Raw genomic sequence first — 57,671 nt, 5'->3', positions numbered from 1 at the left:
AACCTTTGATTCCCGTTATTCGGTGATTCGTTCCCTCAGTCGTCAGGCGGCGGGTTTGGCTACAGCGGTTGCGGTGCAGAACTATCCTTATACCAAGGTTTTGGAACCGGGTCTGACAGCCGTGGATGGTGCGGTCGCTCACTTTTACGGGCAGCGTCACCATTTCAAGATCGATGAGTTGAACCTCAATGAAGAGGTCGTTGATATCATCGATAACACCGCGTTCAGCGACACGCGCTTCCGTCTTTTGAAAACCTCGGGCTATGATTACAGCTCAGGCGGACTTCTTTCCACCTTTGGCTGGTTGCGTCGCTACGACAAAAACCGGACCCGAGCCAATGAACTTTACAAGCGCCTTCTCTGTCGGGAATTCACCGCGGATCTGCCTCGTGTGTTCCCTCAGGATCCGGGCAACCTCCGCGTGGCTCCAGGATGTTCCGGTTGTCATGCGACCCTCGATCCTTTAGCTGATTTCTTCCTGGCCTGGGGAGAAGGTGGTGATCTTTATAGCGGTGGTCAATCTGTTGTCTCGACGACCTTTAATAACAAAACTGGAACCAGTGTCGCGGATCTGGCAGAAATCGTGCGCGGTGATAAGGCCTTTGCCACCTGTACCGTACAGAATGTCTGGAAATGGCTCATGGGCCGCAAGTTCTATGTGGATGAAGAAAGCCTGCGCACCAAGCTCACGGATTATTTCCTGACCACCAATTACAGCTTCCGGGAGCTGGTGTATGCAATCAGCACCCATCCGGCATTCCTGGAAGGCACGCGCAGTGATGGGATTGCCACCGATCCGCTGCATGCGCCGCCCCTGGGTGAATTCCCGACGACCGCGACCACCTGTGAGGATCGGGCTTATACCTTTGCCGGTGATGTTCAGTCTCGCATTACCTTATGCACCGGTTGCCATAATGGATCCGGCAGTCGTCAGCCGTTGCGCACAGAGGCGGAGTGGCGACCTCTCAGAGCCACTGCGATTCAAATGATGGCCTCCGGTGTCATGCCTCCGGGACCAGCAAACTCCGAAGTATTTAAACTCAAGGATGCTGTCACCTGTTGGTTGGAGAAAGAGCCATGAAAAAGAAAATCGACAAACAGGTGCTGAAAGACAGCCTTATCAAGGGCACAGGGCATGGCCATATCTGTCATCCCTCGCAGCTGCCAGATTTAACCCGGCGCGAGTTGCTCCTCGGCGGCACGTATCTCGCGGGTTATGTCATGGCCTCGCAGTTTTTGCCAGGCGGACAGGCCCTGGGTGCTGGTCAATATCCTCCGCAGCGGCGTCTGGTGTGGATCAATATGAGTGGCGGATGGGACATTCTGGAAATCACGGATCCCAAGCCAGCGTCCACATCCGGTATTGATATGATGTATGACTGGGGTGCCGCTCAGGCTTTGGCCGGCGGTGGAGCCAACGATAAAATTGGCCGCTGGCTGATCAATACCGCTGCCATGGGACAGGATGTGGTGGTCGTGCGTGGTCTGAATATGGGCACGACCTCGCATATGGCTGGTGCCGTTTATATGGATACGGGCGTGCTCAGTAACTCCGGAAACGTCAACGCCGCTTCGATTCCCGCGATTGTAGCGAGTGAAAGCACCGCAACTATTCCCATCATTCAATTGAATGGCGGGATGGATCCCCAGATTGACCGCGGTCTTCTCAGTCCCGTTTCGGTTGTGCGCGCGCAAAACCTTGATCTGTATCGATCCATGTATCCCGAAGGCACGGATGCGGTGGAACAGAAGATGCTGGTGCTCAATTATTTGAACAGCTCCATTGCACGCGCCAAAGCCAAGACCGGTGATCATGATCGCCTCAAAGCTGTGGCTTCGGCTCAATCCAAAATTCAGACTCAGGTCGCGGACAATGTCGGGAGCAAGCTGGAACTGACCAATGATGATCGGACGGCTTTCAACATTAACGCCCCGCGCACCATGAATAACGGCATGCGCGATGCTTTTGCTCTGTCGCTGAAACTTCTCAAAAATAACCTCGTGACCTGCCTTAACCTGGGTGTTGGTGGCTTTGATACTCACGCTGGCCAGGAACGCTCCATGCAGCCTGTGGTTGAGAGTTTTGATTTCCTTCTGGCCCGCTTTGTCGCCGAGCTCAGAGCAGCAAACCAGCTCGACAATACGCTGATCGTCCTATATTCTGACTTTGGACGTACTCCCAAAGTCAATAACAACGCTGGTCGTGACCATTGGCCTGTGGGTGGTGCGCTGATGATTGGCGGTGGTATTCAGGGCGGACGGGTGGTCGGTGCCACCGATGATAATCTGCGAGCCTTGAGCATCAATAGGGACACTGGCGCTGCCGAAACCGGGGGCTCTTTCACACTGAGTCCGAGCAACCTCGGCGGTGCGGTTTTGGAGTTGACGTTGGGTGCAACCTATACCACAACCTATCGCACGTATTTGGAATCAATTCCTGCACTCACTCGACTCAAAACCAGTTAAAATGGTGTTGGCGTCGTGATGGAACGTGAATTTCCCAGGAAGGGCCGGCTATGAAGCCAGTGAAGGCTTTACTATCGATTTGTCTTCTCGGTTCGCAAACAGTGCTGGCTGACAACGTCGAGGAGCGAGCCTGGCCCGTCACCTCCTTTCTCATTCCCAATCCGTTTCAGGTGAATCCGGCGGGCATTCCCACCGATCGCACGATCATCGGCGGCATGCGGCTGAATCGGACCGAGGAATCCCGTTATCTGATCAATCCCAACAACAATACGCCTCCTTCCATCCAGCATACGACCAACAAGAAAGATGTGGCGTTGGGCTTTCAATTGCCTTTGGGTGGCGCGGCTTTTGGTCTTTCGGGCGATGAACATTCCCGGCAGATCACTGGCAAATCCGATCAGCGTAACAGTGAAGTCTTTGAGGAATTCTGGGTCCGCGATTACAAAATGAAATTTGTGGTGGACCTCCTCCCGGAACTGCGCGGAGCCTTCACATTCCGCTATCAATCGCATCAGGCGGATCTGCTCGGCGGCTATGGTGTGGGCAACAGTGATCGCACGCGCTACAAAGGAACCATGTCGGGCTACTCGCTCGGTGTTAACTATCGCGTTCGGAGCCTCAGCATCGGGGCTTTTACAGCTCCACCCCTGCGCGGCAAGGCCACGATTGAAGGGGAACAGAAGATTATTTCCGATCCAGGGCTGGGCGGTCTGGAAGTGGGGCTGACCTATTCGGATCGTCTCTCGCTCGGGCTGTCCGTTCTGAAATGGTCCTATAAACACGATGACCGCGACGAGGACACGACCAGTCCCGTCGATCAGCGCGATATTTTTCTACGGGGTGTTGATGTCGATCAATATTTTCGCAAGACCCTGGCCATCGGTATCGGGGCGGAATTTGCCGTTCTTCCCGTGGTCGGCATCAAGGGCAGCATCGTGAAGCAGGAAGGGGTCTTCCTCTTCGATCCAACGCGTGTCCCGGGTGATAACGGTGACGTGGAAACCGGCATCAAGTCCTATGAAATGCGGGTCGGCGGCTTCATTCGCAATAAGCAGTTCTTTGCCGAACTGCTCCTGCTGAAAGCCAGCCGCGAGAAGGATGAAGTACGAGTCCGACGCAACGGAGTGAACGCCCTGGGCAGCTACAAACACGACGATTCCTCGAATATGGTCGTGCTTGGCGCTGCGTTTTAACCTTACATCTTTCGCACCGGCAGATCCGCTGCGGACGGATAAGCGGAAATCCTTTCCTGGGTTTCCAAAATATCCTTGGTCGCAGGCTCCTTGCGATTCAGCCACACATCCGGCAGATAAACCAAGGGGAAGGCTGGCAGTTCACTCATAAACTGCTTATCGAGACGCGACAGCAGCCTTTGCAGTTGGATCGGCTCAGCATCACGCTGCATGCTTTCCAGAATGCGATCGACCACGTTCATATCCCAGCCACTGAAGTTGCTGCCATAATAATTATTTTCCGAATTGGGAATGGCCAGCGAATGCATCAGGTTGATCGGCGGACTCAAGGGCGGCAGATTCCAGCGCATGCAGGCCATGTCCTTGAATCGACGCTGTGGTAGAGTCTGACGCACAAACTCCTCCTCCGGGACGATCTCCAGTTTGACCTCGGCACCGATCTTGCGCAAATCCTCCAGCACCGGCTGATAGAACCCTGACTTCATCCGCTCATCCGAGCAGGTCAAAATCAGATGAATCTTTTGCCCATCAATGGTGAGCGTGCCATCGGCGGCTTTGCGCCCCCCGATTTGGTCCAGAAGCTGAGCGACGCGCTGCGGCTGATAAGGATCCGCCACCTTTTCATTGATGCGTTCCAGCTGCGTGGGGTGCAGGAACGTAGCGGCTGGCAGACCGTGACCCTGCAGTTGATTCTTCACCAGGGTTTGACGTTGAATGGTGCGCTGCAAAATCTGTCGCAGCTGAGGATTGACCAGCAGGGGACTCCGCAAATTCAGAAGGATCAGTTCCAACGTATGGCCTGGCCGACTTTGCAAACTGAATTTCTGTTCCAGACCGGGTACCTGCTCCTTGAGCGCCAGCCAGTCGAGCCAGCTCAGTTCGCCTTCTGCGGTTTGATCCACTTCACCGGATTGCAAAGCCTTGGCCAGCGCGGGAATTCCATTCACAAGTCGCAGTTCCAAATCCTGGGTCGGCGCGTCTTCCCATTCCCCTTCCGGATTGGACGCAAGCTGCCAACGCTCCGGTGTGGCTGATTTCACCAGATAGGCTCCATAATAAAGCCCTGGATCCTGAAGCCGGTTCCACCAATTGGCGTCGCGGGTTTCCTTTTGCAGTTTCTGTATCAGATCCGCCTTGTGCGAGGGCAGAAGGGAGATGGCGAACAGTTGGAAGGCATCGGCGCGTCGATGCGTCAGGACCAGACGTATGATGTTTTTGTTATCCTCGTCCATTTCTATACGGCGAATGGGCAGCAGTGGATCCTTGCCCTTGCCGTAATCGGCACGAGCCATGGTCTCCAGTGTGTACTTGATATCCTGAGGCGTCAGAGGCGCCCCATCCGCCCACTTCAGTTTCTTTTTCAGTTCGAGCTCGACGACAAACGTGGTCGCAGCACCGTCTTCACTTTTGCGAGACGACAGTTCCGGCAGTTCCTTGCACAGGATGCAGATAATGCGGCCATCGTTTCGTACGGTAAGAACCGGAGGATTGATCAGGTGACGAATGGATTTGTTATCACCGGACTTTTGCATCAGCGGATAGATCTGCGCAGGATCCTGTAATGTACCGATAACAAATGGTTTTCCAAAGGATTGGGACGCCAGACCCAAACTGCAGAATGTGGCCAGCCAGCCCATGACGGCACGGCGTTTCAAGGAAGCAAACTGTTGCATCGGGGCATTGTCCTTTCGAAACAGACTCCTGTCATGCTCCATCATAGGGGAATGCGGGTGGGGAAACCAGTCCGAACCGTGGGAACCTTACCGGAAAACGCTGTAGACTTCCGCTTTTGCCAAGGTCATCGCGCTTGGGTTGCAAAGATTTGCGCCGATACCGCTAGAGAGACATTCTCAGGCAAGGGGAGCAGGGATTGAGTCGCGAACCAGGACATTGGTTACAGAGTCCATCAGTCAGTTTAAAACTGGCGGTCGGAATCTGTTTGTTTTGGATCACACTCCTCACCCTTTGGGAGCTGTCACCGCTGGCGGTGGAAGCGGAAACCCGAATCGTCAATCCTCTGCTGTTTCAAATGCGCCAGAAGCTCGAGCGAGCGCCACAGGTCAATCCCCACATCAAATCCTACGGGATGGATGACACGACCATTTCCTATATGCAGCGGCCTCATCTGAAACTCAGCCAATGGGTGGCTCTCCTGGAAGCCATCAATTCCCGGTCGCCGAAGGCCATCGTGATCGACTCGCTGTTTTCCGTGACCGATGTTTCGCCCGACGAGCAGGCGGAGCGGGACTCCCTCGCCCAACGGTTGAAAGCCATTCAAACGCCTATTTTAATGGGCTCCTACGCAAGTATGAAGCAGGTGCGTGGACGCGAACACTGGGATCTCAACGATCCGGCCTTTGATATCAACCATTATCTACGGCAGCTGCCCCAATCACCTTTGACGGCAGATCAGGAAGCGGCGGCTTTGCCCGTGATTGATTACGGCAATGGTTTTGTCTATGGGCCGGATGTGTTCCTGCGGGAAGCGCTCTATCGGATTGGACATATCCATTATGGGCAAAAAGAAGGCCGGTTTCACCCCTTCATTCGTTTGCAAAAAAATCGCCTGTTGCCCCATGTCATGGTGCGCGCGAGCGGCGAAGCTTATTTTAAACAGGGTCAGCTTTATATGAATGAAGGCGAGCTGCCGCTTTCCCGGGACGGCAGCGCCTATATCAATTTCCCTGCTCGTGATCAGATGGCGAAATCCGTGCGTCCCTTGCGCCTTTTGCTGAAGCCCAGCCTTCAGGATAAAGAGTTGCAAAGGATCTCCAGCGAAGACTACGTGTACATTATTCAGATGTACTACACGGGGAATGTGGATTTCAAACCCAGCCCGATCGGAATGATACCAGGCGCCTTTTCCCATCTCGCCGTGCTCAACAATATTCTGCAAAAGGAATGGCTGCGGCCGATTGAAGCCGGACCCTGGTTGATTGCTGGGTTTGGCTGTTTTGCAGCCCTCCTGGCTTTTTGGTTGAGTCCGGCTGTATTGATCATGATCCTGGTGGCGAGCCTTTGCCTCTGGGCACTCCTCTGTTTTTACGCCTTTGCCTGGCTCGGTCTGGTGATCCCTTGGCTGGGTCCCAGCATGAGCTTTTTCTTTATTGGCTTGAGCATCGCCGGTTTTAGAATTCGGGCGATGGAATTGAAGTCCTGGTATATCAAGCAGACTTTGCAGGGGACCGTGGAAAACAAGGTCTTGAATGAACTCTCGAAGCATCCTGAGCGGCTGGCTCTCGAAGCGCGCGAACGGGTTCTTACGATCATGTTCATCGACATCGTCGGCTTTTCCCTCATGGTTGAGAATCAATTGCCCCGTACCGCTTTTGAAAGTCTTCGCAGTCTGATTGAAGAGCTGAGCAGTACCGTGCATCGGCACGGCGGAATCGTGAATAAGACGCTCGGCGATGGCCTGCTTTGCTTCTTTGGTTACTCCTTTCATGATGACAAGGAATCCACCGACCATGCGGAGCAGGCGCTCCTTACGGCGCTCGAAATCCAAAGATCGAACGTGCCGCGGATGATCCGATCGTCCAAGCGTCGTGAACCGGTTTTCCCTCTGCGGATTGGCATCAATACCTCTGCGGTTTTCCTTGGCAACCTCGGCAGTGGTGAAAAACTCGATTTTACCGTCATCGGCAACGGCGTGAACTTCGCCAAGCGTTTGGAAGGAGCCTGTCTGCCACATTCCGTGCTGGTGGGGCCCACGACCAAGGAACTGGTGGAACCCCTGGGCACCATCAACGCCCGCGCCAAACGCCGGCTGATTGCCATCAAGCATCACATTGAAATGGTGGAATCCTGGGAGTATGATCCGTTCCTGAATCAGCCAGAGTTGCGCGCTCAGGCGGAAGAGGTCTACAAGACCAGTGCCTATCTGACAAGGGTGGAGCGCCGTTGGAGCGTTGCCAAACCAGAGCGTATCCTTCTCACAACTTTATCCGGACCGGCTCATCTGTTAAATTTCTCTTCGACGGGCATGAGTTTCTCTTTGCCAGGCTTGATTCCCCGCGGCACCCGGCTCGAGCTCAACATTGACTCGGCCGATGGCCTCCTGTATCAGCAGTTGGCCGGGTTCGGCCTGCAGAAGATCCAGGTGGAAGTGCGTTGGGTGCAAAAAAGCGAAGAGCGGTATCTGCACGGAGTGCGCTATCTGGATCTGGATGCACGACAGACAGATCTTATTACGGATCTTTTATGCCAATACGCTCTTGCAGAATTCGAAGACATCTCAGCCGAGGACGCCGCTTCCTAGGCATCTTCCTGCTGGCGTCTCTGGCTTTCAGTTCAGTGGCCCAGGCCTGCCCCGGATTTCTGATCATGCACCAGATTCCCTTGAAAAATCGTTGGAAAATCCCCCGATCCACGTTGCATCTCTTCGTTTTTCGACCGGATCTTCCCGAACGTTGGATGCAGCTGCCGATGCAGCTCGATCCTTTGGATGATGAAGGCAATCTCTTGTTTCCGGACGACAAAAACTGGAACAAAAAGCCGATTGTGCCTTTCGATCGCCTGAGCTTTTTCGATGAGCGTTTTGGAGCCAAATTTGATGGGAAGGGTGAGGGGCCCTGCAGGTCAACCAACGTTGTGGAATTTGATACCAAACGGGGTTACGGATACCTGGCCAGCTGTCCCGAAGATTATGTCCCGAAGCCTTTTGCAGAACCTGTGACGCTTAACGAAAAGCAACGGATGGTCACGGCGAAGTACTATAAATACAACTACAGCGAACGCAACCATTTGGTCTTTGATAACATTCACCTCGCCGATCCAGCCTTTCAGAATTTTTATCCCGTGGCCTCGCAATCGGATCTTTTCATCGTCGGGGATGTGAAGAATTTTTTTACCCTGCATTTTGATTCGGATGACATTGATGCGTTCATCAATCATAAGCGTAGCGGTCAATTGGGTCTTATGGGTGGGCTCAAGTTCTATCTGCGCATCCTCTATTTCAAGATCAAGATGTCGCTCATGCCGGAAGTCAACTTCTTCGATGACTCGGTTTTCATGCCCATGATTCTGACACTGCCGGTGGATGCGAAGAAATATCTGAGGCGGGGCAGCGGCATTTATTATACCTGGCTGGGTGACAAGGATACCGAATGGCTTTGGGATCAAAGCGAGCTGGAAAACCTGGATCTGGCTGTCCTCGATCCTCTGTTCAATGGCGCCTCCCGCATGCCGTCCGAGAAATACTGCAACCGCTCCAAATGCCGTTACAAGATACTCGGGCGCAATCATGGTCGCCTGTTTGCCCTGCATTTTGAAATCAGCCGCAAGGCGGCCGAGCTCGGTTTTTTTCCGCGCCTGATCCGGGATATGCCGGCCGTTGAAAAAATGATCAAGCATCCGGTGAGCCAGTATCCAGCGCAAAACCGTATCGGTGTGTACTTTGAAACTGCTCAGATGCCCGAAGGGGAACACACCTGGGATTTTTGGATCCATTTTCCGGAGCAGGAAAAAGCTGCTTGCAATGTTAACGTCAGGGCCCGGTTTGTCACCGCAGCCCCTTCGCCTATGGAAAAGAAATAATGGTGTTGGTTAAAGTTCTTTTGCACGTGGCATGGATCATTCCCCTGTTTTGGGGTCGAACCTCTTTGGCGGTTGCCATGCTGCTCTTCGTGGGACTCTGTTACATCAAAGTCTTTAAATTCCGACAGCAGCTTTCTGATCTGGCTGCGCGAGGGGGTGATTCTCGAGAAGAAGCGACCCTCCGAAACGCGCTCAAGCGCTGGCATGCCTTGACCTGGCTCAAAGAACGTTAAGCGTAATGCAAGCGTGTTTGGGCCTGCGATACAAGCAATTCCGTTTCATCTAAATTCAGACAGTACGTTGAATGGATATACTGCACGACCTTGTGGATTTCCATGCCGCCTTTCAGCAGCGTCGATATTGCTTGTATGATGCCTCGTTTTGATTTTTCTGACATGGTCTTCGCCTTTCCCGTTCGCGTCTCCACCTAACCTAAAGACGCGCATCAAGGAAAGAGATTGCTCTCTTCCACAAAAAAATAAACTCCAAAATAGTGTGCAAGCCCTGATGAGCTTACCAAAACGTTGTTAATGATTGGCCAGACAGTTAGCTTATCTTTTTTTGAAAGAATTCCACACTCTGTTCTGTCAGCACGGGTTCTCACGAAACAGCAAAGTGTTTCATCATCCCTCGTTCAGCTTTATCTAATCAACCTCTATTGCTGGTAATCAACTAAGGAAATGCTGGGTGATTGCTGGTGTTTACGTGTCCTCTGAAACGTGACTAAATGAGGCTTGTTGTAAGACACACTCTGGCTGTTCTTTAGGAGACTCGAGATGAAAGTCCTCGCCCATCTTTGCACCGCCGCCATGCTTCTTGTTTCGACCTTGAGCTTTGCGCTACCGAAAGTCAGCGTGGAGGTGCTATCCGAAGTGAAAAATGTGGATCAGGTTCTGGCCGATCTGCAAACTTACGAAAGTCGCTTTTGGGCGATTGGCCTGAATGGCGATACGCTGCAGCCCGATGGTTTTCAGCGTTTCTTTGTGGCGCGTGATATCGAGTTCCAATTCTTTGTGCGCAGCATGGCGGGTATTGCGCTGGGCGACGAGTCAGCCTATCAGGAAAATCGGCGCGTTCTGATGGATTATCGCCATCGCATCCTCCAGGACGAAATCATGCAGGTTGAGCAGATTTCGCAGCAAATCATCACCGCTCAGCAGCAGGATACCGCTGTCGGCTTTACGACAGGCACGCTTCAGCCGGATCAATTCATTAAATTCTTTGGTGAGCGCGGTCTTGAGATCCGCTATTACGCACGAGGCCCATCCTTCACCATCGGCGACCAGTCCGCCTATGAGCAAAACCTTCAAGTCCTGCGGGAATATGCGCAAAAGCTGAAAGAGCTTGATGCGACTCCAGGTCAGTGATGAGTAGGGTATTCAAGCTGGAAATGACAATGGATCGATCGGTTTGATCGATCCATTTTTCTATTCTTATCAGAATTGTTTTTCCACGAAGTCCCAGTTCACGAGGTTCCAGAAAGCCTCGACGTACTTGGCGCGCGCGTTGCGATAGTCGATGTAGTAGGCATGTTCCCAAACATCGCAGGTCAACAGCGGCTTCATGTTCGTTGTCAGTGGACAACCGGCGTTGGACGTTTTCTCAATGGCAATCGAGCCATCAGGTTTCTTCACGAGCCAGGCCCAGCCTGAACCGAATTGGGTCAGAGCTGCGTCGGTGAATTTTTCCTTGAAGCTTGGGAAGGAGCCAAAGCTCGACTTGATCAGATCACCGATCTTGCCTTTGGGTTCGCCGCCGCCTTTGGGGCTCAGGCAGTACCAGTAAAAGGTGTGATTCCAAACCTGGGCTGCGTTATTGAAAATGCCGCCTTCCGTGGTCTTGATCAGCTCTTCAAGGCTTTTTTCAGCGTTGGGAGTGCCTTCAACCAGCTTGTTGAGGTTCGTCACATAGGTTTGGTGGTGCTTGCCATAGTGATATTCAAGGGTCTCGGCCGAAATATGAGGCGCCAAGGCATCTTGGGCATAAGGCAGTTCCGGGAGTTTAAAAGCCATTGGTTTTCTCCTGTAAGTAAGACAGATCGTGACTACTATAGGAGAGCCATTTCCCCAGAACAAGTGAATAGGCGAGGCATCCTACGACTTTGCGGGGCTTGGCCGCCTGGACCTGGGGGTTTTTTGGCAGATGCGACGGCGCTTACATCAGGAAATCGGCCACGATCCGGGAAGCCAGTTGTTCAGAAAGCTCTTTGACCTTGGACTGCAGCGCTTCCTCGTAGTTGAGATAGGCGCTGGCAGCGGGCGTGATGGTTTCTGAGCGCAGACTTTTGAAGGTGGTCCCGGCGCTGTAGTTTCGATTAAACAGCACAGCTCTCGTTTTCAGATCATGCACTTCCACATTAATAGCCATGTTGACCGCTTCATCTGTGGTTCGATTGCCGGCCCGCTTCAGATTGCGGAATTCCTGGGATGCCGGTTTTTCAGTTTCGGTGACGACGGGATCCCGGCTGATCTGCTCGCGACTGGGTGTGCCGGTGGGATTCACCGTGGCTTTGTTTAAAGTGATCAGCATAATCGCATCGGCCTCGTCCTGACTGGTCACCATCAAACGCCCGCTGCGCGCCAGTTCCCGCTGCACAGCCGACCACAGAAGTTCATGCGGAATCACTTCGCGACTGACGTCATACACGGCTTCCACTGCAATCGTCCGCACCCCAACGGGTGGCCGGAGGGCGGTGTTACTGAAACGATAGACACAGCCTGAAGACGCCAGCATCACAAGCAGGCAAAATCCGCCCATCTTTAAGCGGCGCAAGGCTTTCGGTACAATAAAAAGTGTCACGATGAATCCTGACCTAAATGAGGAGCACGGCGCCTATGTCTTTTTCGACCCCAATGGGGACAACAAGACGCCCTGTGATCGCTAGTGTAGCGAGTGCGGATGCTGAGTTCAATCACTGGGTGGAACGTCAGGGTTACCGGGAGTTCAAGGATGCCAATGGGGGCATCTGGCAGCTCCACATGAAGCTCCGGCAACTGCCGCATCCACATGACACCCAGGCCTCTCTGTACCGGCTGCAGATCGACCTGAAATGTGAGCTTGATGCCCGTCATTTGGTCGAGGTCGGCGCCTATGACAGCAAGGAAGACGAGCGACTTCTCCTGCGGCTCGGCACGGATCGGGTGCCGGTGGAAATGAAAAGCCGCATCATGGAAACGCCGAGTATTGAGAACCTGCGCGGCGAGCTGGTGGATGAACTTGATAGAATACGAAAATCACTGGAAAAAATTGATCTGAACAGCATGCGTAAGCGCGTGATTGGACAGTGGATCGATCGCAAGCAACTCTTTGGAAGCAGGATCCCGTCTTCATCTGCGGACAAGATAGATCTTGATGTTTGAATAGCGTTTGATATATTCCCTCAGTTTTTTTGCAGAAATCAGCGGGTGTATCGGGTCGGAAATCACAGCGGGAGTTAGAGAGGCTTATGGACTTTGTTCCCGAATTCATCGACGAAGCAGTGATCCTCAATGCGGTCGATATTTGCACGCACGGCACCGATTGTCGCCCCTGTGCCGAGCTCTCCGTGGGTATCCACAACTGGCTTGTGGCGCACAAACTGCAATATCTGGTCGTTGATTTTCAGGATGAGAAGGATGTGTGCACGTCCATTCTTGCTGAACTTCTGCAGCTGAAAAAACGCCTGCGCTATCCCTTTTTATTTTGCGGCGTGTTGGATGGACCCAAAAAGTTTTTGAAGTCCTATGCCTACAATGACTTTCCATTTTTTACGGTTCCGGAAGAGGCGATCGCCTTCCTCCGTAAAACCCAGCCTGAACTTTTGAAGGTCGATCTTTCCCATGTGAAAGCGGGTGAGCCCATTCCCTGCACCCGTTCCCGGAACTATCGTCCCGAGGACGTCGAAGAAGTCGAAGAACCCGAACCGGAACCCGAAACCTAATTCAAGCGTCCCATGGCTCCCAGCTGCGTTTCAACCTGTTCCAGGCCGTCAGCAGTTTCGAGCCATTCCTCCTCCAGCTTCTCCAGCTGCGCGGTGTGATCCTGCAGCATGCGATTGAAGTCGGTCGCCTTCACATAATCATTCGGATCCAGATCGGCGAGCTTTTTTTCCACCTGAGCCATGGTGTTTTTAAGCTTATGCTGATCGATCTCCAATTTTTCCATCGCCTTTTGCAAACGATTGCGATCCTTTTTGAGCTGCTTGGCCTGCTCGAAGTCCGCGTTGCTATCCTTGGACTCGACGGCTTTGGCCTGAGGCGCTTTCGTTTTGGTTTCGCCGCCGTCCAAAACATCCGGGAAGCCCTGCTGCGCGGCCAGACGTTTATAGTCTTCCAGCTTGCCATGAAACAGAGCGGAACGACCATCAGGCAGCATGACAAAGATATGCGTGGCGAGCGCTTCAATAAACGTACGGTCGTGACTGACGAAGAGCAGCGTGCCGGTATAGGCTTCCAGGCCCTCAATCAAGACTTCAACCGATGACATATCCAAGTGGTTGGTCGGTTCGTCGAGAACCAAAAGGTTCGACTGCAGCAGCAGAGATCGACAAAGAGCCACGCGCGCTTTTTCACCACCGGACAAAACCTTGACCGTCTTGAAGACATCATCGCCCGAGAAGAGGAAGGAACCCAGAATCTGCCGGCCTTCCTTGTCACCCAGGTCAGCGCGTGTGCTGAGCACGTTTTCCAGTACGGTGCGATTGAGGTCGAGGATTTCGCCATGATTCTGGGCAAAATAAGCAAGGCGGACCGCATGTCCGGTTTGGACCTCGCCACCTAAACTTGGAATTTGACCCGATATGGTTTTCAAGAACGTGGATTTGCCGATGCCGTTGCTGCCGATAATAGCGACGCGAGCGCCGCGTTCCATCAGCAGATTGACATTGGTTGCCAGGGGTTTGCTGTAACCAATGCTCAAATTTTTCACGGTCAGGACATCCCGGCCACAGGGTGGGGCGGGTGGCAGCCTGAGGCTGAATGTTTGTTCCCCAGCGGTGGGATCAAGCTCACTTTCCAGGGATCGCAACTTGGCAATCTGTTTCATTTTGGATTGCGCCTGACGAGCCTTGCTGGCTTTGGCCCCAAAACGGTCGACGAAGGTTTCGAGCTGCTCGCGTTGTCGCTCCAGGTTCTGCCGTCTCGATTCCATCTGCGACTCTTCCATTTCGCGCTGCTCAAGAAGCGAGTCGAAATTGCCGCGATAGGCCTTCAGGATGCCGTGACTCAGATGAAGCGTGACGGTCGCCAGACGGTTGAGCAAAGCGCGATCATGCGACACGAAAAGCAAGGTGCCGCGGAAACTTTGCAGATAACGTTCGACCCAAATCAAACTCGGAAGATCCAAATGGTTGGTCGGTTCATCGAGGACCAGCACATCGGGATCATTCAAAAAAACCTTGGCCAGTTCGAGGCGCATGCGCCAGCCGCCTGAAAGCGCCTTGGGGCTGTGATGAATCTGGTCCGCACGAAAGCCAAGTCCATGCAGAATCCCGCTGGCTTTGGCTTCCAGACTATAACCACCGGCCTGGGAAAACTGGCTTTCCGCTTTTTCGTAACGGGCCACCAGCTCATCGGAACTCTCGGTTTGCAGAGCATCGAGTGCGGCGTCCATGCGAACTTTAAGCTCATAGATTTCACGATGCCCGGCGAAGCAGTCGGCGAGGACGGTTTCCTTCGGATTGCTTTCTGGTTCCTGCGGCAGGTACCCGAGCTTCAAATTTTGTGACGTGACGATGCGGCCGCCATCGGCGGATTCCAGGCCGGTGAGGATATTCAATAGAGTGGTTTTGCCGGCACCATTGGCGCCGACAAGAGCCACTTTTTCACCATCAGGAAATCGGTAGTTGACATGATCGAGGACGATGCGACTACCGAAGTTTTTTTGCAAATTTTCTAGAGCTAACATGGGTCCTATTGCGTCTTTGGAGTGTTTCCGCCAGCGTCCTGGTCGATGCCGCTCAGATCCCGCGTTATCACAGCCAGGTTATCACGAACAGTGTCCAGTTGATCCGCGACCGGATAATCCTTGAGCGCCTGTTCGAGAAGATCCTTGGCTTGTTTCAAATAAGCGGCCTTGGCTCGATTATCGGCCACGGGCATGGCGTTTTGAAAGGCTTGCGCGGCCTTCTGTCGAAGATCCTGCACGGCCCGGTTGCTATAAACTTTGATCTTTTCCTTGGCCTGGTCGAAGAACGGATCGCGATTATCAATCCGTGCTGCAAAGTCGATGGCCTGTTTAAATTCACCCTTATCCGCCAGACGCTGCGATTGCATCAGTATGGTATCGCTGCGTTTGAGATCAGCAGGGCCGGTTTGAAAATCACCCTGAGGCTGGGAAGCCGGTTCCGTTTGCAAGGTGGCCACAGGTGCAGCTTCCGCAGGCACGGCTGGGGTTTCCGCAGGCGCTTCGGTTTCAGGTTTCGTGGAACTTTGCAAGACCGCCCATTTTTGGGCTTCCTGATCGAGGATGGTCTGCATTCCACTGTTAAATGGAGCGCTATTGCTGGTGTGCTCCATGAGCGATTTCACCAGCGCCAGAGTCGGAAGATTTTTCAAATGCTGGTTCTGATGGAAGCTCGTGACGAGATCGATATTAAGATCACGGAATTGCTTTTCCATCGATGGCATCTGACCCGCATTGGTGCCCTGAGCTCCTGCTGCGGGTTGATTCCTGGCGACGTCATTGGACTCATAAAGATCACGGCTCTGAAATTTGCTGCTCTGTTCCGTTTGAATTTTCAAGAGGCGCAGCTGGGCCAGGATCAGAACGGCTTCTTCCAGGCTACCCTGAGGCGCCGGATGTAAAGCCGTGGCCGCGCGAATGTCCTCATCCATCAGTTGCATGGTCTGATCATTGAGACGATTGAGTGTCCGCGTGAGATCGGTCGCAACAGGCGCCGTGTCAGCCGGCTGCACCGGGACCGGTGCGTCCGCCGCGATCTCCTGAGTCTTTTGACCTTCCTTGGTCAGCGGCTTGTTTTTCTTGGCTGCGCTCAAGGCTTCGGCCGTGCTCCTGTGCGTCGTGCCATGGGGTCGCGAAGTGACACAAGCGGGAACTGTGGCCAACGTTACCAAAACAAGAGGAGTTGTGAATTTTGCTCTCATGCCAAGCCTTTTTTGAAGAGACAGAACCAAGAGACCCTCGGTGTCCCGTCCTGGGGGTTGAGGATTCACTGCAAGATATACTGGAATGTTAGCAAATTTCCCAGCGAGTTGACAGAAAGGGAGACAGTTCCGACATGGGAAGCCTTTTTGGCTGTGATCGAGGGGGGTGCTTAGAAATCGAGCGACAGGCCACCCAGGAGGCGGCGGTCCTCTTTGGGACTGGCAGACGAGGATATATCACGACCAAAGCTGGCAAAATCCAGAGATAACGCTCCCAGGCTTACTGAGCCGCCCACTGTATAGTAGCCCTGGTTCAGCCCAAAGGCGAAGGTTACAGGCGAAGGTAGCAAAGGATTGCCGGTAAAAAATTCAATCCCGGCATGCAGCTGCTTGATGACGTCCAGGCCGTCCAGGCCATAGACCTTGTCGCCGGCGATCACCACATTGTGGTGCATGTCAACAGCGATGCGGGCCCCAAGCTTATTGCCAAATCGAGGCGTGATGGAGACGCCGTACCGAATGTCAGTGGGATCCACGGTGGAGACGGCTTCCTCGTTGGCAAATTCACCGCTAAAAACTGTGCCGCACACATTGATGCGCGATTTGCTGAAGGGATTCAGATAATCCGCCTTACATCCACTGGGCGAATTCAAAATGGCCACACCCACGGTCGGGAACCAGAAATCAGCAAAAGTCCAGAGCATGCCCATATCTATGGCAAGGGCCGTGGACTTATTGGATTTGTTCTTGATCTCTTTTTGCAGCGCGCGCCCATCAGCCAGCGTCGTCAGGGGTACCTTATCTTCATAAGCATAACGGGCCAGGTAACGGGCTTGTATGCCGACGTTGAAACGGTTGCTACGATTGGTGAAGGCCACTCCAAAAATCCCGCCGACATCGGAAATCGCTTCAGTATTGGCCAGCTCAGGATTGTCTTCGTTCACAACGGATTTCAGGGTCGTGGTGGTATACGCGCCCACAACCGCCGGCAGACTATCGATATCAAACATCATCAAAGGATAGGCCTGGGTGGTGGCCCAAAAGGGTTTATCCCCCAGTTCATCGGCCTGTGCTGCAATTTGATCGGCATTCTCGGAATTGTTGCCGACGCCCTGGATGAATTCGCGACTTTTGGTATTGGCGCCGACGATAATGGCAGGAACCTTGATCAGGTTCACGGTGGAACGACTCCGAGCTTTGCGAATGCGGGCAATCCCAGCGGGATTGGTCCAAATCGCATCTTCATCGTTGGCAATGGCCGTAAAAGCGCCACCCACCGCATTAGGGCGGACGGGAATAAAGGATTCGGGAATTTCCTCGGCGCGCAACGATTCTGCACTGCTTCCCAGCAGGGCTCCCATCAATGCCGATAAACAAATCTTTCGCAAAGGCAAACCCCGTTCCGTAAGTCGACTCTTCTCTTAAGGCTATCGACCGCAAGGTGCGCCTTCTAAAGAGGAAAAGTCTGCCTGGTGGACGGGATTTTATTTGTTTGATTTCAATAGGTTAAAGATTGGGTGTCAGGCGACACAGGGTTTCCAGGTCTTCAACGTTCTTTTTGAGGCGACGGATTTCCTGCTCATTCTTTTGCAGTTCCGCCTGCAAATGCTGGATTCTTTCGTCTTTCATGCGGATCAATTCATCCTTGGTGCCCAGCAGCTGTCGCGAAAGATCCATGGTGCGATTCATCGCATCCTGAGCGAAAAGCAGGAGATCGCGATAATCTTCGACGGGGAGTTCAGGATGGTCATGAGTGGCTTCCGCTTCGTGCGTCATGCGCGGAGCAGGATCCTCTTGCCTGTCCATCGCAGCGCCCGGCCTCGCGGTGAACGCCGCAGGTTCCCTGGTGTTAGCGATAACCGGTTCCCTCGCGGTGAATGTCACAGATTCCCTGGTGTTAGGAATAACCGGTTCCCTCGCGGTGAATGTCGTAGGTTCTCTGGCGGCGACCGGTTCCCGCGCAGGAGCCGCCATGGGGTCTCGCGCACGCGCGGCCACGGGCTCAGTGGGTGAAATTTCCGATTTGGCGTCCATGTCCCACGCAGGACCCGCGGAGAATTCAATCTGGGGCTCACCCCGACCCACCTCAAGATGAAGCGCGGCATCACTCAATTCGACACTGGCGTCCAACTCGGGCTCCTGCTCCCGCAGGATCAGAATCTCGTCATTGACGAATCGGGCGGCCAATTCCCCCTCTTCAATCAGTTCCCAAACCCGGTCCTCAGTGATTTGGTTGCGTTGAGCAAAATCACTTAAATTCAGTGGCCGCTCGCTGGATTGCTGCTGCTCGGGACGGCTGGGATTGATGTCCATGGTCGGAACTCCCTAGAAAGTTGTCAGGAAAAGTTTAACCCGGTTTTTCGCGGGCCTTAAAATTTTTCGCCAATCTTCCGAAGACTTTACCAGCTGAGCTTACGTTACAAGGGATGGCATGATGAAGGCTTTTTTGCGTAAAGTCCGCAGTAAGATTTCCAAGCTGCTGCCGATCTGGATTATCTGCGGCACCATAATGGGTGCATCCTGGTGGGCCTTGCGGCAGCATTACTTCCGCTTTGCCGTCGGCGCCAACGAACGCGATCCCCTTTATCGCATCGAAAGCTCCTGGTTCGACATTAAAGTGACCAGCTTGCGCGGTCCTCAAAAGCCCACCGGCAAAGTCGGCATCCTGGCCATCGATGACGATTCCGTGCACGAATTCGGCCGCTGGCCCTTTTCCCGTCGCTATTATGATCAGGCTTTTAAGAATCTCAAGAAACATGGCGTCAAGTGGATTGGTTTTGACTCTGTGTACGATAAACCTGAACGCCCGAGTCTGGATGATATCGAAGGCCAGCTGATGGCCCTGACAGGAAGTCGGCAACAATCGCGTGATCTCAATACGGTCATGCAGTCCATCGGCCAGATGAAAAAAATGAGCCCGGCGGACTTGAGTTTCCGGAGCGCACTGCAGAATTTTGGCAATATCGTGCTCGGTTACTTCTATATGGAAACCAAGCTGGAGGCCAGCAGGGCTCTCGGCACCCGGCAGCATTATGATGGGATCGAGCGTATTTCCGTCTCGGAAATCACCGGGATTGATATGCCCGAGGGCAAAAAACTCTCCGATTTCCCTCTGATGAAGCCTGAGGCCATTCAGGTCAACGATCCCGTTATCGATGAGGTGGGCAACCACTTTGCCTTTTTCAATAACGATGCTGACCAGGATGCCATTAACCGCTGGCTGACCCTGGTGGCCGACGTCAATGGCCATCTGATGCCATGTCTGGCCCTTAAAACCGTAGCCGAATATCTGGATCGCGAAATCTTCGTCTTTTTTAATAACAACGGGATCGAAAGCCTGGCTCTCGTCAGCCGCGAAGATCCCAGTGACTCCATTGATATTCCGGTCGATTCCACGGGTAAAGGCCGCGTTCTCATCAATCCTCGTGGTCGGGGCGAAACCATTCCCCACTATGGATTGGCCGCAGCCTACCGCGACTCCTTCACCGAGAAACAGAAAAAAGCTTTGAAGGATTCCGTGCTCCTCCTCGGCGCCACGGCCACCGGTATCAACGATATGCGCCCCAATGCCTTCGACCCCACCATCAACGGGGCAGAAAACCATGCGGCGGTGATGGATAACATCGTGCGTGGCGATTTTTATAAACGCCCGGCCACCATTTTTAGAACCGAGATGCAGATCCTGCTCGCGCTGGGCCTGATCTTTACGCTGATCCTCTCGTTTGGTACGGGGATGCTTTCCGGGGCTTCGCTGATCGTTTTCCTCGTTGGCTACTACTATTTGGACAAATACTTCTGGATGGGCAAAGGCATCTGGACCTTCATGGTCGTGCCTGCGGGTGAAGTCACGCTCATGTTCACCGTCGTGACTCTTTATAAGTACGTGACCGAAGAAAAAGAAAAGAAGATGGTCAAGGGCGCGTTCCAGCATTACCTCAGTCCCGAGGTGATCGACCAGGTGCTGCAGAACCCGGAACAGCTCAAGCTCGGCGGCGAGAAAAAAGAACTGACGGTATTCTTCTCGGATGTCCGCGGTTTCACCACGATCTCGGAAACACTGACGCCAGAAAAACTCAGCGAACTGATGAACGAATACTTCACGCCTATGACCGGTATTGTTCTGCGCAGCAAGGGAGTGCTGGATAAGTACATTGGTGATGCGATCATGGCCTTCTGGGGCGCGCCTTTGGAACTGGAAAACCCGGCGGAAACCGGTTGCCAGGCAGCCATCGAAATGCTGTATGCCTTGGATAAACTGCGTTTGGAATTCAAAGCCAAGGGATTTCCCGATATCGACATCGGCATTGGTCTGAATACAGGCCCCATGTCGGTGGGTAACATGGGTTCCGGCGAGCGCTTCACGTATACGGTCATGGGTGATGCGGTGAACCTGGGTTCGCGATTGGAAGGCCTCACCAAGGAATATGGTATCAAGATCATGATCAGCGAGTTCACGCACGCCAAGCTCAGGCCCGGAAAATTCTTTACGCGCGACCTCGATGATATCCGGGTCAAAGGTAAAAATGAGCCGGTCAAGGTCTATAACCTGATGCGGCCCGACTATCTATCGACTCCCGAACAGATGCGAGAGTTCATCGCGCACTTTGAAAAAGGTCGCAAGGCTTATACGGCCCAGGATTGGGCCGAGGCCAAACGAAACTTTGTGAACTGCATGCAGATGAAGCCGGATGACAAGGCCAGCATCCTGTACTGTGAACGCATTGATCACTATATCGAGGAGTCACCAGGCCAGCAGTGGGATGGTGTTTATACCTTCAAACACAAGTGATCAGAACATATAACCCAACTTGAGCAAGCCGTAATACGGCCGAAACTGGGCGCCCAATTCCTTTTGAATACGCTCGTCGGCCGTCGAACCCGTTAACACCAGCGTGAGATCATCGAGATCAGCATTGGCTTCGTAATCAATCGCGCCTGATAACGGAGCGCCGAACCCGAGCCAGTCGATGGCCACATAAAATCCTTTGCCAGGTTCCCATTGGCTGCCGAGCGTAAGATCGAACAGGATCAGCTGGGCAGTAAAATCAGTGGAAATCTCCTCGTCCAGCACGCCTGGCCCTTCCCAACCATAAGTGCCTTGAATACTGTTCACGCTCAATCCTGTGCCGAGGAACAGCCAGCGACTGTTGAAGAAGCGCGCCGTCAAGCGGCCAGTTGTCATCTTCGTGGCGAGGAATTCATCGGTTTCAGGATTCTGTGAATTGGTCAGACGCGTCTGCGTGCTGGTGATCTGCAGACCCCAATCCATCCAGGTCAGCGAGCGACGTAAATACTCCAGGCCAAAGCCGGTGCCGAGAAAATTGCCGACTCCAATGAGGCCGATCTGATTTCTGGCTTCTCCCGACCCATCCAAAGGCGCCGCGGTCGGATCATCACCCCAAATATTCAAATCCCCTCGTTCTTCCGGCAGAGGCACTTGGAAACGCGAGTTATCCACCGGTGGGTCGAGGATCACGGGTGGTGAAGGCGGAAAATAGGGCGCCGGTTTTTGGGCCGGCCGCGGTTTCGGCGCTGGTTTTGCCGGTGGTTTAGCGGGAGCCTTGCCCTTGGCGCCTTTGCTGGGAGTCGCTGGTTTTTTAGGCTTGGCTTTGGCCTTGGCAGGCGATTTTTTCGCCTGCATTTGCAGGACCGCGTTGCTTTCGCTTTCGACTTCCTTCGCGTTGGTTGCCGGGTCCATGCTTTGCTCGCTGTCACCTTGCATTGCCTGAGCCAGAGTGATATTTGGAAGATTCCAAACCATAGCAGCGCTGATAAGGGCGAACAGCGTTCGGCAGGTCACGGGGAGCCTCCAAGAAACCAGTTACGCGGTATTGACTCCCTCCAGGATAAGAAAAAAAGCCCCACTGCGCAAACGATCCATGGAGTGTGTATGGAAAAGATCACCGTCATTGGTCTCGGTAATATGGGAGCGGCCCTGGTTCGCGGGCTCTTGAAATCTTCTGCAAAAAACCCGCTGCCGATCGAAGTTTATGACGTTGACAAGCATCGCATTGATCAGGTGGTGGGATCGGGCCCGGCCCGCGGTCTGCCCTCCCTGACCGATATTCAGAAACACCGGAATGTGCTGATTTTCTGCGTAAAACCGCAGGACCTCCCGACCATCGCCAAAACTCTTGGTGGCAAGCTGGAAGCGGACAATCTCATTATTTCGATTCTGGCTGGTAAAAAGACCTCCACCATTGCCGAGGAATTACGCTACGAGGGTCCCATCATCCGGGCGATGCCGAATATTGCGGCCGTGATTGGGGAAGCCGCGACCGCCATGTGCGCGAATGAAATCGCCGAGGACATCCACAAAAATCGAGCCGAACAGATTTTTAAGGCCGTGGGTGAAGCGTACTGGACCAAGGAAATTCTCATGGATGCCGTCACGGGTCTGTCCGGCAGCGGGCCTGCTTATATTTATATGGTGATCGAGGCGCTGGCCGATGGTGGCCTCAAGATGGGCATGCCCAAGGATTTGGCGTTGAAACTCGCAACGCAAACCGTGCTGGGATCGGCGGCCATGGTCAAGGCCATGGGCTTACACCCCGCGATTCTTAAGGATCAGGTCACGACACCCGCGGGCACTACAATTTCAGCCCTGCACGAACTGGAAGAACGCGGTCTACGATCGATGTTTGTGAGCGCTGTGGAAAAAGCCACATTGCGTTCCCAGGAATTGGGCCGCAACTCTTAACGCGTGACGTTTTGAAAGCGAATGAACCATTCCCCAGTGTCCTGCTCTTCATGAATCCTTGCTTCCACATCATAGGTCCGCCTGATCATGTCCGGAGTAAAAAACTCCGGGCAAGGCCCAGCTGCTACAAGTTTCCCTTGTTTGAGAAACACCAGATGCGTGGCCAGACTGCGGGCTGAGTAGAGATCGTGATGCGAGAGAACGAGGGTCCGTCCTTCACGGGCGAGCTCGGCAAAAAGCAGCGTCAAATGGAGACTGGCATCAATATCGAGATTGGCAAAAGGCTCGTCAAAGAGCATGACCGGACTGTCGGCAGCAATCGCGCGAGCCAGATCCACCCGCGTCTGCTCCCCTCGACTCAGACTGTTATAGACGCGCTGCGCAAAGCCTTGCATGCCAACTCGTAGAAGGGCCTTATCCGCCGCCTCCCGATCGCTCTTACCTGGAAATCCCTGATGCCAGGGATAACGTCCCATCAGGACAAGTTCCTGCACAGTAAAAGCAAACGGCAGCGCGCTGCTGAGAGGCGTCCAGCATAAAGGCAAGGGCACGTTGGTCTGCGCCAGCATAATGTTTCCCGAGGTCGGCTGCAGAACGCCAGCCATACAGCGCAAAAGTAGGGTTTTGCCAGCTCCATTGGGTCCAAGGATCAAATGAATGCCACCCGCTTGCACATCGAGGTCGATGCGGTCGAGCAGCGTTTTATCCTGCACTTTCAAAACCAGCTGAGCCACTTTCAATGCGGACGTCATAGCGCAGCATGCCTCCGCCTTTGATAGAGCATCCAAAGGAAAAAGGGCGAGCCGATGAGAGAAACCAGAACTCCCACCTGAAGTTCCTGAGGCGGGATCACAACCCTGGCCAGCAGATCAGCCAGCATCAAAAGCGTCATGCCATTGATCACGGACAGACCGAGGAGTTGCCTGTGATCAGGCCCCACCATGATGCGAGTAAAATGCGGCACAATCAGACCAATAAAGGGCATCAAACCAGACATGGAAACCGATGTTCCCACCAGGAGCGAGATCAGAAGGACAGATTCCATACGCAATCGTTTCAGATCCAAACCCAGTGTTTGCGCCACATCATTGCCAAGGCTCAGGACATTGAAGCGATAGGCAAGCTTTTGCGCATAGATCACGCCCATGACAATGGGACCCACAGCCACCACGCAATGGTCCCAGGTTTTTCCGCTCAAAGTGCCGAGCATCCAATTCATCATGGCTGGGCCCTTGTCGTAATCGTGGATGGAAAGCGACAGCACGAACGACGTCAAGGCACTCAGAATTCCATTCAAAGCAAACCCGATAAGCAAAAGATCCTCGATAGGAAATCCCCTGGGATCCCGCGCAAAACGCAACAGAATCACAGTCGTCATGAGGCAACCGACGAGCGCAAAGAGGGGCAGCATCCAAAGCGAAACTAAATTCAATCCAAGGTAAAACGCGATGATGGCCCCAAGCACGCCGCCGCTGCTAATCCCAATGACAGAGGGACTGGCAAGTGGATTGCGAAACAATCCCTGAGTCAGGACCCCGGCTGCAGCCAGGGCGCCTCCGATCAGGCAGGCCGCGAGGACTCGTGGGAGGCGAATATCGATCAAAATACGCCGTAAAATGTCCATGTCCTCAGAACCACTGAGGAACTGCCAGGGGTAGGCGGGGGCCCCCCCAAAGGACCAGGATAGGAAAAAAGCCAGAAGACACAGGCAGGCTGCGCTCCAAAAGGCCAGAGATTTGGTTCGGAAGAGGGCGTGCAAGGCCTGAGATTCCTTTGAAAAATTCTGTCAAGGCGACGGGCAAGGCCCGCTGCACGACATGGATACGAGGATTCGGCGGCTAAGGCAACGTTTTTTCCCTTGAATATATGTCAAAATAGCCTATACTCGCCCCTGGTGCCTGTCCCTTTTGACCTGTTGTGAACCGTGGAGCTGAAAATGAAAAAAGGCAAAACCATCCTGGCCGCTGTCGCCCTTGGAACTCTCACGTATCTGGCCTGGCTTGGCCTGGATATCAAAAATCCCGAAAAACCAGCTCCTGTGACGACACCTTATGAAGTCGTATCAGAAACTGTGGCCCCTGTGACCCCACCACCGGCACCACGCCGTGTGCTGGCCCGAAAAGCCGTGAAATACCGCAAGGCCAAGCCCCTTGCCAAAACGGAAGAAACGGCTGTGGCCGCGGCTGAGACGACCACTGAAGAAAAAAAATCCTCAGTTGAAATTCCCATGCCTGGCGCCTGGGAGGGTTCTTTTGTCAAGCATGATCGCCCTTATAAAAAAGATGAATGCGATATCGATCGCCCCTGCGCTCCCCGTGGGCGTGATGGTGTCCTTCTGGTCGGCGCCTCATTTTCCCTGAATGGTTGGAAGCCCATGATGCCGGAAATCCTTGCGGTTGGCTCCTATCAGCGGCGCACACCACTTCTGGTCTATAAATAAGCGAGGCGGTCAAAGTTTCGGCTTTTCACACCCAGCCTTGCAAAGCTTCATCGTTTTGATATCTTTGAAGATTGATGTCAGTTCATGACCTCTTCAAGGAAATTTCACATGATTGAAGTTCGTTCGATCAGCAAGTTTTACGGCAACAAACGAGCGGTCGAGGACCTGAGTTTCACTATAAAAGATGGTGAAATCGTCGGGCTTCTGGGCTTGAATGGAGCCGGAAAAAGTACAATCCTCAAGGTGCTCGGCTGTTTTCTGGTCCCCTCGCACGGCGATGCGCGTATTGGCGGTCACTCGGTCCTCGAAACGCCCGACGATGTTCGGCGCATGATCGGCTACCTGCCGGACACGCCCCCCCTCTATAACGAGATGCCAACCCGCGATTATTTACGCTTTGTCGCGAAACTCAAAAACGTGTCGAGTGAGCAGGTGCCGTCTTTTGTCGACGATGCCATGAACAAGACCAACCTGCATGAAGTATCGGACGTGCGTTTGGGTGAACTGTCCCACGGTTTCCGGCAGCGGGTCGGCATTGCCCAGGCCTTGGTGCATAAGCCGCGGGTCCTGATTCTCGATGAGCCCATCAATGGCCTGGATCCCATCCAGATCGTTGAGATGCGCGACATGATCCTCTCGCTCAAGGGCCAGCACACCGTAATTCTTTCCAGTCACATCCTCTCGGAAATTACCAAAACCTGTGATCGTATCCTCGTGCTCGATCGGGGTCGCCTCGTGGCCGAAGGCACGGAGGCCCAGCTGCGTGGCCAAGTGAAACAGGGTCTCGATGTTCGGGTCGAAGTCGAGTCGTTCGACGCCTCGGTGCGGGACGCTCTCCGTGCTCTGCCTGGGGTTATTGACGTCAAGGAAGCCCGTATCAGTGGCTTCTTCCTTGATATTCAATGTTCCAGCGATATCCGCGGGGATATTGCCAGAACGATCGTACAGTCGGGCGGACGCCTGCTGGGTCTCGGCAAGAAGGAGGCGGAACTCGAAACGCTGTTCCTCAAACTGATCAAGACGGATGGAGCAAACTGATGAATAAAATCTGGTTGATCGCGCGAAGGGAACTGAACGCTTATTTTTCCACCTGGATGGGCTATATCATTATCTTTGCGGCCCTGCTGATCGACGGCATGCTGTTCAATGCGTTTGCCATCGGGGATGACGCAAAACTGTCGAGTGATGTGCTCAAGGACTTTTTCTTTTTCAGCAGCGGCATTGGAATGGTCGCTGCGGTGTTTCTGGCCATGCGACTTCTGGCCGAAGAAAAGCAGACCGGTACGATCGTATTGTTCTATACCTCGCCCCTGAGCGAGCGGCAGCTGGTCTATGGGAAGTTCCTGTCGGCTCTCATCATGTTCGTCATTCTTCAGCTTCTGAGCGTGTATCTACCCTGCCTGATTTTTCTGGAAGGCAAGGTTTCCGTGGGCCATATGGTGGCGGGTTACCTGGGCGTGACGCTCCTCGGCGCCGGTGTGTTGGCCCTGTCGCTCTTTGCTTCGGTGGTTTCTCCGAACCAGCTGATTGCCGGGATCACAGCCGCAGCCATGACGGTTTTCTTTCTTTTGCTGTGGCTTCTCTCGTATCGCGTCGATGAACCCTTCCGCCAGGTGTTCGCCTACATGTCGATCCATAATGAACGCTTCCGGCCCTTTACCAACGGTGTGCTGCATACCCGCGATGTTGTGTATTACGGCAGCCTGATCTTCTTTTTTCTGGAATGTTCCATCAAATCGCTTGAGACACGGAGGTTGCAAGGCTAATGAATCAACTTCGCGCGCTACGCATCCCGCTTTTTCTTTTGGGTCTGGCCCTGGTCTTTATTGTTGAACGTTATTTGAAAACCTACGATTCGTATAAAATTGTGCTGATCATTGGCGCTGTTGTGACTCTTTTGCCGATCGCATTAAGCTTTTCGCTGATGCAGAAGGTCAAGGCCCAGGGACTGCTGGCGGAAGCCAAATCCTGGAGACTGGTCCTGATCTGGAAATTGCTCGTGGTTTTGGCTGTCGCTCTGTATTTCGTTTACAGGTGGACCCTGGACACGACGCTGAATCCGGAAAGCCTGGGTCAGAAGGCTTTGCTCGTTCTGTGGCTGTCGACCTTGTTCCTTGGTCTTTTCATGGGCCTGGGCGTGGAATTCAGTCACCGCATGAACGGGACGGGTGAAAACGCCGAACCCAATCGCCTGGCCTATTCCTCCAAAATCTGGCTCAGCATCGGCTTTCTATTCCTCGGTTTGGGCGCTCTCAATTATGGTGCTGCGAAAAAGGACAAGGTTTATGACCTTTCCTATTTCAAATCCACCAAGCCTGGGGAAGCGACCCTCAACACGGTGGCTTCTCTCAGCGCACCGGTTCGGACTGGGGTGTTTTTTGCCAAGGATAGTGAAGTCGCAGCCTTTGTGAAGGAATATCTGGATGTTCTGGCGGCCAAGAACAATAACCTGCAGCTCGAATTCTATGACAAGGATTTCTATCCGGCTCAGGCCGAGGAATTCAAAGTGTCCAAGAACGGTCAGATCGTTCTGCTCAAGGATGGCAATCGGCAGCGCATCGATCTGGGCGATAAGCTGGAAAACGCCCGCAAGAAACTCAAAACACTCGATGCCCAATTTCAAAAGGCCCTGCTGCAGCTGACGTCAGAACAGGGCAGCATCTACTTCACCTCGAGTCACGGGGAAATGGGTTGGGGCATCGACCGCCACAGCCCCCTGCGCTCGCTCCGCAATCTGGAAACGGTGCTGCGTTCCCAGAATCTGACGCCGAAAACCCTAGCCAGCACCTTTGCGCCCATTCCAGATGATGCCGCAGCGGTCGCCGTCGTGGGACCAACCGCCAGTTTCACCAAGGAGGAAGTGCAAACCCTGCGTGATTACCTGAACCGGGGCGGTAAACTGCTTTTGGCGCTCGATGTGGAATCGTCCGGAGAACAGACGGAAGAAGTCGTGGTTGCCGATCAGAATGAGATGCAGGCGCTCCTGACCGAAATCGGCATTCAATTCCGCAAGGATCGTCTGGCCAATGACAAGGAGTTTGTGCGGTCGACGCGGCAAAAGTTTGATCGCGTTTACCTCTATACCAACCTCTTTGGCAGTCACGAATCGGTTTCAACGCTGACCCGCAACGATGAAAAGCTGAATATTCTGGCCTTGCATGCGGGTCATCTCGTGGTGGAAGGCGGGGCCAACAACTGGAATCCCGTCGCGACCATCATGACTTTGCGTAGCACCTTCATCGATACCAACAAGAATTTTGAGTATGAGCCGACTGAAGTTCGTGGGTCCTATCCGCTGGCGGCAGCCGCCGAGAAAGGCATGGCCGAAGGCAAGAAGGGTCGCATCATCGTTCTCGCCGATGCCAGCATGCTGTCGGATCCGCCACTCTACTACAACGGCAACCAATGGATGGCGCTGGATGCTTTCCGCTGGCTGACCGATCGTATGAATACAGCCGGTGCTGTGGAATCGGAAGAGGATGTCCGGATCCAGCATTCGAAAGGTCGGGAGCTGGTCCTGTTCCATGGTTCCATTTATCTGGCACCCCTGCTGATCCTGACGCTCGGATTTGTGGCCAATCGTCGTAAGAGAGGGCGAGCATGAAAGTTAGAATAGTCCCCTATATCGTATTTTTTGTGGCGTCTCTGGCCTTTGCCTGGTTCGCCTCGCGTCCCAGCCTGCAAAGCGAATCGATGGGCAAGGAATGGATCAGCATCTCCAAGGAGAGCCTGAAAAAGATCGTCTATACCGACGAAAATGGAACGGTGGAAGTCAGTAAGGATCCCACCGCTCCGGAAGCTTTTTGGATTGACTCTGCCGAAACCCGCAAGGAAGGTCCAAACGATGTGAGCGTCAAGGACCGTTATCTGGTCGGTGACCGCATGAAGGAACTCCTGGCGGAACTCGCCCCATTCCGCGTCGAAAAACAGATCGGCGAGGCGGGGAAAGTGAATCTGGCTGATTTTGGTCTGGATAAACCGACCGGAACCTTTGAGGTGCAGTACGGCGAAGGCAAAACGTTTACACTTCTCATGGGCAAACGCAGCTTTCAGTCGCCCACGGTCTTCGTCCTGGATAAGGATAAGAACCTGGTTCTGCTCGTGCAGCGCAAAGTCATGAGCATGCTGGAAAAACCCAAAGCACGGATGGCCATGTCCAAACCCTTCAGCCTTGCCGAGGATGATGTGAGCCAGGTTTATGTCCATCAGGATAACAAAACCTGGAAGTTTTACCGTAAAACCCAGGGCAGCGAGAAGGTCTGGTATCCCGAAGCCACCGATAAGCCGGCTGAAGCCTTCCGCAACTGGATCGATAAGGTTCTCAAGCTCCGTGTTGAAGGCTATCCGCAGGATGATCAGAAGGAGGCGCTCAGCAAGCTGGTGCCTAAATTCTCGATGGAACTCAAGACCGATCGTGCGGACCTCGACACCTGGTCCATTCTTGAGGAGGCAGGCACACCGACCCGCTACTGGCTGAAGGCTGGAAAACTCCCCGTTCCCGTCCTTATCGATGCCACCAAGGTGCCTGTTCTTGTCAATGATATGAAAGCTTTCCTGCAGTGAAAGTCCTGTCTCGTGCGGTCCTGCTCTGGTCCGCACGGGCCCACCGGGCAAAGATTTCACCCCTCGTCTCGTCCCCCGCACATTGAATGCTGAAGAGAGCGTGTGTTAGAATAAAAAAGAGCAGCCTTCATTTTCCAATAATGTTTATGCTGTGGCGCCTGTCACTCGAAGGACTTTCCTTTGGAGTGCTTCGGAGGGGTAACTCATGGGTTTGCGCATTGCGACCAACGTCTCATCGCTTACTGCTCAACGACATCTGATCAACACACGTCGACTGTTGGATCGTTCCTTGGAACGACTGTCGAGTGGTTATCGCATTAACAAAGCAGGCGATGATGCAGCCGGTCTTGCGATCTCAGAAAAACTGCGTGCCAAAACCCGTGGTCTGATCCAGGCGCAACGAAACGCGTCGGACGGTATTTCTTTGATTCAGGTGGCTGAAGGTGGTCTGGAAGAAATTCAAAACATTCTGGTTCGTTTGCGCGAATTGGGTGTTCAGGCTGCTTCCGATACCATTGGCTCTCAGGAACGCCGTTATCTGAATGAAGAGTATCAATCCCTCAAGGAAGAAGTGGACCGTATTGCCAACGTGACCGAATTCAACGGCACGGTGCTCCTGGATGGTACGGGCGGATCGCTCGACTTTCAGGTCAATACCGGTGGTTTGAACCTTTTGGGCGTCGACCGGATTTCCTTTGATGCCTTCAAGTCGGATGTCAACTCCGACAAGCTCGGTTTGGAAGAACTGTCCATCGATACCAAGGTGAACGCGCAGCGGAGCTTGAGCATCCTGGATACAGCGATTGAAGATGTGTCTTCGATCCGCGGTGAACTCGGTGCCATCGATAACCGCCTGACGTCCACCATTCGAAACCTGTCAGTCTCGATTGAGAACCTCACGGCCGCAAACTCCCGCATCAAGGATGTGGACGTTGCGATCGAAACATCGGAACTGACACGTAACAATATTATGATGCAGGCCGGTACATCCGTGCTGCAGCAGGCTAACTCGATTCCGAAAATGGCATTGACCCTTCTGCAGAATGCTTAAATAGAATCCAGCCCCCAGATAAAGAGCTGAGCCAGCTCGCTTTCACGACCTTCCTTTAAAATTCTCATCAGCGCCATAGGCACGGCTTCCACAGCCGACGCCTGGGCGAGGATCTCCTGATGCCAGGCCGGCTTCAGTTCACCCGGCGTCAGCAGCATGCATTGGGCCAGATCCTTGTCCCGCCTTACAAAATGCACAAGGTCCAAAAGAAAAGCCGCATCGGTGCAGCCCCACTCATGAATCACACCCATCATGTCGTAGCCTTTCCCCTGGATCGCAAAGGCGACAATATCCGCTGTTTCATAGGCCACATAGAGATCGATCCAAGGAATTTCCAGCATGCGGCGGAATTCCGCAAGGCTCCGTTCCAGTGTCATTCCAACCTTGGGTCTTAAGCTCAGCAGCTGCTTTAAAACATCATCCGTAAGACCCTGCAGATCCATGCGAACCAACCGGGCTGCGGTGCGGGCTTTGCCACTGGAGCGTGATTCCAAAAAATGAAAGTGGTATTCCTGTCCCACTGACACGAAACCCAACTTCTGATAGAATGAAGTCAGGTCGCTCCACAAAAATAAAGCCTGCATATGATTTTGCAGAGCGACTTCTTCCACAGCTGTCAGAAGACTACGCATATGTCCATGACCTCGAAAGCGAGGATCCGTGGCGACGTTGCCCACCAGACCAATCAGGAATTGATCCTGCCCCAAGGCATTAATGGCTTTGCGAGGCCATAAATTGGCGTGGGAACACAGTTGATTTTGAAAGTCATGACAGTAACTAAAGCTCTGACCTTCCGGTGCCAGCACGATGGGATATTCCTGCTCGATCGGAAAGGGTAAGGGGTCCGGCCGCAGACACTGTTGCAAAAGTTTATTGCGATGCTGAAAATGGATTGGTTCTTTCGGGTGATAAAGACTCATCGTTTTTCATTTCCAGTTATATAAGGGGGAATGCTCATGGGAGTTCGCAGCATGCCGGGCGCGACTACAGGCCTCTTCGACCCTAAGATTGTAGAGGGTTTAATCGAGGTTGAAAAGATCCCGATTGAGAACGCCAAAAAGCGTCGGGAGGCGGTCGATACCGAGCGCGCAGAATTCAAGAAATTGATCGATATGGTCGGTAAATTGGATACGACGCTGAACAAGCTCAAAACCAAGACCGACTTCTACCATATGAAAGTTGAGTCCTCGCATCCCGATATTCTGGACGGCGTCGTGAACGGCTTCTCCATGCCCGGAAGCTACGAATTTGAAGTCCGGGGCCTGGCCAAATCGGAAAAGGAACTGGCCTATGGTTTCCCCGACAAGGATCAAACACCGGTAGGCTTTGGTTACATGGTGATCGAAAGGGAAGGAGACGGAGATCTCGATATCACGATCGAGCCGGGATCCACCCTGCAGAATGTTGCTGAAGCCATCAATGAGGCGGACGGCGGCGTGAAGGCCATGGTTATCAATACCAAATACCAGCCCGACCCTTACCGTCTGCTGGTGGTCAGTGAAAAGTCCGGTAAGGAATCCAAGATTCGCATCGATGAGGATACGACCTTCCTTGAATTCAAGGAGCAGGTGGTGGGCCGTAACCTGGATGTCCTGTTCGAGGATGTCCCGGTCACCGATGAAACGAACGACCTGAAGGAACTGGTCGATGGCGTTGTCTTCAACGTCAAGCGATCGGAACCTGGTACCCGGGTCCAGGTGCAGGTCAACTACGATGTGGATGCCACCATGGAAGCCATTGCCGGCTTTGTCGAGGGCTACAACGAAATCTCCAAATTCATCAATGGCCAGTTCCAGGTGGATCAGAAAACCGGCCGCGCCGGAATTCTGGCCGGCGATGGAACCATTAAAACGGTCATGAGAAATTTAAGAAGCGCCATGGCGGACCCGGTTTATAGCGCTGGGAAATATAGGACTTTGGCTGACATTGGGATAACGACCAACCCCAAGACTGGTGAGCTGGATTTCAAGGAGTCTAAAGTAAAGCAGGCTTTGACCGAAGATTACGAAAGTGTGGCCAAGATCTTCATACGAAGTAAGGATGCGATGGGGATTGCGGCACGACTTGCGGACCAGGTGAAGGCCTTACGTGATGCTCAGAACGGGATCCTGAAAAGTCGGACAAGGGCTCTTGATAACATCATCAAGGACCAGGACCAAGGGATCGCCAGGAAAGAGCAGGCAGCGGCCAAGAAAGCGGATTCGATCAAAAGACGGTTTACCAGTCTCGAATCCCAACTCTCTGGAATGAAGGCGCAAGGCGATTTTCTCGCGCAGCGGTTTGCGCAGAATAAGGAAAATTCTTAATCAGTCAGGAGCTGCTTCAAGATGAACAATCCCTACAAGGCCTATCAGAAGACCCAAATTACGACCGCCAGTCGTGAAAAGGTTCTCCTTATGCTTTATGAAGGTGCGATTCGCTTTGTGAAGCACGCAGAAGTCGCCATGCTGGACAAGAAAATTGCCGAAAAAGGCAAGCAGATCAGCAAGGCCACCGCCATCATCTCGGAACTGATGGCCACCCTCGACTTTAAAGTCGGCGGTCAGCTGGCTGTGGATTTGGAAAATCTCTATGTCTTCATGATCGATAAACTGATTGAAGGCAATATCAATAACGATGTTGAATGTCTGCGCACCGTGGAACAACTGCTGCGGACGCTGCATGTGGCTTGGCAGGATGTGGTGGAAAATCCACGTCCCGACGGTGTGCCTTCACCAAAACTGCAGCCGGAAGAATACAAGAAGTGGGTTGAGACCAACGGCAGCGCGTCCGTTAAATCGGGCGCCAAGCAGGATGTTAGTGCTGGGAATCACCAGCAAAAATTAAAGCATATCGCCTAAAAAAAGCTCTTCGTCCCGGTATGAACTTGCCGGGACCATTCTGCCTATATACCCCCAGATGTATGTGTTTTTGCAACAATCCTCCAGCATGAATATCGCGTGTTAATCTGAATAAGAATCAAGATTTGTTATGAGTGCGATCTCTTTTCAGGGGGTTCTATGGCTATATCTCAGGCGCTGTACACTGGAGTCACCGGTATGTCCGTCATGTCTGACAGCATGGCTGTCGTGGCGAACAACCTGGCGAACGCCAATGCCAAGGGTTTTAAGTATGACAGGGTGGAATTCGATGACCTTCTGTCGCTTGACCTCGGTAGCTCAGCAGGAGCAGCGCAATTGGGTCGTGGTGCACGTTTGAGCCGAGTGCGAGCCATTCATACGCAAGGTGGCTTGTCGGTGACCGATCGTCTCACGGATATGGCTGTTCAAGGGAACGGATTTTTCGTCGTGAATAACCCGAAAGGGGAGAAGCAGGAAGCCGGGGGACTTTTTTATACCCGGGTCGGTTCCTTTAACTTCGACAAGGATGGTTATCTGTCCGACGCGACCGGCGGCCATTTGCAGGGCTATGAAGCGGATCAGGATGGAGTTCTTTCCACCAAGCTGACCGATGTTCGCATCGTGACCAATAACATTCCTCCGAAAAGCACGGATAAGGTTGTCATGAACGTGAATCTGGATTCACGTGAGGAACCCGTCCCCGGTGAATTCAATATCGATGATCCGGTGAAGACATCGAATTTCGCGTCCACCGTGAACGTGTTCGATAGTCACGGCACCAAGCACGCGATGACCACTTACTTCCGCCGGATGGCTGATGATGAGGGCATTTCCTGGGAATGGCATGCAACTGTCGACGGCAAGGAAGTCACCGATGCCGATGGCGCCAAGATCAAGGAAATCGCCAGCGGTACCGTGAAGTTTGATAACAAGGGCAACCTGCTCGAGGAAGAGTATAACGAATCGAGCGCCAACTTCTCGAAAGGCGCTGTGCCTGGCCAGAAGATCCTGATCGACTTCGGCAAGAACATGGGTTCGGAAGAAGGCAATGGCGTCGGCGCATCCAGCTCGACCGCTTCGTCCTCCATCACCGTCTTCCACAGCCAGAACGGTTATGAATCAGGTAACATCAAGTCGCTCAAGATCGACCTTGATGGCAAAATCAAAGGCTATTACACCAACGGAATCGAACGCGTTCTGGGCTCCTTCGCCCTCGCCACGTTTGAAAACCAGGATGGCCTGATGAAAGCCGGCCGCAACCAGTTCTATGCAACCAATGATTCCGGAGCGCCACGCATTGGTACGCCGCAATCAGGTGTGCGTGGATCGGTCTATGCTTCGACCTTGGAAGAATCCAACGTGGATATGGCTCAGCAGTTTGTGGAGATGATCCGGAGTCAGCGTGGCTTCCAGGCCAACTCCCGTTCGATCACCACCACCGACAGTATGATTGAAGAAGTGGTGAACATGAAACGCTAATAGGTAATTAGCGAATGGATTCGAGGTAGCGCAGTCGCGTTTCGATCATGGATCGGACGCGTACGGCAAACAGTTCGGGGGTTTCCTCGGGCAGCGGCCAGACCTTGGGCATCACGTCCAGGATCAGGTGCGCGGCCTTGGGAATCCCCGAATTTTTTCGCATCATATGTTTCGTGCCGCAGAGCACGACTGGACAGACGGCCACACCTTCTTCAATCGCGAGTCGGAAGGCTCCCATCTTGAATTCGCGCAGGCGACCATCCTCAGAACGGGTTCCCTCAGGAAAATAAAACATGGAAACGCCGCGGCGAATCCAGTTGGAGCTTTGCACCACAGCCGATCGACTGCTGGCCGCATCCCCGCGTTTGATAGGCACATAACCGGCCCACTTCATCGCATGACCGATGCAAGGCAAACGAAAGACGGTGTCTTTGGACAGCCAGCGAAACTGAGCCTGGGTGAGATAAATGGAACCGATATCGGCCGAGCTTTGATGATTGGCGACGAGCACGACCGGTGGTTCGCCCTCTTTGGGCAGGTTTTCAAAGCCACTGTAGCTCCAGCGCCAGCCGGGGGCCGCGTGCATAATCCAGCGCGCCCAAAATGTTGCCAGCCAGTGCGCGCCATGGGTGAGACGCTTGGGATCAAACAGTTTTTTCCAAATAACAATGGCCAACAGGATCAGGTAGCACATGATGGTGGCAAAGACGAACGTGATCCAGAAAACAACAGCGCGCAGGTGGTCCTGGCCTGGAAAACCGGCGGTCAACGGCTTGCTCATGGTCTCAGTTGAATTGTTCACGGAATGTTCTCCCAGCTTCTTGAACCAAATATTCGGCGATGGAATCCTTGCCTTTCAAAGCCTGTGACGGTGCTGTCGGCCCAGCGAACACCAGTGCGGCGTGATCGGTTTGATTCACATCCTGCAGCTGATTGTAAACCAGGTGAGTCAGGCTATATTTCTGCAAATAATCCTGCACAATGGCCTCGCGCTCCTGGGTGTTGGCGGCCACCTCGAGCTTGAAACCTACCTTGAAAGCGAGAGGCTGTTTCACCTCGGCTATGATTTTGGGCGTGCGAACAAAATCCACCTTCAGTTCATCGCGACTTCGTACTTTTCCGGAGAACTTCGCTGCCGGAACAAAGTCCAGAACAGAGGCAGCAAAAATAGCCCCATCGATGTCACCGCCGGCGATCTCCTGCACCGCGTGCAGCATCTCATCCGTGGTCACGATATCAGTCAGCGTGGAATAACTCGTCGGCCTGACCGGACACGGACCAGCCACGACATGCACGCGATGACCGTAGCGGTAGAATTCCTCGGTAATATGGCTGCCGAGGGCGCCGGACGAGTAATTGGAAATATAACGCACATCATCAATCGGGCCGCGGGTCGTGCCCATGGTCAGGAGAAATTTGCGGCCATACGATTGATTGAGAATGTGAGCCACGCGATCGGCGAGCTGTTTCGGATCCGGGAATTTTTGTTTGCCTTCCTCTTCCCGGGCCGCAAGCACGGTACAAAAACTGCTGATTTTCTGCAGATTCGCGGCCACCATCGGGCTATGGAGAAGGCTATCATGCATATTAGGAACCAGGATCACCGGCTTATGCTGACCCAGATAGGACGCGATCAGAGCCGTGGCCGGTGTATCGGTCAAACCCTGAGCGACCTTGCTGATAAGACTCGCTGAGGCTGGGGCGATGATGCAGGCATCATTCTGCGCAATGTGCGAGGCCTCGCCTTCGAAGCGGGTCCGGACCGACCGTGCCGCCGCCCAGGATAGGGCTGTTTCGGTGGTAAAGAGCGCACCTCCTTGGGTCAACCAGGGATGGACCTCAGCTCCCAGCCGACGCAGAGAACGGATGAATCGAACACTTTCCACGGCTCCGATGGAACCCGATACGACGAGATCCACCGAGCGCGCCCGTAGCGCTGCCGATATTTGACTGACATGGAGATCATTCGACGCCATCAAAGCACCTATCCTTGCGATTTGAGTCCAGCTTTGAATATAGGTCTTGGTGCCATTTCGTCAAATCATTCTGTAAGGTTTTACAAACGCAATGGGGCTGAACGACAGCACGCTTCCAGTGAATGTGCGGTTGTTCAGCCCCAGCTCAAGTCAGCTTGCTCCCAAGGATAAACCTTAGGCGTTAGCTGCCTTTTGTGCGCGCTCGTTGGCATTCGGAACGTTCAAGGGCAGACTGGCTGCTGTTGTTCCCTCGATGCGAACTTTATTTTTGCGCTTCTTACCGGCGCGAGCTTTGTTCATTGCACGTCTAACTTTGGATCTTTTAGTAGGGGAAGCCATGTTTTTTCCTCTCGACTTTCAACCTAAGCGTATAGGTCGGGGGAGCTTATTGGAAATTATCGGGGCTGTCCAGCCAAATCCGGGTCCCGTGGCCTGATTCATGGAGCCGATGGACTTCATAGCCCTGTAAGGTATGATGATGAACGACGCGTAGGTTTATTATGTTTATATGGCGGAGATTGTATGCGGTTGATTCAAGTCTTTGCAGTAATGTCTTTATGGCTATGTATGAGCCAGGCTCGGGCCGAGGATCCTGTGGATCGCAACTTCCCTGGTCCTTATGTAGGCGGGCAACTGACTCTGGGACAGGCGTTCAAGGCCGGGTCAGGTTCCCCAGGAACAGCCTATTTGCTGGGCGCGGACCTGGGATACGGCATCAAACGCGACACCTGGAATCGCATCGAGCTCGGCCTTGAACTGGCCACGGGCAAAGCTGCCTTTACCGAGAAAACCAATCTTGGTGATGTGAAGGTCGATCTCGACCTCGACCTTGTGATGATGCTCAAAGCCGGTTACGGCTATAGCCTTGGTGATGCGGCCTTCGGGACCTTCCGCATCGGCGCTGGTATCGCGCAGGCCAGTTATGAAGGAAAATTAGGTGGTTTCGTGGCCACGGACAATACCAGCGGCGTGGCGGCCATGATCGGCTGGGACGCATTTTTTCCAGCGAGCCCAACGATGGATTTTCTTTTTGGCGCCAGCTATCGGATCTTCAATTTCAAATTTGAGGGCCAGGATAGCTTTCAGATGAGCTTCCCTGGACTTTATGCGGGTGCGCGGGTCAGACTTTAAGCCGACCGCTCATCAGGCGGACAGGGGGATGGACTGCTGTCCGCCGCATCCTCGGCTGGTCTTTCAATCAGCCTGTTCCAACACAAAATAACTGGGGAAAATTTCGCGACGACTGTTGGAATTTTCCTTCTGCTGAAACTCCACCGGTCGAAAACCGACGCGACGGAAAAGACTTTGCGCGTGGCGCATTTCGGAAGTGGCTTCCAGGTAAACACGCACATAGCCAAGATCACGAGCCTTTTGAATGCTGACTTTCATGAGCTTGCGGCCGAGCCCAAGGCCACGATAAGCAGGCCCAATCACGAGTTCACGGATTTCACCGATATGCTCGCGGGGATCGAGTCCAGCAAAAGGACGCACACCGACTCCACCAATCACATGGCCGGCAAGGCGATCACGCAAGACGAGATAGAGGGAACCTTCTTCCTGATAGCTGGCAAGGAACCGTGGCAAGCGTCGACGGGTCGAGGCCAGAACCGTTCCTTCGTCGGGATAACTCATTAAACTTTGCTGAATCACAGCGACCACCTCCGCCTCATCGGCGGCCTGTAAAGGGCTCAGGTCATAGCGTTCTGCGAAGAGCAGTTGATCCAAAGGATCCAAGAATACCAATTCAGAGGCGACCGAATTGTCCATGAAGACGACCTCATACAAGAGTCGGAGTAAGCCTTTGCAAAAAGGCTGCCGCTTGCGTTTTTGTCACAAAATGTAGCGCGTCATAATTTTACGCCTATTCTAGCAGCTTTTTTCCAGTTGTCAAAAAGCTCTTGACTTTGGGGGTCTTCCCCCTTAGGTTTTGCTATCTATTGAGGCGCCTGCTTGCCTTTGGGTCGGAGCGTGTCTTAAAAAGTGAAAGTCCAGCTTCAGCTATGTGCCGAGGCGGCAAGATATTATGGAGTAGACCAATGGCCAACGTACGTAAAAATCGCCCGCCTCGTAAACGCAACAAGACCGCCAAGTATCGCGCCAAGAAAAAACTGCGCGTCGTTCGTAGAAAGAATGCCAGTTCTCACGGTAAGCGCGGCGGCAGAATTCGCTAAGATATCTGGGGATGGTGAACATCCCCATTTTCTTTTTCTCTTTCTCCGTAGCTCCTGCCTGCATGTCTTTTAACGTCCCAGACAAATTCCAATCGCTTCCGCAGCCTGCAGATACATATCGTCCTGCGCCACAGGTCTGAAACTACTGGCCACCGACGCATAGGGTACTGTTTTCATTTCGTGCTGATGCATGACCACAACCTTGCCATAATCCTTGTTCACGACAAGTTCAACGGCCTTCACACCGTACAGGGTCCCCAGCACGCGATCGCGTGGACAGGGTTGTCCGCCGCGCTGAATATGCCCGAGCACAGTAATGCGGGTATCGATACCGGTCAGCTGATTCAATTTTTCCGCCACGATTTGGCCAATGCCGCCCAGATTTTTTTTGCCGGGACTGGTGGCGTTATACAGCGGCTCGCTATCCGTTTCCATGGCGCCTTCGGCGACGACGATCACACTGTAGCTCATGCCTTGCTTCTGGCGTTCCTGAATTTTATGAATGATAGCGTCATACGAAAACGGAATTTCCGGCAGAAGAATCACATGGGCCCCGCTCGCCATGCCGCTGTGCAACGCTATGTGCCCGGCATGCCGTCCCATGACTTCCAGAACCATGATGCGATCGTGGGATTCCGCAGTGGACTGCAGGCGAAGGATGGCATCGCTCGCCACCTCGACGGCGGTTTCAAATCCGACTGTAACATCGGCTTGCAAGAGATCGTTGTCGATCGTTTTAGGAATCCCGACGACGTTCATTCCGATTTGCGTCATCTGCCAGGCTATGGTTTGTGTCCCATCACCGCCGATCACGATGATGCAGTCCAGCCCCAAATCCTTATAGGCCTCCATCACGAGCTTGCTTTTGTCGCAGGTCGTGGGATTGCTGCCGGCCTTTATTTTGAAGGGATTTCCCGCATTGGTCGTGCCCAGAATGGTGCCGCCGCGATTCAGAATGCCGGAAACATCCCGAAGTCCCATGGACCTGACCCGATAGGGGCGTTCCATCAGACCGTTGAAACTATCCTCGATGCCGATCACTTCATGCCCGAGAGTGCCCACAGCGTAGCGAACCACGGCGCGTATCACGCTGTTAAGACCCGGGCAGTCGCCACCACCAGTGCTGAGGCCAATCTTCAAGGCGAATCTCCTTCATGAACGGGATAGAGGGGAAAACCTTCTGCGCTATGCCAGGAACTATGATACACTTTTTGATACCTGAGACACGTGCAGAAGGCGAATAAAAACGAGGGAAAGCCTGTGAGCGATACCACCCTGCCCCAAAAGATTCTGATCGTGGATGCTGACAAGTCCGTTGGGCAGGGAATCAAGGGTGCCCTGGAAAAACACAATATCAAGGTCGATACCGCCTCGGATCTTGGATCCGGGCTCTATATGTTCAACCAGAATATGTACCCCGTGGTGCTGATCGAGTTGGGCTTCGAAGAGGTCCCGGGCCTTGTCCTCGCCCAACGCTGGCGGGCTCATGAGGTCATCGATAAGCGTAATGCCACCTTTATCCTGGTCGCCGGCAACCGAGATGGTCATGATCCTGGTCAGGCCAAGCTGATCGAGGAACTCGATGACATTGAAGTCGTCTACAAGCCGCTCAATCCCATCCATATCCTGCCCATTCTGAAAAAAGCGATGATGACCCGCGCCCGTCGCCTGCGCTTTTCCGATGTATCGGTGCAGGCCATGAAGCTCGCCAGCCGACCCGAGACCGTGCAAAATGCCATCGATTACGTCAAAGCCAATCTGAAGGACCTCGGCTTCCGCGGCCATGATCTTTTGCGGGAAATGTACGAAGCCCAAAAGTCGTGGTCCAAGGCCATGGAAGTTGTGGATGGCATCCTTTTGCAGAAGCCGGAGAATCTGAACGCGGTCAATCACAAGGGGCGTCTGCTGCTCAAGCTCGGTCGCCACGATGATGCGCTGAAATACATGGAGCACGCGGATAAACTGGCGCCGAATAATATTCAGCGGATCAACGAGATGGCCATGGCCTATTTGGCAGCCAACAAACCCGATTTGTCCGTGAAACAGATGCGGGACCTGATCCGCTACCATCCCGACCAGCCGGAAGTGAAATTCGATATGTTTGCCAAGCTCCAGGAGTTTGGCTTCGATGACCATGCCATCAACCTCTGTAAGGACACCACCGATCCTTTGGAAGTGGTTCGCCACTACAACAACAAAGGGGTCGCCCTGGCCAAGGCGGGCAACGTCGAAGGCGCCATCATGGAATATGAAAGATCCCTGCGTTTTTATCCCAAGTACAAGGAAAATTACCGGATTCTCTATAATATTGCCCTGGCCCACCTGAGCTACAAAACCCGTCCGCACTACGAAATTGCCATGGACTACATCATGCGCTGCCTGGAATTGAATGACAAATTTGAGAAGGCGCAGAAGACCAAGGAGCAAATTGAAGACCAGCTGTCGAAGCGAAACAAGACCGCTTCGTAGCGTTTCCCGAAAAATCCTGGAGCCCGGCCTTGCCTCTCGTGTAACTTGTCTGGAACTTTGATTCCGGTGACCCACCGTTGCGAAGAGGCGTTCATGGATACGAGGAATATGCAGGCTCTGGAGCGGTTTGAAGCTCTCTGTCACAATCTGGAAAAAGTGGCCCCCCTGGCCTATGTCTGGCATCCCAAAAAACCAGCTCCTGCTTTACCAAAACCCATCGGCGTTACCCTGCAGGCGGCGACCCATGGGAATGAAGTCGGTGGCATCGATGTGCTGAATGCCTTTCTGCGGCTTTTGCATGCGGGTCTGATCAACCCGCCATTCCCCATGGGTTTTGCGATCGGCAATCCCCTGGCTGTGCAAGCCAATCGACGCTTCGTCGAAAAGGATTTGAATCGATCATTTGGGCAAACCGTAAGGGACCTGGATGAGGATAAACGCGCCCGTTCGCTTGAACCGCTGCTGGAAAAATCCGCTCTCTTCGTCGACTTTCATCAGACGATCGAGCCTTCGCATCGGCCCTTCTTTATCTTCCCGTATACGAAATCGGCTTTTGATTTTGCAGCCGCTCTCCACGATCAGATTCCCATCGTCACGCACTGGGGACTGTCGTTTTCCAAGGACGGCATGTGCAGCGATGAGTATGTGAACCACCGAGGCGGCACGGGACTGACCATTGAGCTGGGACAAAAAGGTTTTGACGCTTATCATAGTGGTGTTGGCTTACAAGTGGCCCTGGCCGCGGTACAATATGCTGTGGGTTTGTTCACAGGTGTGACGGACGGGCGGCCATCTCTTGATCCTGAACTTTACACCTGGAAAGCCATCATCCCTTATGAAGAGGGCATGACGTTGCGTGAAGGGCTGGTCAACTTTCAGGCGGTGGCATCGGGTGAAGCGGTCGGATCCCATCAGGGAAAAATCCTGCGGGCACCGGCTGATGGCTGGATTCTGTTTCCCAAGTATCCACGCGATCCTCTGGCTGCACCGGCTAAAGAATTGTACCGGATCATCAAACGGGTTCCGGTTGATGATCTCGGGAAGGACGGAGTGATAAACAGATGAATCGGATCGTACGCCTGCTGGGTGTCTCTTCCCTTGGCCTTGGTTTGCTGACGATGAATACGGCCTGGGGTGATGATGGAGCTTTGCCACGTGGCAAGTCACCGGCTCCGGGACAAAAGCTGGCGATACCTGAACCTGTGCAGGTTGCCGAAGCCCCTGATTGCTTGAATTACCTGGCCAATCCTGAAGCCGGTGAAATGCTGTTCTCCCAGGATGGCAAATCGGTTTATTTTCTGAGTCGTCAGCCCGGTGAAACCGGTCCCGAAGGCAAGGCTTTTCTGTACGAGGCCGACTTCGAAAGCCTGCGCAGCAAGCGCATCGTATCCCTGAAAATCGGCGATAACGCGGCTCTTGTGGGTCATGGCCTGCCTCTGGAAGCTATTACGTTACTCGACTTCAGCAAGGCCCGTATCGGCTGTGGCGAAGGGGTGACGGCCGGCATTGGCATCAAGTGGATCGGCAAGCAAAAAATCATCAAATCCTATCCTCAAGGCTCGTACAAGATTGTTCCCTCGGAACGAGCTCCGGTCGTGGCGGATATGGATCAAAAGAATATCAAGATGCTCGATTTGAATACCTTTCAGAAGCGAACCATCACCAGCTTTCCCGAAAATTTTTTCCCCCTCTATCTGCGCACGGTGCCTTTGCAGTTGACCGGTTTCAAACCCGAACAGAATGAGCTGGTGCGGTATGAAGGTCAGGATCCCGAACCGACCGCTGTGTTAAAGCTCAAAAAAGGCATGCGGCTGGTGCAGGATCTCGATCAATTTGGAATTGTGACGAGCAGCGACGACGGTAAGGTGCTGCAGGTGAAACAAATCAAGGGTTGGTCGGGGGATGCGTTCCGCGGTATCGACATTCGTTTGCCGGAAGGGTTTTCAGCCGATCGCGTGGGAGTTCAGATCGATTTCCGCAGTGGCTTGTGCCTCGTTCAGGGCGCCAATCAAGCGATCAAGCGCGAGCTGCGGCAGCTCATGGTTCATAACGGAGCCAAGGGACAAACCGACCGTTTGCTGAAAGCGCCCGAAGGCCAGTATTTTGGTCAGGCGGTGTTTGCGCAAAAAGGCCGCAAAATCCTTATGCTGAGCCGCAGTCTGCAGGATGATAGCGTGCAGTCGCTTCGGGTCGGCGATCCGATCAGCGGTGAATGGCGTGACGTCGTGATTGCACGGGACGCGGAAAAATCTGGCGAAAAGCCTGATGAGAAAGAGAAAGAAAAAGAAAAATCAGCGACGGATAAAGTGGAGAAAGAAAAAGATAAAGAAAAAGAAGTAGAGAAGCCGGTGCGTGCCGAGAAAAAGCTTCCCGATTGATTAGCGGTTGCCCTTCATCGCCCGATGAATTTCCCGCTTGGCGTCTTTCTCTTTGGATGATTCGCGCTTGTCGTGCGCTTTCTTACCCTTGCCCAAACCAATTTCAATTTTCACATAGCGCCCCTTGAAATAGATCTTCAGGGGGACCAATGAGAAACCTTTTTCCTGAACGGCTCGGCCGAGTTTGGCGATCTCTCCGCTATGGAGCAAGAGGCGCCGCGAGCGACGTTCGGTATGGTTCATGATATTGCCGTGCGAATAATGGCCAATGTGCACCTCGCGCAATATCGCTTCATCGTTGGTCAGGTCTACCCAGCCATCATTCAGGTTGCAGCGTCCGTCGCGCAGCGCCTTGACCTCAGTGCCTTGCAAAGCAATACCGGCCTCGTACTTATCCCCGATATTGTATTCGTGGTAAGCCTTCTTGTTGCTGGCGATGAGTTTGATTCCCTTGGGTTCCATAATATGCTAGGTCATTCCTCTCAGTGGAAGCACAAACCAACAGCTCAATGTAAAGCCAAATGCACAAAAGTCCAGTTGAAAATCCAGATGAAAGCAGCGCTTTCAGGCCGCTCGGCCTGCCTATTGCCTCCTATCATGCCGGGGAGAGGGCGGATGCGTACCTGGCCCGCCACTTTCCGTTCCTGTCGCGGGCTGGCTGGCAGAAGCGCCTCCGAACCGGCGAAGTGCTGGTCGATGAAAAGCCGGCTGGTGTGTCATATAGGCTTCGAGAAGGGCAGCAGCTCACGCTGCATCATCCCCAGAGCGTGGAGCCGGAAGTCGATCGCGGCATCTATCCGATATGGCGAAGAGGCGCAGTCATGGCGGTTTTTAAACCGGCGCCACTGCCGATGCATGAAAACGGCGCTTATCGCAAAAACACCTTTGCTGAATTGGTTAAGACCGAATTGGGACCCGAATGGTCGGCTGTGCATCGACTCGATCGGGAAACCTCGGGCATTGTTTTGTGTGGCGCCACGACCGAGGTTCGCAATCAACTGGCGCGATCCCTGGCCGAGCGCAGTTTGCATAAGGAATATCTCGCCATCACTCACGGGCTGAGTCGTGAGGAGCGGTGGATCGAACAAGGTCCGATTGGTGACCTGACGACCAGCGAAATTCGCATCAAGAAATGGGTGGTTCCGGAAGGACAGTCCGCAGAAACGCATTTTCAGGTCCTGGAGCAGACGGCGGGTCTCACCATGCTCAGGGCCATTCCGAAAACCGGGCGTACCAATCAGATTCGCATTCATGCGGCTTATGCAGGCCTGCATCTGGTCGGCGATCGACTCTTTCATCCCGATGAGCAGGTGTTTCTGGAATGGTTTGTTCATGGTTTGACTGACAATGTGGTTCGGCAGACGGGATTCCGGCGCTGTCTTCTGCACGCCCAGGCCTTGGCTTTCCTTCATCCCGAGGATGGCAAGGTTCATGAGGTGCGGTGCGAGATGCCGGATGATATGCGGGATTTTTGGAATCTGCAGACATAAAAAAAGGGGCTTTTCAGCCCCTTCGAAACTTCAAGCCGTTAAGCTTAGAATTTGTAGTACAGAGTCAGGCCAAAGGTTGTGCTGGTTGCCGCAACCGACACGTTTTCACCCGTCAGCACGCGTTCCTGAGACAGGCTCAAGCCAACCGGAATTCTGGGCTGCAGGCCGAGACCGTCAAATGACAGCGCATAGCTCACGCTGGTCGATTTCGCGCCATTCTGCTGAGCTTCGTCATCATAATAAGTTTCTGGATCGAAGTTCCAGCCGTAGTAGCCAAAGATCGAAAGCGTGGACAGCATGGGATTCAAATCACCCAGAGCGTAACCCAGACGAACGTAACCCGTATTCAGAGGAACCTTGCGGCTCACTTCGAAGTTGTTGGATACGCCATCGCCTTCGCCGGGAACGCCGACGTCAGCACCGTTGAAGTTGGGATCGGCTGCGTTCAGTTGATCCGGGTCGACGAGGCTGTGACGCTTGTAGTTGGGATTCTTCAGATGGATTTCAGTCTGGTTGCTTAACGAGAGCATCAGAGGATCACTGATACGATAATCGTATTTCAAGGCGATACCCAGAGTGGTGAAGCCACTGCCGGTCCGGTTATAACCTTTTTCGTCATCATGCTTCGAACTGGTGGGCAAACGGAGACCGCCACCAACCGAGAACATCTGCTGCTTGCTGTTATAAACATTATAGAGAGCGGCGACCATGATATCGCTCAGACCGGTGACACCTTCCTGAGGCTTGGCTGCGTTGGTAATCAACGAATAGGCGGCGCGCTCGATGGGAATCCCGCCTTGAACGGTATAAACTTCGCCGGTTGGCAGCACGAGGCTGGAGTTGGTGGGGATCGCATAAGCCTGGTTATTGATCTTGTCATAACAGGCTGCTTCGTCCGCACACTGGCCCTGGCTGATCAGGAAGGGAACGACTTTCTCCATCAATTCCTGATACTTCTTGGCGTAGACTTTGCTCTTCGAGAACTTCTCAGCATTGATCGTCACCTGGCTTGAGGCCAGACGAGGAACCAGAAGTTGGAAAGAGAGTTTGTCACTGAAGCCGTATTCCAAAACATAAGCATCGACATTGACAACGGCATCGATACCAACGTCTTTTTTATTGCCACCTTCTTCAAAGGTCTGATTGCCGACGACGTTGCGCCGAACGTAACGGAAACGCGCAACCTTCTCGGGCAAAGTTTGCGCTTCGCCCAGCATCACATACTTGGCTGTTTCAGGATCCTTGCCGCGACGCTTCAGAATTGCGTCGGTGGTTTCCTTGCGGTTCTTCACGCGGTTCTTTTTCAGATCCTTGACTTTATCTTTAACCTTGTCGCCCAAACCTTCTTCTTCAGTCGGAGTGGTTTCGGTTGGAGTCGTTTCTGGGGGGGGCGTTGCGGGATCAGTAGGTGTTTCTACGGATGCCGGTGCTGAATCTGTTGGTGTTGGCTCTGTTGTAGGAGCGGGTGCTGGTTCTGCCGGAGGAGGCGTTCCTTCATCCTGAGCCTGAACGTGGCCTGCGTGAAAACCAAGGCACAGTCCTAGTACCAGGAGCTTGCTTGTGAGACGAGCCGTCCCACGGTGTGAAGCCACCATAGATTTCATAGAGGGCACTCCAAGAAATGATTCCATAGATGAAGACAGTTTATGTTGATTATAGAGGAAGCCACTTTGCATTTCCAGTGTGCGGTCATTCTTTTTTAAAAGCGGGTCTTTTAGTCGACTGCAATCTGCTTTAGAATGGAAACATCATAGCACCCATCCTTTCTTGTGCGAGGCTAAGTTATGGCGTTTAAGTTCAGCCGACTGACACTTATTCCTATCGGGATATTCCTCTCTTTGCCTTCGTGTGGCGAGAAAACAGCTGAAAACGAAGGTTTCATTCCCAAGTTGAGTGAGATAACGAAAGAAGATGTGGTGACGGAAGCTGCCGTTACCGGTGATAGCCTCTGGAATGCCGTGACCACTCTGCTGGAAATTCCTGGCTTGGAAGGAACACAAGCGGACGTCATCACGAGTTTGGGCACGCCTTCAACTCTAATCACTGACACCACCAAAGCAACAGCCGCCGCCAATGCGAAAATCGGCGCTGTCGTGGCAACGGCGACTGAGCAGCAGTGCGACGCTGGTGCAGCGACAGGTCCATTCCTTACGGACTTGACCGCGACCATCGCAGCAGGCATTTCGCAAAAATACAGTATCACGATCGCTACGGGTGGTTTTAAGATCGACTCGACCACAGGTGCACCAACCAACCTTGGTGGCCAAACGACTCTGACCACCAAGGTCTATCTGATGTCGTACAAACTGAAGAACGACACTGATTTCCGTTATGCCTTCCTCTCGGTTCCTCAAGCGACTCCTCTGGCTCAGACTCTGGCTGTGAAGACTGAAGCAGCCGGCACGACTTACGGTTTCCCCTTGGCTCTCTATGCCCATGCTTCGACCTCGGGTCTTTCGTATGGCGAAATCGCAAAGGTTGCGGGTGATCTCCAGCTGGGTCATATCCTTCTCGCCCCAGCTTTTCCTGGCGAAAAGATCTGTATCAGTCCAGATGCCAACAATGCTTGTACAGATGATATTGGCAAAACCAGCGTTGGGACGTCCAAGCCTTATCAAAATGATGTGACGGATCTTCTGGGTGCTTATGAGTGTGTTCGCACGAAACTCACGACTTATGCTGCGACGGCCGGCGCCAGTGGTTCGTTCTCCACCACGGCGGGTGGCACGGTTGCTATCTCGAACTATGCAAAAATCAGCACCGATATGCTGAACTCAGCAACCTACGGCGCGACGCTGGCGGGAGCTTCCCTTCAGCCTTTGACCTATACGATCGGTCTCGGTCGCGGCGCAAACGTTATTGCCCTGGCTCAGCAGCGCGCCGGTGCGATCAACTCGGTTCTGTCTTCCGCTGGAACGGATACCGCGACAACAACAGCTAAAGCGGCGCTGACGGCAGCCGGTATCGTGGCACCGCAGACCTTCAGCTGTGCCGTCTCTGCGGGCGGTAACTTCACTCTGGCTCACGGTAAAAATAAGGTTTATTTGAATTACTGGGTCGCTGGCTACTCGGACTTTATTCCAGCAGCAAGTCAGACGGCTTTGGAAGCCATCCCAGGTTTCAAGGAAATCCACGCTACGATCGCAACGATTCGTGATGATGCAGCCAAGGATGAAGCCACCAAAGCAGCCGAAATCGCCGCTTATGTCAAAGCCATCGACAGCAGCTTCCTCATGAGTCTCTATCACGGTAGCGTTGCCAACTGGGGTAAGATGTACCGGGCGAAGTATTATGCTGGTGCTGCAGCTGCTCTGGCAGCTGGCGGAAACGCAGCAGGAGCCGCTGCCGCTGCTTCAACAGCGACCAAGACTCTGGCCGCTGCTCAAGGCGCAAACCTGGTGATGAATGGTACCAAGGATAAAGTTGCTGACCTCAGCAATAGCCTTATTTTCACCGGCGTAGGCGCAGGCGTAACCGCAGCTATCGCAACCGAAAAAGGCACTACAGGTTCGACGAGCCCCTTGGCTGCTCTTGGTGGTGTGAACTGGCTGAGTCTTGGTATCAATCAGGATGGCAGCGATAACGGTCACGTGTCCGATGTCACCTTCCTGACCGGAAAATCCATCAGCAAGACCTTGACGAAAATCACCTCGACTGTTGATGAAGCGGCTTACCTGGATAAAATGCCAAGCGAAATCATCAGCGCATGGCTGACCAGCGAGTGCAAAGGCAAGTCCATTCTTTCAGACGCCAGCAACTAAACCAATCGTCAAAGTTTTTATCGAACGCCCCTTTATGGGGCGTTTTGCATTTCCACTGGATCAAAAACTTTGCTGCGCCGTCCAGCTTTGCTGCGCCTTCTGATGCACACTCGCAAAAGTCTGCCCCACCTGCGACATCAAACCATCGGAACTCAGATCCTCAATCACAGGGATCTGTTCAATGATCTGCTTGATCCCAGGCATGCCTATGACCTTGAAATAAAGCACCTGCATCAAATAAAAACTCTGCTTATAAGCGACCTGCGCATCCCCACGATTCAGCTTGAGAAAGCCGGCGTCGAACGATTGCGCTGATAAAAAAGGATACTGCGATGCCGCAAACCGATATTGCCAGCAAAGCTCCTGGCACTCGGCAACCTGGGCCAGCCCTTCCTGAAACCAGGCTGGGAGATTGCGATGCTGAGCGTGTTCCGAAAGAACGGCATGAGTGATTTCATGGCGTAAAACCCGAGCGAACTCTTCATCAAAATTCTGCTCGGCGGGCACAGGAATACGGACCCGACCATCATAAAGGCCAGCTGTCCATGAAGGGCTGTGAACGATACGTCCGAAATTTTCACTTTGATGGAAGATGACTTCAATCGCCTCAGCGGGATAGGGGAGGCCTAACTGAAGGTTCAGAGTCTCGATGGTTTTCTGCAGAACCTGCAGACTCGGGCTCACCAGCTGCTGATGCTGGACCAGCTGATAACGCAGGCGAATAAATCCTGACGAGAGTTCGCCCTGTCCCGCGCTTTCTTCCGCTTTGGCATTCAGACTGGATTCGCGCTTTTTCAACTCAGTCGTTTCTTCTTCTGTCAGGTTCTGTAAGGCGGTTGCCCTTTGCGCCAATTCCCACGCTTCGGTCGTTTCACCGAGCGATTCCTTCACTTCGGCCAATAGAATGTAGGCTTCAGGATCGGACTTATTTTTCTCGAGATAATTTTCAAGATAGGTGCTGGCGTTGGCAAAGTCCTTTTTCTGATAAAGACAGTAACCCAAACCTTTCAACGCCAGAGACTGAACGGTATGATCGGGCGTCGATTCGAGTAAAGGCATGGCCTCGTCACAATTTTTCTGGCGAATCAAAGCCCAGGCCCAGCCGAGTCGAATGATCGGCAACTGCGTATTCAACCAGGCCTTGTAACCCGCGCTTAGCGTTGGATCGATCAGCTGACTTCGAACCAAAAGATCCGCGTTTGCGTAATCACCGCTTAAAAAACTCGTACGAATCAATTTCTCGGCGGCGGCATCCACTTCATCCGTGCGAGGCGCCGCGGCCATGCTCACATCAGCACTCGCCAAAGGCGGCAAAGACTGCGTGGAAACCGGCAACAGGTCGGCCTCGCTGACTTGAGCTGTCACGATGTTGCTTCTTTTTGGCTGATCTCCGCCAGCCGCCAGCACAGCCAAAATACCAAAGCGGCTCATGGCTTTTTGACCGAAATTACTATTCAATCAGCTTACCCTGCTTATGAAGGGCCACCAGATCGGTGTAGCCACCGATGAATTTTCCATCGACAAAAATCATCGGAACGGTGCGATAGCCGTTGTTTTCCTCGGATATTTTCCGCCGTAGATCAGGGTTCTCTTCCAGATTGATCTCTTCATAGGGCAACTTCAACTGAGTCAAAAGTCGCTTGGCTTGCACGCAGAAGGGACAGACTTCGGTGGTATAGATCTTGACTTCTCGCATGGCATTTTATCCTGATTTAAGGTACGGACTGGTTGCTAACCTTATTCTGGCCCGCATGAGGGAATTCTAATGAGCAGTGACCATCAAAGCAACATTTTGTCCGTTCTCGTCGTCGAGATACTGACTCAAGCCGCCCTCCGTCCCGAATTCGCTTTTCTCGGCAAATCGCCAAGCGAAGCCCGCGAGCGTTTTATTGGGATTGTGCCAGGCGAAAATACGGCGGTTGCCCAGATCGCATCGGATGGTATGAACCTTGATCAAAAAAGTGCGCTCGAAGTTCTTTTGCAAAAAGAGCTGGCCCAGCATGGACTCTCAGCCACTGTTTATTACAAGCGGCGGCATTCATTCGCTGATCGCATGACGCTGCCCGATAACGGTCCGACGCAGCCGCCACCCAATCGTCCTGGTGCCTTCGGTGTGAAGATGCAGCTCAAGCCCATTCCCGGGGTCAAGAAAGTGATCGCGGTTTCCTCGGGCAAGGGCGGAGTGGGTAAATCCACAGTGTCGGTGAATCTGGCTGCTGGACTTGCTGCGCAGGGCCAGGCCGTCGGGCTGCTCGACGCGGATCTCTATGGACCATCAGCGCCGCTCATGATGGGGATTCACGGACCCATATCCATTTCCGCGGATCAAAAAATGATTCCTCATGAAAAACATGGCGTGAAGGTCATGTCGTTTGGTTTCATGTCCGATCCCTATCATCCCGTGATTTGGCGAGGGCCGATGATCGCCAAGGCTTTGGAGCAGCTTTTTTATCAGACGGTATGGGGCGAGCTGGATTATCTCATCATCGATCTGCCGCCCGGGACCGGTGACGTGCAACTGACCTTGATCGAAAATGTTCCCTTACATGGTGGGATCGTGGTTTCCACGCCGCAGGCTGTCGCTTTGCTTGACGCCCACAAAGGGCTGTCGATGTTTGAGAAGCTTAAGGTGCCCGTGCTTGGCTTGGTCGAAAATATGTCGCATTTCCGATGCAGCTCGTGTGGACATCTCGACGATATCTTTGGCCAGGCTCAAATTGAAGCCTTTGCCGAAGAACGCAAGATCCCGATCATAGGCCGTATTCCGCTGCATAGACGCATCCGGGAAGCCTCGGATGGTGGCATCCCCGTCATCAATCTCGACCCCGAGTTCGCGCTCTATTATATGCCGATCATCGAAGCAGTCCTAAGGGGTTAGAGCGGATTTCACAGAGTGTCGGGATCTTTGACATCTGATCAAGACCCGACGCGTTAAACCTTTGAAATGGCTTGTAAACCAGGGATAAAATCAGGGTAGGAAATTTTGGGTGCAGTCAAAACAAAGGTTTGGGCGTCTGGCACGGCCGCTGCAATATCTCTATCAGCCGGGTACCATCCCGGATGAAAGTTGGCTGAGTTTTCCCAAAGGTTTGAGAGAAAAAAGTTCAAACTACCCCGTTGTTGCTGCTCTTACTGCTCTTCTGAAATGCTGCTTTAAACTGACCTCTGAACTCAGCCAGCTTTCATCCCACCCGGTCCTTATTTCGATCCGAGTTGCTCGGCGAAGCTCGTGAGAGCTTCCCGCAGCGACTCATCCTCGACCGGATAGTCCCCCACTAAAAGCAAAATACGCCCATCATCTTTTTGAATCTTGTAGACACTCACTGTTTTCACCGAACCAAATAAATCATCCTGCGCCTGCACCGGTATTTCCGACCATTGACCAGATTTGGCGGCTTTGGCCATTCGCTGGAATGCTGCGGCTTTGCCTTTCGCAGCGGACTCAGCACCGCTCCGCCAGGTGGCAAGTGTTTCGGTGGTTTTGCCGATATCAACGAGGCAACCTGTGGCGCTGATTTGCGGCAGATACTCCCGGGCGATTTCCAAGGCTGTGCTGCGATCAAAGCAAAGACTCATGCGGAGCAAGGCTTCATTGGCTTTGGCTGTCGCAGTTAATGAGGCCAAGCTTCCGTTATCGACCAAGGATGGTGTCGTCCGTCCGCCGGCTCGGGCCGGGGCCGCTGGGGCTTCAATGGGAATGTCATCCAGGTCGGCATCAGCCGCGAGATCACCGATGGAGGGTTCGTCGATGACGTCATCATTATCGAAACCCATGGCGAGACCTTCCAACGGATCATCGTCGCCTTTATGAAAGGTGGGTTCTGACTTGCCCGGCTTTTTTTCTGGGGCTGGATGCAACTTAATGTTGGTTTCTTCATCATCCTCGAACTGCAGGTCATCCTCGACGGGGGCATGCAGATCAATGCGTGTATCTTCGGCTTCGCCATCGAAGTTGGGATCATTGAATTCCGGGACCACGCCGTCTTCGTGAACGGCTTTGCGCAGGGACACACTGGTCTCATCGTCATCATCAGCGAATTCAAGCGCGCTGAGATCGTCGTCCAGTTCGTCCGGTTTCGATTCCAGATCGGGCTTTTGCGCCATGCGAGTGGATTCGTAGTGTGGCTTCGACGGGCCGTCACCAAATCCAAGGAGATTCTTGCCGGCATGGGACGAGGCAGGCGCCGGTTCATCCAGAAGGCTGTCGATGTCCTCGTCGCTGGCTTCAGCACCAAAGTTCAAATCTTCCGCCAGTTCCCCGGACTCGTCCGATTTTTCGATTCCGATTTCGTCGTCGACGGCCTTGTCTTCATCACCAAAATTCAGATCGCCGAGTTCCTGGTCGTCGGCTCCCAAAGGCTCTGGTTTCTCGTCGTCCAGGCTGAGGTCTGGAGTTTCCCCGAGCAGGTCATCGTCCACATCAGCCGCGGCCTTGGCTTTTTTCTGAGGTGCTTTCTTCGGTTCATCATCCAGTTCGAAATCATCAGCAAGATCGTCGCTTGAAGCGGCAGCTTTTTTCGCGGGCTTGTCGTCGTTATCCAGACCGAAATCATCCGAAAGTTCCTCATCTGAACTCATGGAAGCCTTCGCGGGTTTGTCGTCATCATCCAGGCCGAAGGCCGATAGCTCGTCGCTGATCGCGGTGGCTTTTTTTGCTGGCTTGGCCGGTTCATCATCCAGCCCAAAATCCGATAGCTCGTCGCTGATCGCGGTGGCTTTTTTTGCTGGCTTGGCCGGTTCATCATCCAGCCCGAAATCATCGGACAGATCATCCCCGGCGCTCAGTTCGTCGTCGGCTGGCTTCGGTTTGGGGGCGGCCGCCTTGGGCTTGGCGGGGGCATCGTCCAAATCGGGCCAGAGGTCGTCGGTGGAATCACCGCCCGCTTCAAGGCCATCAAGATCATCATCGGCAGCCGCGGCCACAGCCTTGCGAGCTTTCGGGGCCTCCTCGAAATTATCGAAAGGATCATCGTCGGACATGCCGCCATCATCAATGGCTTCGCCCAAGCTGCGGTCCGGATCATCACCCGGCGCCAGCTCCAGGTCGGATCCGTCGTCCTCGAGATCGATATCATCAAAATCGCTGTTGCCGATGCCTTCATCCAAACCACCAGCTGCAATATCATTCAGATTGTCGGAAGAATCGTCCATGGCATCAATTTCGTCATCCAATGCCACATCTTCAACCTGATCTTCATCATAATTATCCAGCGCACCAGCTCGTGCGGAACGCCGATCCTGCGGGATCTCAACATCCCCTTCTTCGACAATTTTCTGTTTAATCCACGCCGCGCCCGCATGATTGCGCAAAAAGTTGGACAACGCTGTGGGGCGTGCTTTGAATTCCGGATTGAGGCGATTCAATCCTTCGTAAATCTGTGACAACGGGGCGATCACCGGCACCACTTCAAGTCCAGTGAAGAATTCAAGCTGTTTCAGTGTGCTTTTATCGAGTGGATCGGCGACAGCGACGGTGATGCGATGATGATCAATTTCCAGCGGCAAAACTTCCAGCCGTGAGACCATCCGTCGGTCGACCTGCTCGATGATGCCAGGATCCAGCCGCTCCAGCAGATTTTTGGGTGCGACCACATATTTGGTCCGCTCGGCAAAGAACGCCGACAGCTCATCTTCGTCCAGCAGCCCGGTCGAGAGGATACACTTGGCAAAAGCCCAGCTTCCCTGACCACAGGTCTTGGTAATCGTGACGCGGTCCTGTTCGGTCAGGAATCCCTCTTTGACAAGCAGCGCGCCTAGACCGGATGCTCCCATAATCCCATCGCTCCTTGGATGAATGACGTGGAAGACCCTGGCACAAGGCTCCCAGGGCCCGTACAGCGGGACAATTCCAGGTGGATTGTGCTAGGCAAAGAACTTTAAGATCTATACTATCACATTTTTGCAAACTAGCGCTTTTATGCGTTAATTTGGCCGAAATAAAGAGGAATGTATGTCCAGCGAAAAGTCGAAAGAATTGGAACTCAAGGGACCTGACGCCTTCCAGGTCAAAGTTGGTGATTTTATGGCTGGTATTGCCCAAAATCCCAAGCCGCTTTTTGCCGTCATCGCCCTGCTGCTCGGAGCGCTGGCAGTTGGATATGGCATTCGCTATTTTATCGCCCATAAGGAAGACGGCCGTCGCGCCGAGCTCTCCAAAATTGATACCGTCTACGAAGACGAATTGAAAAATTACAACAAAGCTCGCGAAGCTTTGGAAAAACAGCGTGATACTCTGAAGGCCGCCCAGCCGAAACCAGCGGCCGATGCCAAGGACCCCAAGCCGGTCGAGGAAACGGCAGAAATCAAAGCTCTGAACACGAAGATCACGGATCTGAAGCCGGATCATGCGGCGTCTTCGGAGCAGTATAAAAGTTATTTTGCGGCTCATCCCAATTCAGCGGAAGGCTGGGTCGCCGGTTTGAAATACGCAGCGTTTGCCGCGGAACAAAATAAATTGGAAGACGCTCAGAAAGTTTTGGAAGACGTGAGCAAAAATGCCAAGTCGCATCCTGTGCTGCAGACGCAGAGCCTTATGATGCTCATCTCGATCCTGACGGATCGCGGTGAACTCGATAAAGCTTTGGAACAGACAGAGGCACTGCTCAAGGTTGTTGCCGATGATCTGAAACCACGCGCCCTCCTCACCAAAGCGCAGCTTCAATATTTGAAAAAAGACTTCGCCAACACCAGGGCGACTACAGCTGAGATTTTGACCAAGCATGAAACCAGTCCGGAAGCGGATCGTGCGCGTAGCCTTGTGGCTTTGCTCCCGGAATAACAAAGGTCGATTCATGAAAAGCCTTCGTCTTGCTCCCTGGATATTATCGCTCGTCCTGTCGGCGTGCACCCATGTGGAAACCGAACAAGATCCCACCGCTCCTGATGTGGACACCGAAACCACGACAGGAGCCGCGGCAACTCCGGGCGCAGCGACTTCGAACACCACGGCTCCAGTTGGTCTGAATTCACCAACGGCTCCAGACGCGGCTGAACCGGCTTCGTCGGCGGAAGCCGGCGTGAAACCAGCGCCTGGAACCGGAACACCTAACACCAGCGCCGCCGCACCAGGTGCCAATGCCAAGCCTTCCACCAATCCGGCGACGGGAGTAGGGGCTGCTGCTGCCACGGAAGCCACATCGAGCGGGGCTCAACCCTGTCTGGACGTCAATGTTTCCTCGTTTTCGAACTGCCGTCCCTTTCGCACAGGCATGATCAAGCTCGCCCCTCAATTGGATGCGGAAAAGCCCATCGGTGCCATCGATGAATCCGGCTGGTCCATGGCCACGGATGTCCTGATCGGTTCTGTGGATCCAGGCTGGGTCAGCGCGTATCATCTGAAATCGAAAACGTTCACTTGGTGGCTGAAAATTCCAGAAAGCATGACGGCACCTGCTGAAGTCTTCGGCAGCTGGGCCGTTATTCCGCTTCGGGATGGCCGTCTTTTGAAGGTGGAAACCCAAACCGGCAAGCAGCTCTGGGAAACGCGATTGAGCCGCTTTGTAACGGCTAAAACCACCCTCTCGGGCAATGTGCTCTTAGCCTATAGCGCGGATCAAAAGCTGTACGCGATTGATTTCCAAACAGGCCAGCATCTGTGGGTCTATGACACCGGTACAGCAGCCAACCTTTTACTGCGGGCTGGATCCGGTCCGGTCGTGGCAGGCAATGAAGTTATTTTTGGAACCACCGAAGGCGATGTCAGGTCTGTGAGTTTGAATTCCGGCAAGGAGAACTGGAAGCTGGACCCCAGCCGCGAGGACTTCCGCTTCAAGGATGTTGTCGGTGAAATTGGGATCGGCAATCATCAGATCTACGTCGCACGCAGTGATGGACTGGTCTTTGCCGTGGATACCCTGAACCGTCCTTCCGATGCGCTGTGGAAGGAAACCTTTTCCAGTGTCACCAGTTCCGCCTATCGCGACGGAACCTATGTGATCGGCTGTATCAATGGTGATTTGATTGCCTTGCAAGCCAGCACGGGCCGTCAGCTGTGGAAGGTCAACACGGGCGCTTCCATCAAAACGATCACGATCGGTGAAAAGGCCATCTTTGTCGGTGGCAGCCAGGGCCGCATTAC

The 57,671-nt window shown here is 53.4% G+C and carries 51 protein-coding genes (1 of these 51 running past the window's edge); 30 read left to right on the top strand and 21 right to left on the bottom strand.

Annotated elements, in window-relative coordinates; translation table 11 throughout:
- The 3 genes in view from VE954_RS42990 to VE954_RS42980 are tightly spaced (at most 50 nt apart) and all read left to right on the top strand, a layout consistent with a single transcriptional unit that may run on beyond the window.
- Positions 1-1,081 carry the 3' portion of a hypothetical protein gene (locus tag VE954_RS42990; protein ID WP_324964892.1) on the top strand. The gene continues 575 nt to the left of window position 1, outside the view, so only the last 1,081 of its 1,656 coding nucleotides appear in the window; its start codon lies beyond the left edge, outside the window; it ends in the stop codon at positions 1,079-1,081.
- Positions 1,078-2,466 (top strand): DUF1501 domain-containing protein, encoded by a 1,389-nt coding sequence (locus tag VE954_RS42985; protein WP_324964890.1) that lies wholly within the window; start codon positions 1,078-1,080, stop codon positions 2,464-2,466. Before VE954_RS42990 ends, VE954_RS42985 begins: the two co-directional genes overlap by 4 nt.
- 50 nt (positions 2,467-2,516) lie before the next feature.
- Positions 2,517-3,659: a hypothetical protein gene (locus VE954_RS42980; RefSeq protein ID WP_324964888.1), complete on the top strand. Its 1,143-nt coding sequence runs from the start codon at positions 2,517-2,519 to the stop codon at positions 3,657-3,659.
- Between the two features lie 2 nt (positions 3,660-3,661).
- On the opposite strand, the gene VE954_RS42975 is transcribed toward VE954_RS42980, so the two are convergent.
- Entirely contained in the window at positions 3,662-5,332 is a 1,671-nt protein-coding gene (locus VE954_RS42975; RefSeq protein WP_324964886.1) for an ABC transporter substrate-binding protein, read from the bottom strand.
- 197 nt (positions 5,333-5,529) lie between these two features.
- Between VE954_RS42975 and VE954_RS42970 the strand changes: the two genes are divergently transcribed.
- The 4 genes from VE954_RS42970 to VE954_RS42955 all read left to right on the top strand — a co-directional run bounded on the left by VE954_RS42970 (position 5,530) and on the right by VE954_RS42955 (position 10,561).
- Entirely contained in the window at positions 5,530-7,917 is a 2,388-nt protein-coding gene (locus VE954_RS42970) for an adenylate/guanylate cyclase domain-containing protein (RefSeq protein WP_324964884.1), read from the top strand.
- Positions 7,918-7,982: 65 nt separating this feature from the next.
- Positions 7,983-9,194 (top strand): hypothetical protein, encoded by a 1,212-nt coding sequence (locus tag VE954_RS42965; RefSeq protein WP_324964882.1) that lies wholly within the window; start codon positions 7,983-7,985, stop codon positions 9,192-9,194.
- Positions 9,194-9,427 carry a hypothetical protein gene (locus tag VE954_RS42960; RefSeq protein ID WP_324964880.1) on the top strand — a complete coding sequence of 78 codons (234 nt, stop codon included), beginning with the start codon at positions 9,194-9,196 and terminating at the stop codon, positions 9,425-9,427. Before VE954_RS42965 ends, VE954_RS42960 begins: the two co-directional genes overlap by 1 nt.
- Before the next feature lie 543 nt (positions 9,428-9,970).
- A complete protein-coding gene (locus tag VE954_RS42955) occupies positions 9,971-10,561 on the top strand; it encodes a hypothetical protein (protein ID WP_324964879.1) in 591 nt (196 codons plus the stop codon).
- 69 nt (positions 10,562-10,630) lie between these two features.
- Here VE954_RS42955 and sodB read toward each other — a convergent pair whose 3' ends face one another.
- Together sodB and VE954_RS42945 are read right to left on the bottom strand one after the other, a co-directional pair.
- Positions 10,631-11,206, bottom strand: a complete 576-nt coding sequence (gene sodB, locus VE954_RS42950; protein ID WP_324964877.1) for a superoxide dismutase [Fe] — start codon at positions 11,204-11,206, stop codon at positions 10,631-10,633.
- Positions 11,207-11,348: 142 nt separating this feature from the next.
- Positions 11,349-11,993 (bottom strand): hypothetical protein, encoded by a 645-nt coding sequence (locus tag VE954_RS42945; protein ID WP_324964875.1) that lies wholly within the window; start codon positions 11,991-11,993, stop codon positions 11,349-11,351.
- Positions 11,994-12,028: 35 nt separating this feature from the next.
- Here VE954_RS42945 and VE954_RS42940 point away from each other — a divergent pair, with 35 nt between their 5' ends.
- Both VE954_RS42940 and VE954_RS42935 read left to right on the top strand, forming a co-directional pair.
- Positions 12,029-12,553 carry a hypothetical protein gene (locus VE954_RS42940; protein WP_324964873.1) on the top strand — a complete coding sequence of 175 codons (525 nt, stop codon included), beginning with the start codon at positions 12,029-12,031 and terminating at the stop codon, positions 12,551-12,553.
- Between the two features lie 86 nt (positions 12,554-12,639).
- Complete coding sequence (locus tag VE954_RS42935) at positions 12,640-13,113, top strand: hypothetical protein (RefSeq protein ID WP_324964871.1); 474 nt, start codon at positions 12,640-12,642, stop codon at positions 13,111-13,113.
- Here the strand turns inward: VE954_RS42935 and VE954_RS42930 are convergent.
- The 4 genes from VE954_RS42930 to VE954_RS42915 form a co-directional block, all read right to left on the bottom strand.
- Positions 13,110-15,077 carry an ABC-F family ATP-binding cassette domain-containing protein gene (locus tag VE954_RS42930; protein ID WP_324964869.1) on the bottom strand — a complete coding sequence of 656 codons (1,968 nt, stop codon included), beginning with the start codon at positions 15,075-15,077 and terminating at the stop codon, positions 13,110-13,112. The genes VE954_RS42935 and VE954_RS42930 overlap by 4 nt on opposite strands.
- A 5-nt stretch (positions 15,078-15,082) precedes the next feature.
- A complete protein-coding gene (locus tag VE954_RS42925) occupies positions 15,083-16,276 on the bottom strand; it encodes a hypothetical protein (RefSeq protein ID WP_324964867.1) in 1,194 nt (397 codons plus the stop codon).
- Positions 16,277-16,446: 170 nt separating this feature from the next.
- Complete coding sequence (locus tag VE954_RS42920) at positions 16,447-17,664, bottom strand: hypothetical protein (RefSeq protein WP_324964865.1); 1,218 nt, start codon at positions 17,662-17,664, stop codon at positions 16,447-16,449.
- 118 nt (positions 17,665-17,782) lie between these two features.
- Entirely contained in the window at positions 17,783-18,589 is an 807-nt protein-coding gene (locus tag VE954_RS42915; protein WP_324964863.1) for a hypothetical protein, read from the bottom strand.
- A gap of 118 nt (positions 18,590-18,707) precedes the next feature.
- Here VE954_RS42915 and VE954_RS42910 point away from each other — a divergent pair, with 118 nt between their 5' ends.
- Positions 18,708-21,065: an adenylate/guanylate cyclase domain-containing protein gene (locus tag VE954_RS42910; RefSeq protein WP_324964861.1), complete on the top strand. Its 2,358-nt coding sequence runs from the start codon at positions 18,708-18,710 to the stop codon at positions 21,063-21,065.
- On the opposite strand, the gene VE954_RS42905 is transcribed toward VE954_RS42910, so the two are convergent.
- On the bottom strand, positions 21,066-22,076 hold the full coding sequence (locus VE954_RS42905) for a hypothetical protein (RefSeq protein WP_324964859.1): 1,011 nt from the start codon (positions 22,074-22,076) through the stop codon (positions 21,066-21,068).
- 90 nt (positions 22,077-22,166) lie between these two features.
- Here VE954_RS42905 and proC point away from each other — a divergent pair, with 90 nt between their 5' ends.
- Positions 22,167-22,976 (top strand): pyrroline-5-carboxylate reductase, encoded by an 810-nt coding sequence (gene proC, locus VE954_RS42900; RefSeq protein WP_324964857.1) that lies wholly within the window; start codon positions 22,167-22,169, stop codon positions 22,974-22,976.
- On the opposite strand, the gene VE954_RS42895 is transcribed toward proC, so the two are convergent.
- Together VE954_RS42895 and VE954_RS42890 are read right to left on the bottom strand one after the other, a co-directional pair.
- Entirely contained in the window at positions 22,973-23,728 is a 756-nt protein-coding gene (locus VE954_RS42895) for an ABC transporter ATP-binding protein (protein ID WP_324964855.1), read from the bottom strand. The genes proC and VE954_RS42895 overlap by 4 nt on opposite strands.
- Positions 23,725-24,735: an iron ABC transporter permease gene (locus VE954_RS42890; RefSeq protein ID WP_324964853.1), complete on the bottom strand. Its 1,011-nt coding sequence runs from the start codon at positions 24,733-24,735 to the stop codon at positions 23,725-23,727. The genes VE954_RS42895 and VE954_RS42890 overlap by 4 nt, the downstream gene beginning before the upstream one ends.
- 177 nt (positions 24,736-24,912) lie before the next feature.
- Between VE954_RS42890 and VE954_RS42885 the strand changes: the two genes are divergently transcribed.
- The 6 genes from VE954_RS42885 (at position 24,913) to VE954_RS42860 (ending at position 31,030) form a co-directional block, all read left to right on the top strand.
- Complete coding sequence (locus VE954_RS42885) at positions 24,913-25,416, top strand: hypothetical protein (protein ID WP_324964851.1); 504 nt, start codon at positions 24,913-24,915, stop codon at positions 25,414-25,416.
- 108 nt (positions 25,417-25,524) lie between these two features.
- Complete coding sequence (locus tag VE954_RS42880; protein WP_324964849.1) at positions 25,525-26,454, top strand: ABC transporter ATP-binding protein; 930 nt, start codon at positions 25,525-25,527, stop codon at positions 26,452-26,454.
- Positions 26,454-27,182 carry an ABC transporter permease gene (locus VE954_RS42875; protein ID WP_324964847.1) on the top strand — a complete coding sequence of 243 codons (729 nt, stop codon included), beginning with the start codon at positions 26,454-26,456 and terminating at the stop codon, positions 27,180-27,182. The genes VE954_RS42880 and VE954_RS42875 overlap by 1 nt, the downstream gene beginning before the upstream one ends.
- Positions 27,182-29,020 carry a DUF4350 domain-containing protein gene (locus VE954_RS42870; RefSeq protein ID WP_324964845.1) on the top strand — a complete coding sequence of 613 codons (1,839 nt, stop codon included), beginning with the start codon at positions 27,182-27,184 and terminating at the stop codon, positions 29,018-29,020. Before VE954_RS42875 ends, VE954_RS42870 begins: the two co-directional genes overlap by 1 nt.
- Positions 29,017-29,979, top strand: a complete 963-nt coding sequence (locus VE954_RS42865; RefSeq protein WP_324964843.1) for a DUF4340 domain-containing protein — start codon at positions 29,017-29,019, stop codon at positions 29,977-29,979. The genes VE954_RS42870 and VE954_RS42865 overlap by 4 nt, the downstream gene beginning before the upstream one ends.
- Before the next feature lie 205 nt (positions 29,980-30,184).
- Entirely contained in the window at positions 30,185-31,030 is an 846-nt protein-coding gene (locus VE954_RS42860) for a flagellin (protein WP_324964840.1), read from the top strand.
- On the opposite strand, the gene VE954_RS42855 is transcribed toward VE954_RS42860, so the two are convergent.
- Positions 31,027-31,950, bottom strand: a complete 924-nt coding sequence (locus VE954_RS42855; RefSeq protein WP_324964838.1) for a GNAT family N-acetyltransferase — start codon at positions 31,948-31,950, stop codon at positions 31,027-31,029. The genes VE954_RS42860 and VE954_RS42855 overlap by 4 nt on opposite strands.
- A gap of 36 nt (positions 31,951-31,986) precedes the next feature.
- Here VE954_RS42855 and fliD point away from each other — a divergent pair, with 36 nt between their 5' ends.
- The 3 genes from fliD to VE954_RS42840 all read left to right on the top strand — a co-directional run bounded on the left by fliD (position 31,987) and on the right by VE954_RS42840 (position 35,349).
- Positions 31,987-33,336, top strand: a complete 1,350-nt coding sequence (gene fliD, locus VE954_RS42850) for a flagellar filament capping protein FliD (RefSeq protein ID WP_324964836.1) — start codon at positions 31,987-31,989, stop codon at positions 33,334-33,336.
- A 21-nt stretch (positions 33,337-33,357) separates the two neighbouring features.
- Positions 33,358-33,870, top strand: a complete 513-nt coding sequence (gene fliS / locus VE954_RS42845; RefSeq protein WP_324964834.1) for a flagellar export chaperone FliS — start codon at positions 33,358-33,360, stop codon at positions 33,868-33,870.
- 159 nt (positions 33,871-34,029) lie between these two features.
- Positions 34,030-35,349: a flagellar hook protein FlgE gene (locus VE954_RS42840; protein ID WP_324964832.1), complete on the top strand. Its 1,320-nt coding sequence runs from the start codon at positions 34,030-34,032 to the stop codon at positions 35,347-35,349.
- A 7-nt stretch (positions 35,350-35,356) separates the two neighbouring features.
- Here VE954_RS42840 and VE954_RS42835 read toward each other — a convergent pair whose 3' ends face one another.
- The 3 genes from VE954_RS42835 to VE954_RS42825 all read right to left on the bottom strand — a co-directional run bounded on the left by VE954_RS42835 (position 35,357) and on the right by VE954_RS42825 (position 37,664).
- Positions 35,357-36,151 (bottom strand): lysophospholipid acyltransferase family protein, encoded by a 795-nt coding sequence (locus VE954_RS42835; protein WP_324964830.1) that lies wholly within the window; start codon positions 36,149-36,151, stop codon positions 35,357-35,359.
- Positions 36,135-37,325, bottom strand: a complete 1,191-nt coding sequence (locus tag VE954_RS42830; protein WP_324964828.1) for a phosphopantothenoylcysteine decarboxylase — start codon at positions 37,323-37,325, stop codon at positions 36,135-36,137. The genes VE954_RS42835 and VE954_RS42830 overlap by 17 nt, the downstream gene beginning before the upstream one ends.
- Positions 37,326-37,499: 174 nt before the next feature.
- Positions 37,500-37,664, bottom strand: coding sequence for a hypothetical protein (locus VE954_RS42825; protein WP_324964826.1), 165 nt, complete (start codon positions 37,662-37,664; stop codon positions 37,500-37,502).
- A gap of 183 nt (positions 37,665-37,847) precedes the next feature.
- On the opposite strand from VE954_RS42825, the gene VE954_RS42820 reads away from it, so the two are divergent.
- A complete protein-coding gene (locus tag VE954_RS42820) occupies positions 37,848-38,456 on the top strand; it encodes an outer membrane beta-barrel protein (RefSeq protein WP_324964824.1) in 609 nt (202 codons plus the stop codon).
- A gap of 63 nt (positions 38,457-38,519) precedes the next feature.
- Here VE954_RS42820 and VE954_RS42815 read toward each other — a convergent pair whose 3' ends face one another.
- On the bottom strand, positions 38,520-39,092 hold the full coding sequence (locus tag VE954_RS42815) for a GNAT family N-acetyltransferase (RefSeq protein ID WP_324964822.1): 573 nt from the start codon (positions 39,090-39,092) through the stop codon (positions 38,520-38,522).
- 269 nt (positions 39,093-39,361) lie between these two features.
- Here VE954_RS42815 and VE954_RS42810 point away from each other — a divergent pair, with 269 nt between their 5' ends.
- The gene (locus tag VE954_RS42810; RefSeq protein ID WP_324964819.1) at positions 39,362-39,496 is read left to right on the top strand and encodes a hypothetical protein; all 135 of its coding nucleotides are present in this window, start codon (positions 39,362-39,364) and stop codon (positions 39,494-39,496) included.
- A gap of 69 nt (positions 39,497-39,565) precedes the next feature.
- On the opposite strand, the gene VE954_RS42805 is transcribed toward VE954_RS42810, so the two are convergent.
- Positions 39,566-40,636, bottom strand: a complete 1,071-nt coding sequence (locus VE954_RS42805) for an ATP-dependent 6-phosphofructokinase (RefSeq protein ID WP_324964817.1) — start codon at positions 40,634-40,636, stop codon at positions 39,566-39,568.
- A gap of 120 nt (positions 40,637-40,756) precedes the next feature.
- On the opposite strand from VE954_RS42805, the gene VE954_RS42800 reads away from it, so the two are divergent.
- The 3 genes from VE954_RS42800 (at position 40,757) to VE954_RS42790 (ending at position 44,343) form a co-directional block, all read left to right on the top strand.
- Positions 40,757-41,965 carry a tetratricopeptide repeat protein gene (locus VE954_RS42800; RefSeq protein WP_324964815.1) on the top strand — a complete coding sequence of 403 codons (1,209 nt, stop codon included), beginning with the start codon at positions 40,757-40,759 and terminating at the stop codon, positions 41,963-41,965.
- 93 nt (positions 41,966-42,058) lie between these two features.
- Positions 42,059-43,030 (top strand): succinylglutamate desuccinylase/aspartoacylase domain-containing protein, encoded by a 972-nt coding sequence (locus VE954_RS42795; RefSeq protein ID WP_324964813.1) that lies wholly within the window; start codon positions 42,059-42,061, stop codon positions 43,028-43,030.
- Positions 43,027-44,343: a hypothetical protein gene (locus VE954_RS42790; RefSeq protein WP_324964811.1), complete on the top strand. Its 1,317-nt coding sequence runs from the start codon at positions 43,027-43,029 to the stop codon at positions 44,341-44,343. Before VE954_RS42795 ends, VE954_RS42790 begins: the two co-directional genes overlap by 4 nt.
- On the opposite strand, the gene smpB is transcribed toward VE954_RS42790, so the two are convergent.
- On the bottom strand, positions 44,344-44,805 hold the full coding sequence (gene smpB / locus VE954_RS42785) for an SsrA-binding protein SmpB (RefSeq protein WP_324964809.1): 462 nt from the start codon (positions 44,803-44,805) through the stop codon (positions 44,344-44,346).
- 59 nt (positions 44,806-44,864) lie between these two features.
- Between smpB and VE954_RS42780 the strand changes: the two genes are divergently transcribed.
- Positions 44,865-45,833, top strand: a complete 969-nt coding sequence (locus VE954_RS42780) for an RluA family pseudouridine synthase (RefSeq protein WP_324964807.1) — start codon at positions 44,865-44,867, stop codon at positions 45,831-45,833.
- 44 nt (positions 45,834-45,877) lie between these two features.
- Here the strand turns inward: VE954_RS42780 and VE954_RS42775 are convergent, their stop codons facing one another.
- Positions 45,878-47,437, bottom strand: coding sequence for a hypothetical protein (locus VE954_RS42775; RefSeq protein ID WP_324964805.1), 1,560 nt, complete (start codon positions 47,435-47,437; stop codon positions 45,878-45,880).
- A gap of 180 nt (positions 47,438-47,617) precedes the next feature.
- On the opposite strand from VE954_RS42775, the gene VE954_RS42770 reads away from it, so the two are divergent.
- Positions 47,618-49,594, top strand: coding sequence for a hypothetical protein (locus tag VE954_RS42770; RefSeq protein ID WP_324964803.1), 1,977 nt, complete (start codon positions 47,618-47,620; stop codon positions 49,592-49,594).
- A gap of 60 nt (positions 49,595-49,654) precedes the next feature.
- On the opposite strand, the gene VE954_RS42765 is transcribed toward VE954_RS42770, so the two are convergent.
- On the bottom strand, positions 49,655-51,052 hold the full coding sequence (locus VE954_RS42765; protein WP_324964801.1) for a hypothetical protein: 1,398 nt from the start codon (positions 51,050-51,052) through the stop codon (positions 49,655-49,657).
- Positions 51,045-51,290, bottom strand: a complete 246-nt coding sequence (locus tag VE954_RS42760; RefSeq protein WP_324964799.1) for a glutaredoxin domain-containing protein — start codon at positions 51,288-51,290, stop codon at positions 51,045-51,047. Before VE954_RS42760 ends, VE954_RS42765 begins: the two co-directional genes overlap by 8 nt.
- Positions 51,291-51,359: 69 nt before the next feature.
- On the opposite strand from VE954_RS42760, the gene VE954_RS42755 reads away from it, so the two are divergent.
- A complete protein-coding gene (locus tag VE954_RS42755) occupies positions 51,360-52,472 on the top strand; it encodes an Mrp/NBP35 family ATP-binding protein (RefSeq protein WP_324964797.1) in 1,113 nt (370 codons plus the stop codon).
- Between the two features lie 320 nt (positions 52,473-52,792).
- Here VE954_RS42755 and VE954_RS42750 read toward each other — a convergent pair whose 3' ends face one another.
- Positions 52,793-55,366 (bottom strand): hypothetical protein, encoded by a 2,574-nt coding sequence (locus VE954_RS42750; protein ID WP_324964795.1) that lies wholly within the window; start codon positions 55,364-55,366, stop codon positions 52,793-52,795.
- A 178-nt stretch (positions 55,367-55,544) separates the two neighbouring features.
- Between VE954_RS42750 and VE954_RS42745 the strand changes: the two genes are divergently transcribed.
- Both VE954_RS42745 and VE954_RS42740 read left to right on the top strand, forming a co-directional pair.
- The gene (locus VE954_RS42745) at positions 55,545-56,372 is read left to right on the top strand and encodes a hypothetical protein (protein ID WP_324964793.1); all 828 of its coding nucleotides are present in this window, start codon (positions 55,545-55,547) and stop codon (positions 56,370-56,372) included.
- 13 nt (positions 56,373-56,385) lie between these two features.
- Positions 56,386-57,671, top strand: a 1,286-nt coding sequence (locus VE954_RS42740) for a PQQ-binding-like beta-propeller repeat protein (protein ID WP_324964791.1), incomplete at its 3' end; no start/stop codon positions are given.

It is taken from the genome of Oligoflexus sp., assembly GCF_035638955.1.
Lineage (GTDB): Bacteria > Bdellovibrionota_B > Oligoflexia > Oligoflexales > Oligoflexaceae > Oligoflexus.
Note: the sequence above shows the minus strand (reverse complement) of the source record. Positions and strands in the feature narration are given on the sequence as shown.

Bases quoted from the DNA above. Each gene is read 5' to 3' on its own strand.
- VE954_RS42960 (WP_324964880.1), top strand. From the start codon at position 9,194: ATGGTGTTGGTTAAAGTTCTTTTGCACGTGGCATGGATCATTCCCCTG.
- VE954_RS42870 (WP_324964845.1), top strand. From the start codon at position 27,182: ATGAATCAACTTCGCGCGCTACGCATCCCGCTTTTTCTTTTGGGTCTG.
- VE954_RS42750 (WP_324964795.1), bottom strand. From the start codon at position 55,366: ATGGGAGCATCCGGTCTAGGCGCGCTGCTTGTCAAAGAGGGATTCCTG.
- fliS (WP_324964834.1), top strand. From the start codon at position 33,358: ATGAACAATCCCTACAAGGCCTATCAGAAGACCCAAATTACGACCGCC.
- VE954_RS42815 (WP_324964822.1), bottom strand. From the start codon at position 39,092: ATGGACAATTCGGTCGCCTCTGAATTGGTATTCTTGGATCCTTTGGAT.
- VE954_RS42855 (WP_324964838.1), bottom strand. From the start codon at position 31,950: ATGAGTCTTTATCACCCGAAAGAACCAATCCATTTTCAGCATCGCAAT.
- VE954_RS42810 (WP_324964819.1), top strand. From the start codon at position 39,362: ATGGCCAACGTACGTAAAAATCGCCCGCCTCGTAAACGCAACAAGACC.
- sodB (WP_324964877.1), bottom strand. From the start codon at position 11,206: ATGGCTTTTAAACTCCCGGAACTGCCTTATGCCCAAGATGCCTTGGCG.
- VE954_RS42775 (WP_324964805.1), bottom strand. From the start codon at position 47,437: ATGAAATCTATGGTGGCTTCACACCGTGGGACGGCTCGTCTCACAAGC.
- VE954_RS42780 (WP_324964807.1), top strand. From the start codon at position 44,865: ATGCACAAAAGTCCAGTTGAAAATCCAGATGAAAGCAGCGCTTTCAGG.
- fliD (WP_324964836.1), top strand. From the start codon at position 31,987: ATGGGAGTTCGCAGCATGCCGGGCGCGACTACAGGCCTCTTCGACCCT.
- VE954_RS42955 (WP_324964879.1), top strand. From the start codon at position 9,971: ATGAAAGTCCTCGCCCATCTTTGCACCGCCGCCATGCTTCTTGTTTCG.
- VE954_RS42840 (WP_324964832.1), top strand. From the start codon at position 34,030: ATGGCTATATCTCAGGCGCTGTACACTGGAGTCACCGGTATGTCCGTC.
- proC (WP_324964857.1), top strand. From the start codon at position 22,167: ATGGAAAAGATCACCGTCATTGGTCTCGGTAATATGGGAGCGGCCCTG.
- VE954_RS42865 (WP_324964843.1), top strand. From the start codon at position 29,017: ATGAAAGTTAGAATAGTCCCCTATATCGTATTTTTTGTGGCGTCTCTG.
- VE954_RS42915 (WP_324964863.1), bottom strand. From the start codon at position 18,589: ATGGACATCAATCCCAGCCGTCCCGAGCAGCAGCAATCCAGCGAGCGG.
- VE954_RS42885 (WP_324964851.1), top strand. From the start codon at position 24,913: ATGAAAAAAGGCAAAACCATCCTGGCCGCTGTCGCCCTTGGAACTCTC.
- VE954_RS42770 (WP_324964803.1), top strand. From the start codon at position 47,618: ATGGCGTTTAAGTTCAGCCGACTGACACTTATTCCTATCGGGATATTC.
- VE954_RS42760 (WP_324964799.1), bottom strand. From the start codon at position 51,290: ATGCGAGAAGTCAAGATCTATACCACCGAAGTCTGTCCCTTCTGCGTG.
- VE954_RS42860 (WP_324964840.1), top strand. From the start codon at position 30,185: ATGGGTTTGCGCATTGCGACCAACGTCTCATCGCTTACTGCTCAACGA.
- VE954_RS42820 (WP_324964824.1), top strand. From the start codon at position 37,848: ATGCGGTTGATTCAAGTCTTTGCAGTAATGTCTTTATGGCTATGTATG.
- VE954_RS42910 (WP_324964861.1), top strand. From the start codon at position 18,708: ATGATGAAGGCTTTTTTGCGTAAAGTCCGCAGTAAGATTTCCAAGCTG.
- smpB (WP_324964809.1), bottom strand. From the start codon at position 44,805: ATGGAACCCAAGGGAATCAAACTCATCGCCAGCAACAAGAAGGCTTAC.
- VE954_RS42975 (WP_324964886.1), bottom strand. From the start codon at position 5,332: ATGCAACAGTTTGCTTCCTTGAAACGCCGTGCCGTCATGGGCTGGCTG.
- VE954_RS42985 (WP_324964890.1), top strand. From the start codon at position 1,078: ATGAAAAAGAAAATCGACAAACAGGTGCTGAAAGACAGCCTTATCAAG.
- VE954_RS42790 (WP_324964811.1), top strand. From the start codon at position 43,027: ATGAATCGGATCGTACGCCTGCTGGGTGTCTCTTCCCTTGGCCTTGGT.
- VE954_RS42830 (WP_324964828.1), bottom strand. From the start codon at position 37,325: ATGGCGTCGAATGATCTCCATGTCAGTCAAATATCGGCAGCGCTACGG.
- VE954_RS42880 (WP_324964849.1), top strand. From the start codon at position 25,525: ATGATTGAAGTTCGTTCGATCAGCAAGTTTTACGGCAACAAACGAGCG.
- VE954_RS42745 (WP_324964793.1), top strand. From the start codon at position 55,545: ATGTCCAGCGAAAAGTCGAAAGAATTGGAACTCAAGGGACCTGACGCC.
- VE954_RS42930 (WP_324964869.1), bottom strand. From the start codon at position 15,077: ATGTTAGCTCTAGAAAATTTGCAAAAAAACTTCGGTAGTCGCATCGTC.
- VE954_RS42980 (WP_324964888.1), top strand. From the start codon at position 2,517: ATGAAGCCAGTGAAGGCTTTACTATCGATTTGTCTTCTCGGTTCGCAA.
- VE954_RS42940 (WP_324964873.1), top strand. From the start codon at position 12,029: ATGTCTTTTTCGACCCCAATGGGGACAACAAGACGCCCTGTGATCGCT.
- VE954_RS42965 (WP_324964882.1), top strand. From the start codon at position 7,983: ATGCACCAGATTCCCTTGAAAAATCGTTGGAAAATCCCCCGATCCACG.
- VE954_RS42825 (WP_324964826.1), bottom strand. From the start codon at position 37,664: ATGGCTTCCCCTACTAAAAGATCCAAAGTTAGACGTGCAATGAACAAA.
- VE954_RS42875 (WP_324964847.1), top strand. From the start codon at position 26,454: ATGAATAAAATCTGGTTGATCGCGCGAAGGGAACTGAACGCTTATTTT.
- VE954_RS42755 (WP_324964797.1), top strand. From the start codon at position 51,360: ATGAGCAGTGACCATCAAAGCAACATTTTGTCCGTTCTCGTCGTCGAG.
- VE954_RS42895 (WP_324964855.1), bottom strand. From the start codon at position 23,728: ATGACGTCCGCATTGAAAGTGGCTCAGCTGGTTTTGAAAGTGCAGGAT.
- VE954_RS42925 (WP_324964867.1), bottom strand. From the start codon at position 16,276: ATGAGAGCAAAATTCACAACTCCTCTTGTTTTGGTAACGTTGGCCACA.
- VE954_RS42795 (WP_324964813.1), top strand. From the start codon at position 42,059: ATGGATACGAGGAATATGCAGGCTCTGGAGCGGTTTGAAGCTCTCTGT.
- VE954_RS42935 (WP_324964871.1), top strand. From the start codon at position 12,640: ATGGACTTTGTTCCCGAATTCATCGACGAAGCAGTGATCCTCAATGCG.